49 protein-coding genes and 2 tRNA genes (2 of these 51 running past the window's edge) are annotated in these 57,671 nt (G+C 36.0%); 24 read left to right on the forward strand and 27 right to left on the reverse strand.

Annotation, left to right across the window (positions count from 1 at the left end; genetic code table 11):
* Positions 1–70: the end of a 1-aminocyclopropane-1-carboxylate deaminase/D-cysteine desulfhydrase gene (locus tag ACQ33O_RS11360; RefSeq protein ID WP_430995705.1), read on the forward strand. It extends 827 nt beyond the left edge of the window; only the last 70 of its 897 coding nucleotides appear in the window; the start codon falls outside the window, past its left edge; the stop codon is at positions 68–70.
* A gap of 66 nt (positions 71–136) precedes the next feature.
* The gene (locus ACQ33O_RS11365; RefSeq protein ID WP_430995706.1) at positions 137–823 is read left to right on the forward strand and encodes a hypothetical protein; all 687 of its coding nucleotides are present in this window, start codon (positions 137–139) and stop codon (positions 821–823) included.
* Here the strand turns inward: ACQ33O_RS11365 and lipB are convergent, their stop codons facing one another.
* Positions 824–1,558: a lipoyl(octanoyl) transferase LipB gene (lipB, locus tag ACQ33O_RS11370; protein WP_430995707.1), complete on the reverse strand. Its 735-nt coding sequence runs from the start codon at positions 1,556–1,558 to the stop codon at positions 824–826.
* Between the two features lie 102 nt (positions 1,559–1,660).
* On the opposite strand from lipB, the gene ACQ33O_RS11375 reads away from it, so the two are divergent.
* Positions 1,661–2,710, forward strand: a complete 1,050-nt coding sequence (locus ACQ33O_RS11375; protein WP_430995708.1) for an RluA family pseudouridine synthase — start codon at positions 1,661–1,663, stop codon at positions 2,708–2,710.
* Between the two features lie 45 nt (positions 2,711–2,755).
* Positions 2,756–3,817, forward strand: coding sequence for a WG repeat-containing protein (locus ACQ33O_RS11380; protein WP_430995709.1), 1,062 nt, complete (start codon positions 2,756–2,758; stop codon positions 3,815–3,817).
* 148 nt (positions 3,818–3,965) lie between these two features.
* Here ACQ33O_RS11380 and ACQ33O_RS11385 read toward each other — a convergent pair whose 3' ends face one another.
* The 5 genes from ACQ33O_RS11385 to ACQ33O_RS11405 form a co-directional block, all read right to left on the reverse strand.
* Positions 3,966–4,427, reverse strand: a complete 462-nt coding sequence (locus tag ACQ33O_RS11385; protein ID WP_430995710.1) for a hypothetical protein — start codon at positions 4,425–4,427, stop codon at positions 3,966–3,968.
* 231 nt (positions 4,428–4,658) lie between these two features.
* Complete coding sequence (locus ACQ33O_RS11390) at positions 4,659–5,465, reverse strand: M48 family metallopeptidase (RefSeq protein WP_430995711.1); 807 nt, start codon at positions 5,463–5,465, stop codon at positions 4,659–4,661.
* 104 nt (positions 5,466–5,569) lie between these two features.
* Positions 5,570–6,220, reverse strand: a complete 651-nt coding sequence (gene plsY, locus ACQ33O_RS11395) for a glycerol-3-phosphate 1-O-acyltransferase PlsY (RefSeq protein ID WP_430995712.1) — start codon at positions 6,218–6,220, stop codon at positions 5,570–5,572.
* Positions 6,221–6,311: 91 nt separating this feature from the next.
* The gene (gene prmA / locus ACQ33O_RS11400) at positions 6,312–7,130 is read right to left on the reverse strand and encodes a 50S ribosomal protein L11 methyltransferase (protein WP_430995713.1); all 819 of its coding nucleotides are present in this window, start codon (positions 7,128–7,130) and stop codon (positions 6,312–6,314) included.
* On the reverse strand, positions 7,131–9,521 hold the full coding sequence (locus ACQ33O_RS11405) for a TIM-barrel domain-containing protein (RefSeq protein WP_430995714.1): 2,391 nt from the start codon (positions 9,519–9,521) through the stop codon (positions 7,131–7,133). It abuts the gene before it with no gap.
* 91 nt (positions 9,522–9,612) lie between these two features.
* Between ACQ33O_RS11405 and ACQ33O_RS11410 the strand changes: the two genes are divergently transcribed.
* Positions 9,613–10,188 carry a PsbP-related protein gene (locus ACQ33O_RS11410; protein WP_430995715.1) on the forward strand — a complete coding sequence of 192 codons (576 nt, stop codon included), beginning with the start codon at positions 9,613–9,615 and terminating at the stop codon, positions 10,186–10,188.
* Positions 10,189–10,217: 29 nt separating this feature from the next.
* Here the strand turns inward: ACQ33O_RS11410 and ACQ33O_RS11415 are convergent, their stop codons facing one another.
* The 4 genes from ACQ33O_RS11415 to ACQ33O_RS11430 all read right to left on the reverse strand — a co-directional run bounded on the left by ACQ33O_RS11415 (position 10,218) and on the right by ACQ33O_RS11430 (position 15,340).
* Positions 10,218–13,136, reverse strand: coding sequence for an FAD-binding and (Fe-S)-binding domain-containing protein (locus tag ACQ33O_RS11415; RefSeq protein ID WP_430995716.1), 2,919 nt, complete (start codon positions 13,134–13,136; stop codon positions 10,218–10,220).
* Between the two features lie 119 nt (positions 13,137–13,255).
* Positions 13,256–13,828 (reverse strand): fasciclin domain-containing protein, encoded by a 573-nt coding sequence (locus ACQ33O_RS11420; protein ID WP_430995717.1) that lies wholly within the window; start codon positions 13,826–13,828, stop codon positions 13,256–13,258.
* A gap of 188 nt (positions 13,829–14,016) precedes the next feature.
* Positions 14,017–14,790 (reverse strand): anti-sigma factor, encoded by a 774-nt coding sequence (locus ACQ33O_RS11425; protein WP_430995718.1) that lies wholly within the window; start codon positions 14,788–14,790, stop codon positions 14,017–14,019.
* 4 nt (positions 14,791–14,794) lie between these two features.
* The gene (locus tag ACQ33O_RS11430) at positions 14,795–15,340 is read right to left on the reverse strand and encodes an RNA polymerase sigma factor (protein WP_430995719.1); all 546 of its coding nucleotides are present in this window, start codon (positions 15,338–15,340) and stop codon (positions 14,795–14,797) included.
* 266 nt (positions 15,341–15,606) lie between these two features.
* Here ACQ33O_RS11430 and ACQ33O_RS11435 point away from each other — a divergent pair, with 266 nt between their 5' ends.
* A complete protein-coding gene (locus ACQ33O_RS11435; RefSeq protein ID WP_430995720.1) occupies positions 15,607–16,305 on the forward strand; it encodes a hypothetical protein in 699 nt (232 codons plus the stop codon).
* A complete protein-coding gene (locus tag ACQ33O_RS11440) occupies positions 16,302–16,985 on the forward strand; it encodes a hypothetical protein (protein WP_430995721.1) in 684 nt (227 codons plus the stop codon). The genes ACQ33O_RS11435 and ACQ33O_RS11440 overlap by 4 nt, the downstream gene beginning before the upstream one ends.
* On the opposite strand, the gene ACQ33O_RS11445 is transcribed toward ACQ33O_RS11440, so the two are convergent.
* Genes ACQ33O_RS11445 through ACQ33O_RS11460 form a run of 4 tightly spaced genes read right to left on the reverse strand, consistent with a single transcriptional unit; the run spans position 16,972 to position 18,830 of the window.
* Entirely contained in the window at positions 16,972–17,589 is a 618-nt protein-coding gene (locus ACQ33O_RS11445) for a SprT-like domain-containing protein (protein ID WP_430995722.1), read from the reverse strand. The genes ACQ33O_RS11440 and ACQ33O_RS11445 overlap by 14 nt on opposite strands.
* Positions 17,582–17,977, reverse strand: coding sequence for a hypothetical protein (locus ACQ33O_RS11450; RefSeq protein ID WP_430995723.1), 396 nt, complete (start codon positions 17,975–17,977; stop codon positions 17,582–17,584). Before ACQ33O_RS11450 ends, ACQ33O_RS11445 begins: the two co-directional genes overlap by 8 nt.
* Before the next feature lie 25 nt (positions 17,978–18,002).
* The gene (locus tag ACQ33O_RS11455; protein WP_430995724.1) at positions 18,003–18,410 is read right to left on the reverse strand and encodes a bactofilin family protein; all 408 of its coding nucleotides are present in this window, start codon (positions 18,408–18,410) and stop codon (positions 18,003–18,005) included.
* A 21-nt stretch (positions 18,411–18,431) separates the two neighbouring features.
* Complete coding sequence (locus tag ACQ33O_RS11460; protein ID WP_430995725.1) at positions 18,432–18,830, reverse strand: hypothetical protein; 399 nt, start codon at positions 18,828–18,830, stop codon at positions 18,432–18,434.
* A gap of 100 nt (positions 18,831–18,930) precedes the next feature.
* Between ACQ33O_RS11460 and ACQ33O_RS11465 the strand changes: the two genes are divergently transcribed.
* From ACQ33O_RS11465 to ACQ33O_RS11475, 3 genes are all read left to right on the forward strand, one after another.
* Positions 18,931–21,942 carry a tetratricopeptide repeat protein gene (locus ACQ33O_RS11465; protein ID WP_430995726.1) on the forward strand — a complete coding sequence of 1,004 codons (3,012 nt, stop codon included), beginning with the start codon at positions 18,931–18,933 and terminating at the stop codon, positions 21,940–21,942.
* A 28-nt stretch (positions 21,943–21,970) separates the two neighbouring features.
* Complete coding sequence (locus tag ACQ33O_RS11470) at positions 21,971–24,331, forward strand: transglycosylase domain-containing protein (protein WP_430995727.1); 2,361 nt, start codon at positions 21,971–21,973, stop codon at positions 24,329–24,331.
* Positions 24,332–24,431: 100 nt separating this feature from the next.
* Positions 24,432–24,818, forward strand: a complete 387-nt coding sequence (locus tag ACQ33O_RS11475; protein ID WP_430995728.1) for a hypothetical protein — start codon at positions 24,432–24,434, stop codon at positions 24,816–24,818.
* A 110-nt stretch (positions 24,819–24,928) separates the two neighbouring features.
* On the opposite strand, the gene ACQ33O_RS11480 is transcribed toward ACQ33O_RS11475, so the two are convergent.
* Entirely contained in the window at positions 24,929–32,230 is a 7,302-nt protein-coding gene (locus ACQ33O_RS11480; protein WP_430995729.1) for an SdrD B-like domain-containing protein, read from the reverse strand.
* Between the two features lie 606 nt (positions 32,231–32,836).
* Positions 32,837–32,910, reverse strand: a tRNA-Arg gene (locus ACQ33O_RS11485).
* A 72-nt stretch (positions 32,911–32,982) separates the two neighbouring features.
* Between ACQ33O_RS11485 and ACQ33O_RS11490 the strand changes: the two genes are divergently transcribed.
* Entirely contained in the window at positions 32,983–33,456 is a 474-nt protein-coding gene (locus tag ACQ33O_RS11490; protein WP_430995730.1) for a 23S rRNA (pseudouridine(1915)-N(3))-methyltransferase RlmH, read from the forward strand.
* A gap of 23 nt (positions 33,457–33,479) precedes the next feature.
* Entirely contained in the window at positions 33,480–34,106 is a 627-nt protein-coding gene (locus tag ACQ33O_RS11495; RefSeq protein WP_430995731.1) for a rhomboid family intramembrane serine protease, read from the forward strand.
* Here ACQ33O_RS11495 and tilS read toward each other — a convergent pair.
* Both tilS and ACQ33O_RS11505 read right to left on the reverse strand, forming a co-directional pair.
* Positions 34,087–35,448, reverse strand: coding sequence for a tRNA lysidine(34) synthetase TilS (tilS, locus tag ACQ33O_RS11500; RefSeq protein WP_430995732.1), 1,362 nt, complete (start codon positions 35,446–35,448; stop codon positions 34,087–34,089). The two genes, ACQ33O_RS11495 and tilS, sit on opposite strands and share 20 nt — an antisense overlap.
* A 9-nt stretch (positions 35,449–35,457) precedes the next feature.
* Complete coding sequence (locus tag ACQ33O_RS11505) at positions 35,458–35,772, reverse strand: tetratricopeptide repeat protein (protein ID WP_430995733.1); 315 nt, start codon at positions 35,770–35,772, stop codon at positions 35,458–35,460.
* A 119-nt stretch (positions 35,773–35,891) separates the two neighbouring features.
* Between ACQ33O_RS11505 and ACQ33O_RS11510 the strand changes: the two genes are divergently transcribed.
* The 6 genes from ACQ33O_RS11510 (at position 35,892) to ACQ33O_RS11535 (ending at position 41,676) form a co-directional block, all read left to right on the forward strand.
* Positions 35,892–36,635 carry an electron transfer flavoprotein subunit beta/FixA family protein gene (locus tag ACQ33O_RS11510; RefSeq protein ID WP_430995734.1) on the forward strand — a complete coding sequence of 248 codons (744 nt, stop codon included), beginning with the start codon at positions 35,892–35,894 and terminating at the stop codon, positions 36,633–36,635.
* Between the two features lie 24 nt (positions 36,636–36,659).
* A complete protein-coding gene (locus tag ACQ33O_RS11515) occupies positions 36,660–37,622 on the forward strand; it encodes an electron transfer flavoprotein subunit alpha/FixB family protein (protein ID WP_430995735.1) in 963 nt (320 codons plus the stop codon).
* Positions 37,623–37,829: 207 nt separating this feature from the next.
* Positions 37,830–38,417 (forward strand): bifunctional nuclease family protein, encoded by a 588-nt coding sequence (locus ACQ33O_RS11520; RefSeq protein WP_430995736.1) that lies wholly within the window; start codon positions 37,830–37,832, stop codon positions 38,415–38,417.
* A 69-nt stretch (positions 38,418–38,486) separates the two neighbouring features.
* The gene (gene ispE / locus ACQ33O_RS11525) at positions 38,487–39,296 is read left to right on the forward strand and encodes a 4-(cytidine 5'-diphospho)-2-C-methyl-D-erythritol kinase (protein ID WP_430995737.1); all 810 of its coding nucleotides are present in this window, start codon (positions 38,487–38,489) and stop codon (positions 39,294–39,296) included.
* A gap of 96 nt (positions 39,297–39,392) precedes the next feature.
* Positions 39,393–41,087: a S8 family peptidase gene (locus tag ACQ33O_RS11530; protein WP_430995738.1), complete on the forward strand. Its 1,695-nt coding sequence runs from the start codon at positions 39,393–39,395 to the stop codon at positions 41,085–41,087.
* Positions 41,088–41,166: 79 nt separating this feature from the next.
* Entirely contained in the window at positions 41,167–41,676 is a 510-nt protein-coding gene (locus ACQ33O_RS11535; protein WP_430995739.1) for a DinB family protein, read from the forward strand.
* Positions 41,677–41,728: 52 nt separating this feature from the next.
* Here ACQ33O_RS11535 and ACQ33O_RS11540 read toward each other — a convergent pair whose 3' ends face one another.
* Both ACQ33O_RS11540 and ACQ33O_RS11545 read right to left on the reverse strand, forming a co-directional pair.
* Positions 41,729–44,128, reverse strand: a complete 2,400-nt coding sequence (locus ACQ33O_RS11540; protein WP_430995740.1) for a carboxy terminal-processing peptidase — start codon at positions 44,126–44,128, stop codon at positions 41,729–41,731.
* A gap of 150 nt (positions 44,129–44,278) precedes the next feature.
* Positions 44,279–44,352, reverse strand: a tRNA-His gene (locus tag ACQ33O_RS11545).
* Positions 44,353–44,447: 95 nt separating this feature from the next.
* Between ACQ33O_RS11545 and ACQ33O_RS11550 the strand changes: the two genes are divergently transcribed.
* The 4 genes from ACQ33O_RS11550 to ACQ33O_RS11565 all read left to right on the forward strand — a co-directional run bounded on the left by ACQ33O_RS11550 (position 44,448) and on the right by ACQ33O_RS11565 (position 49,920).
* Complete coding sequence (locus ACQ33O_RS11550) at positions 44,448–45,056, forward strand: DUF445 domain-containing protein (RefSeq protein ID WP_430995741.1); 609 nt, start codon at positions 44,448–44,450, stop codon at positions 45,054–45,056.
* Positions 45,057–45,162: 106 nt separating this feature from the next.
* Positions 45,163–47,736, forward strand: a complete 2,574-nt coding sequence (locus ACQ33O_RS11555) for a YfhO family protein (RefSeq protein WP_430995742.1) — start codon at positions 45,163–45,165, stop codon at positions 47,734–47,736.
* Between the two features lie 11 nt (positions 47,737–47,747).
* On the forward strand, positions 47,748–48,794 hold the full coding sequence (locus ACQ33O_RS11560; protein WP_430995743.1) for a hypothetical protein: 1,047 nt from the start codon (positions 47,748–47,750) through the stop codon (positions 48,792–48,794).
* A gap of 4 nt (positions 48,795–48,798) precedes the next feature.
* Positions 48,799–49,920, forward strand: a complete 1,122-nt coding sequence (locus ACQ33O_RS11565; protein ID WP_430995744.1) for a glycosyltransferase family 4 protein — start codon at positions 48,799–48,801, stop codon at positions 49,918–49,920.
* Positions 49,921–49,922: 2 nt separating this feature from the next.
* Here the strand turns inward: ACQ33O_RS11565 and ACQ33O_RS11570 are convergent, their stop codons facing one another.
* Positions 49,923–50,924, reverse strand: coding sequence for a glycosyltransferase family 2 protein (locus ACQ33O_RS11570; protein ID WP_430995745.1), 1,002 nt, complete (start codon positions 50,922–50,924; stop codon positions 49,923–49,925).
* Between the two features lie 73 nt (positions 50,925–50,997).
* Between ACQ33O_RS11570 and gmd the strand changes: the two genes are divergently transcribed.
* Both gmd and ACQ33O_RS11580 read left to right on the forward strand, forming a co-directional pair.
* Entirely contained in the window at positions 50,998–52,068 is a 1,071-nt protein-coding gene (gmd, locus tag ACQ33O_RS11575; RefSeq protein WP_430995746.1) for a GDP-mannose 4,6-dehydratase, read from the forward strand.
* A gap of 114 nt (positions 52,069–52,182) precedes the next feature.
* Positions 52,183–52,896 (forward strand): hypothetical protein, encoded by a 714-nt coding sequence (locus ACQ33O_RS11580; RefSeq protein ID WP_430995747.1) that lies wholly within the window; start codon positions 52,183–52,185, stop codon positions 52,894–52,896.
* Positions 52,897–52,909: 13 nt separating this feature from the next.
* Here the strand turns inward: ACQ33O_RS11580 and ACQ33O_RS11585 are convergent, their stop codons facing one another.
* The 6 genes from ACQ33O_RS11585 to ACQ33O_RS11610 all read right to left on the reverse strand — a co-directional run.
* Positions 52,910–54,052, reverse strand: a complete 1,143-nt coding sequence (locus ACQ33O_RS11585; RefSeq protein WP_430995748.1) for a hypothetical protein — start codon at positions 54,050–54,052, stop codon at positions 52,910–52,912.
* Positions 54,049–54,915, reverse strand: a complete 867-nt coding sequence (locus ACQ33O_RS11590; protein ID WP_430995749.1) for a GDP-mannose 4,6-dehydratase — start codon at positions 54,913–54,915, stop codon at positions 54,049–54,051. Before ACQ33O_RS11590 ends, ACQ33O_RS11585 begins: the two co-directional genes overlap by 4 nt.
* Positions 54,912–56,033, reverse strand: coding sequence for an acyltransferase family protein (locus ACQ33O_RS11595; RefSeq protein ID WP_430995750.1), 1,122 nt, complete (start codon positions 56,031–56,033; stop codon positions 54,912–54,914). The genes ACQ33O_RS11590 and ACQ33O_RS11595 overlap by 4 nt, the downstream gene beginning before the upstream one ends.
* Positions 56,034–56,054: 21 nt before the next feature.
* On the reverse strand, positions 56,055–57,089 hold the full coding sequence (locus ACQ33O_RS11600; protein WP_430995751.1) for a hypothetical protein: 1,035 nt from the start codon (positions 57,087–57,089) through the stop codon (positions 56,055–56,057).
* 99 nt (positions 57,090–57,188) lie between these two features.
* A complete protein-coding gene (locus tag ACQ33O_RS11605) occupies positions 57,189–57,629 on the reverse strand; it encodes a hypothetical protein (protein ID WP_430995752.1) in 441 nt (146 codons plus the stop codon).
* Positions 57,630–57,662: 33 nt separating this feature from the next.
* Positions 57,663–57,671 carry the 3' portion of a class I SAM-dependent methyltransferase gene (locus ACQ33O_RS11610; RefSeq protein WP_430995753.1) on the reverse strand. Its footprint extends 1,248 nt past the window's final position, so 9 of the gene's 1,257 nt are visible here — the last part of the coding sequence; its start codon lies beyond the right edge, outside the window — the gene reads right to left on this strand; it ends in the stop codon at positions 57,663–57,665.

A 57,671-nucleotide genomic window follows, 5' to 3' on the forward strand; every position in this document is an offset into this window, starting at 1 on the left:
TATTGTATGCATCCATACCGGAGGCTTACAAGGTAATTTATCTTTACCGAAGGGAACTTTATTTTTTTGATTGAATTAACATCGGTTTATATTTGCATTCAAACCTTTCTGAATAGTTTTACGTTTTAAATCTTCTATGCGTTTAAGCCTTATCACTTTATTTATCATTTGCTCAGGATTTTTCTGTAACGCTTTCGGGCAGGATACTTTACCACAAATAAAGGTAAAAAAGGCATTAAAGAAAGTGATCATCAGCTGGAAAAATGCTTACGGAAGAACGATCAGTACTATTAATATTCAACGTTCGTCTGATAGTATCAAACAATTTTCAACTATCGGCACCGTATTAAACCCGATGAATAGAGATAATGGTTTTGTTGATGCTAAACCTCCTGCCGACAAAGTATTTTACAGAGTATTTGTTGCATTTTCAGATGGGTCATATATATTCACCAGATCTTATCAACCATCAATAGATACCGTTACCGTGGTGCCCGGCTACCAGGAAGTTGTGGTTACACAACCTACCGGATTTACAGCCAGCAAGTACATTTATACCGGCAAAGAAAATAATGTAGTAATCAATATACCCAATGCCGCAGTTAAAAAATATAGCGTCAAATTTTTTGACGCTAATAATAATTTTTTATTTGAGATAAAGAAAATTCCGGAACCGTTCATTACACTTGAAAAAGTAAATTTCAAACACGCCGGCTGGTTTAATTTTCAATTATTTGAAGAAGATATATTGATTGAGAAATATCAATTTTATATTTCGAAAGATTCTAAAAAGACTCCATCTAACAATGAGCAAGGTAGATAATTAATTATCCTGCACAATTACATTAAAAACTTTTTCAAAGTTTATTTTAAGTCGTTGCTTTACTTCGGCATAATCTACTTCCCTACCCAGTTCCTTTTGTAATGAAGTAACCTGCTTATTTTGAATCCCACAAGGAATGATATTATTGAAATAACTAAGATCAGTATTCACATTCAATGCAAAACCATGCATAGTGATCCATCTGCTACAACGAACCCCCATTGCACAAATTTTTCTTTCCTTACCCAAAACACCTGGCTCTATCCATACACCCGTTTCTCCCTTGCTTCTTTCTCCGACTATACCATAATCTTTTAATGTAAGAATGATCACTTCTTCCAATTCTCTTAAATATCTGCCAATATCGGTATAAAATTTTTCCAGATCTAAAATTGGATAACCAACCACTTGTTGTAATCCATGAAATGTAATATCACCACCTCGGTTGGTTTTAAAATATTGTATACCCTGCTGCTCCATTTCATCATCATTGATAAGAATATTATCTTCACTACCGCTTTTACCTAAGGTATATACCGGGGGATGTTCGCAGAAAAGAAGATAGTGCTTAGTCCATGTTCCATGGACCATGGTTGGTTGTCCATCGTCAATTAGCTGTTGCCTGTTCGCCACCTTTACTGCAATATTCTCCTGCAACAAAGATTCCTGGTAATCCCAGGCCTGTTTGTATTCAACAATTCCTAAATCTTTATAGTGTACTATCTGCTTATCCAATGCAATTTCTTTTACTTTGCAAAGATAAGGCGGTTAATGGTTTATAGTTCGTGGTTCATAGTCCATGAACCATAGACTATGGACTATAGTAAAATACATACCATGAACCAAGAAGAAGAAATACAAGAACAAGACAGTGAAGAGCTTTATGAAAAGCTGGTAATAGAGATCGATAAAGGACAGGAACCGCTCCGTATCGATAAATTTCTGATGACCCGTATTGAAGGTGCTACCCGTAATAAAATACAGCAAGGCATTGACGATGAAATGGTTTTAGTAAACGAAAAACCGATCAAATCAAACTACAAAGTAAAGCCGGGAGATAAAGTAGTGGTGTTTGATAATAAGAGTCCTGAAAGCACCGAAATAGTTCCGGAAAATATACCACTCAATATTGTTTTTGAAGATGAAGACATTATGATCATCGACAAACCTGCCGGCATGGTAGTACATCCGGGTAGTGGTAATTATAGTGGCACATTGGTAAATGGTATTGCTTATTATCTGCAACAGCAAAGCGAAGAAAAAAAAGATATTCCCCTCTCCCGCCTTGGACTTGTACACAGAATAGATAAGAATACAACAGGCCTGTTAGTGATTGCCAAGAATCAACACGCTATGTCGCATTTAGCCAAACAATTTTTTGATCATACCGTACATCGAAGGTATGTCGCATTAGCATGGGGCAATTTTGATGAAGAAAGTGGCACTGTTAAAGGGCATGTAGGCCGCCATCAAAGATTCAGGAAATTATTTACCACTTACCCCGATGGCGAATATGGTAAAGAAGCCATCACACATTATAAAGTACTTGAACGTTTTAATTATGTGACCTTGATCGAGTGCCGTTTGGAAACAGGCCGTACACACCAGATACGGGTACATATGCAATACATTGGCCACCCATTGTTCAATGATGATTTTTATGGTGGGGATAGAATTGTTAAAGGAACTGTATTTACCAAGTACAAGCAGTTTGTTGACAATTGCTTTGATCTATGCCCACGCCAGGCATTGCATGCCCGTGAACTTGGATTCGTACACCCTACTACGTTAAAACCAATGCTTTTTAAAAGCGAATTACCGGAAGACATACAAGCTGTTATTGAAAAATGGCGAAAGTATAGTAGTAATAGAAATATTATAGAGTAGTATATATTTGTGAGTAGCTATGTTTCACCGCATTACTTTAATCCAATGAAAAAAATATTTTTCTTATTACCGATAGCAATACTTTTTTTCAATCAACTCTCTTGTCAATTAAAATCTTATAGTGTTCAAAAAGACACGATCTGTCTTGCAGATAGTTGCATAAGACCTTTTCAGTTTTTTCCCAATCAAAAATGGGGATATATAAATTCAGATGGAATAATCGTGATACCTGCTATGTACGATTTTGCAAGCAACTTTCACAATGGATTGGCATTTGTAGAACTGGATAAGAAAAAGTTTTACATAACCACTCAAAATAAAAATGCCTTTGGGAAATACTTTGCGTATGCAAATGATTTTAATGAGGGACTTGCATTTGTAGGGCAAAAAAAAGGCAAGGACCTGCTCTTTGGTGTAATTGATAAAACAGGAAAACTCATTTTACCATATAATTATTTAGCTGGATCCCACTTCGAAGAAGGTATTGCAGTGGTGACAAACAAAAAAGGGAAAGCTGTTTATATTGATACAACCGGGAAAGTGCTCTTTCATCATAAACCAGATTACCTGTTAAGCAATTACTCAAAAGAAAGCGGCTTGTTCCTGTTGGAAAAATCTATGGGCAGGTTTAAAAGCAGTAAATATGGATATATCAATTTAGAAGGGAAGGAAATAATTAAACCTCAATTTGAATATGCTCATGGATTTAAATTCGGCTTGGCTCCGGTAAGAAAAGATAGCCTTTATGGCTTTATTGATAACAAAGGGAAGCAGCGGATCCCCTTTATTTATAATAGTGTAGATAGGTTTTATGAAGGTTTGGCTATGGTAAAAAAAGGTAGCCTTTATGGCTATATTGATTCATCGGGCCAATATAAGATCCAACCAATTTATACTTACGCTACTCATTTCAGTGAAGGATTAGCATTTGTAATGATAGGTGATAAAAGAAGTTTTATTGATCATGAAGGGAAGGACATTATTTTAATTCCCTCGGATTGGGACTACATAGAAAATGAATTTCGTAGAGGAACAACAGGGGTCTATATTAATAAGAAAAATTGCTTGATCAATAAACAAGGGAAGGTCGTATTTATCTTTTTATGAGCACCTTGAGAAGTTCATAGCCCTTGGTTACAAAGAAGGCTTTACTGTAGCTATTGGCAATCTCGATGCAGTGCTCGCTTCATAATAGTTTTCACAAAAAAGGTGCAGTTGAGTCAACTGCACCTTTTAATAAAGTTATTATAAACAATTATGCTTCTTCTACAGCAAGTAAACGTTTAGCGGTTTTTGCTTCTTTTTTAACAGCACCTGTTTTTTTAAATTGCATTGCACTCCAAACATGATCCAATGTAACAAGTCTTGCACTTTCAAAACCATATTGCCCCATAAAATCCCATTTACAATCTCTGCAAAGATCACTAACGATCTTGGCTGTAACTTTTGGATAAGCCACCCAAAGCTTAGCATCTTTTTGCAAAGCAGGTATTACATCTTTCAATATATCTGTCAATTGCTTTTGGTTGATGGCAAACACCAATGCAAAATCAATTTTACGTGCTTTTAAAAGTGGGGTAACATTTTTTGCAAACGAGAGTTTGCTGAATTGCTTTTCTATGGTAGATGGCAATCCTTGAACCAAGAGATTTTTTTCGCCGTTAAGTTGTAATTTTTCAAGTACTGTTTGTGAGGGAGACATTACTTCTAATTCCATATAAAAAGCTTTAAGAGTCTGCAAAATTACACAAAATATTGCAATAATTCCCCTAAAACAATTATTAAAATCAATTTATATAACAAAAAATGTAGTGTAAAAGGCAATTCATTAATTTGAAATTAAATTAAATCAAAATTTCATAACGACTTAATTTAAAATATTTTATAAATTTTGTTAAATAAAAATGCCGCTACAGTTTAGCGGCATTTTAATTTTAATTAACTACGACTATTTAACTGGTTTATAATAAGTTAATGCCTCATCCATATAGCCTTCTAATTGTTTTATTCTTTTCTCATCAGAAGGGTGAGTTGATAAAAACTCCGGAGGCTTAGTGCCGCTACCTGCTGCCTTACTCATACGCTGCCAGAATGGGATAGCTTCCTTAGGATTGTAACCAGCCATTGCCGCACAGATCAAACCATAATGGTCAGCCTCAGATTCCTGTTTTCTGCTGTTTGGCAATAAAACGCCTACCTGTGCTCCTATACCATAAGTGCTATTAAAAATACCGTTTACCTGACTATTTCTGCTGGTCAATACATCTCCTGCAATACCAATTCCCTGCGCCAGCATTGCCTGACTCATTCTTTCATTACCATGTTTGGCAACAGCATGCATGATCTCGTGCCCCAATACAATGGCTAAAGCTGCTTCATTCTGAGCTACTGGTAGCAAACCGGTATATACTACCACTTTACCGCCGGGCATACACCATGCGTTTATCTCTTTATTATCTACTAAATTAAACTCCCATTTATACCCTTCAAAAATAGAAGCCTTTCCTTGCTTTGTGTAATATTCCGTAATAGCATTTGCAATACGGGTACCTACTCTACGTACCATTTCTGCATCTTTACTTGTGGTAGTACTTACCACTTTACTTTGAGAAAGAAACTGCTGATATTCCTGTAAAGCCATTTGCTGCAATTGACTTTCGGGCAAAAGCGATAATTGCTTACGGCCGGTTACAGCATTCTTGCTACAAGCTGCTACTACAACCACAGCCGACATAATAAGTAAAATCTTTTTCATCTTAATAAGTTTATATAAATAGATATACAATTGGCGTACCAAAGCGGCCATTTCTAAATGTTAAAGTCTACAGATGTAATTTACTGCAAAAAGGTTGTATGTAATTACTTGTTACGGCGAGATTTCCTTCTGTCTCTGTATTTAAGGATAGGTACACGACTTTCGCTGCCTCTTAAGATCTTAATGATGTTCTTTTGATGCGTTAGAACGATCAAAACAGCAACTAATACAGCAAATATGCGGTAGATGATCACATCATCATTCCAGATCCAAAGTACACAGATCGGCAGACTTAAGCCTGCAAGGATAGAACTTAAAGAAACGTATCTTGTAAGATATAAAACAGCTAAAAACACCCCTACACAACTGATAGCTATTACCGGCTGAACCGCCAGAATCATCCCAAACAAAGTTGCAACACCTTTTCCTCCTTTAAATTGAGCAAATATGGGAAAGATATGGCCAAGTACTGAGGCTAAACCCAAGCCTACCATAAGGTTCGTTTTGTCCCAGTCGTTGTGCAAATAATGAGGCAAGAAATTGTATAAAGCCACAGCCAACATTCCTTTCAAAATATCGAAGATCATTACGATGATGCCATATTTAGTGCCCAATACTCTGAAAGTATTAGTGGCTCCCATATTACCACTTCCGTAATCACGAATATCAACCCCAAAGAATGATTTACTGATAATCAATGCCGTAGGAATAGATCCGATCAAATATGCTAAAACAATTAAGAGGAACTCTTTCATGGATTTAGTAAATTAGTAGGTGCAAATATACCGCAAAACAGCCACTTAACGATTATTTAATATCAACAAAGAATGAACCTAAAGAGATAACTTATTGTTTTTCAATGAGAACAGCTATCCAATCACCCTTTTTGACAGTGGATAAATAGGTAAAGCCGGCTTCAGCAGTAGATGATTTGATCCGATCTTCATTTTCCAGTAAAAAACCACTGAGCAGCACCGGTGTTCCGGTTTTAGCAACAGTTGCTATACTATCGAGATTTGCAAGAATAACATTGAGGTTGATATTGGCAAGGATCACATCATACACAGTTCCTTTCGGAATTTCATTGTGCAGTTCGACTGTGATCTTGCTACAACTGTTCTGTTCAATATTTTCGATGGTGTTGGTGATGCTCCATTCATCATTGTCGATGGCAAATACTTTTGAGGCACCTAACTTTTCGGCGAGTATGGCCAGCACTCCCGTACCTGTTCCAAAGTCCAGAACAGATTTGTTGGCAAAATCAATATGCTGCATTTGCTGTACCATCATATGAGTGGTGGCATGATGCCCCGTACCGAAACTCATTTTTGGGGTAATGATTATTTCATGTGCAACATTGGTGATAGGTTGATGAAAGCCGGCACGAATTGCCACAAAATCGCCTACAGTTACAGGTGAAAAACCACTTTCCCATTGCTGGTTCCAGTTAATATTTTCTACAGAAACTCTTGTGTAAAGAATAGAAGGGAATATTTTTACTATTTCTGCGAATTCATTTTCATTAAATAAATTTTCAGGAATGAATGCTTTTAAGCTATCATCATCCTCCTCAAATCCTTCAAAATTTTGATTGCTTAGTAATGCAATCAATTGTTCGGATTGAGACGAATTGGTTGAATGGAAATCAAATTGTAAGTAGTTCATTTATTTTATTTCGATAGTTATTGGTTTACCTGTAAAATTAAATTCAATTAAATAGGTTTGTTCCGTATCAATTCTGGTCTCTATGACTTCATCAAATAATTCTATTTTTTGACCATTAACATACCCCGATTTATCTGCTGATAATTTTCCGTGTAATATTAATCGGATGTGTCTTGATGCAGGACGACCTTTATATTTGCCAGTATTACTTGTAATGTGAAAACTAAGGTTATTGTTGTCGGGCTGAGCCTTGAATGTAATTAATTCAAATTGCCTTGTAGCAATTGCATTTTTGCTAACACCATCATCATCATACATGGTATATGTTGATGGTTTTGAATCGCAGAAATAATGAATATTTAAAGTATCTGTTTTAGAGGAAACAGTATTAGGCTTTTTATTGTTCCATAAAGTTGGAATAAAACTTCCAGCTTTAATAAATATCGGAATATTATTCATTCCTATACGCTCTTCTGTTCGTAGCCCAAACTCATAAGTTCTGCTTCCATAATAAGCCATTGTTGCATTATTAAATGAATACCATTTGCCTTTAGGGAAATATACGTCTCGTTCATTCATATCTTTTTCTAAAATTGGAGCCACTAAAATATTTTCTCCCCACATAAACTCATCACTAACATCACAAGCTGCAGCTTCATTCGGATAATAATAATACAATGGTGCAATTAAGGGCTCACCTTTTACAGCTTGATTATACGTCAGGGTATAATTATATGGTAATAATGAATAGCGCAATTGAATTGCAGCTTTCGCATAAGTACGATACGGCTCATCTATTAAAGCCACTTCACTCGGGAAGCTAAATGCTTTTTTATCTACTTCCCCCAAAGCCGTACCATGCGGTCTAAAAATTGGCGTGAAAGCCGCAAACTGCAACCAGCGCACATAGAGTTCGTTATCTCCTGCACCACCGGCAAAGCCGCCGGCATCGCTGTGTACATACGGCACACCACTCATGCTCATGCCGAGTATAACGGGTAGCTGTGCCCGAAGTCCGCTCCAGCTTCTGCTAACGTCACCTGTCCATGGAAATATACTATAGCGTTGTGTACCTGCAAAACCACTTCTGTTCAAACTAAACAATCTTTTGGTTGGATATTCTTTTGCATATTGATCGAATAACATTTTTGTCCAAACATGGCCATACATATTATGCACTTCATCTGCCTTGAATAATCTTTTATAGCCCAGATCATTTAAGTTATGATACATATTTGCAGGATGTGTTTCCGGCTCACCCAGGTCTCCCCACCAGGCTTCTACCCCTAATTTCATTTGCTCCCGATATTTGCTCCAGAACCATTCCCGTGTATCTTTTTTAAAAACATCTAACAAACCTCCTTTACCGAAATAAAAGTTTGTGAGCATAAATGGCTTTTTACCTGTACTATCTACCGCCTGATACTGTAGTGTATTATTATAGTTTAAAGAAGATCTTACAACAAACGGCTCGGTGATCAAAATTGTATTGATGTTTTGTTTTTTATAATCTTTGATCATCTTCCCCGGGTCAGGCCATTTGGTTTTATTGATCCATGCAAGATTGCCCAATGTGTTTTGTATGCTATCGCCAAACCAAAAAAGATCAAAAATAATTGCATCTACGGGTACCCCTTCGCTTTTCATTTTTGCTACAATAGAATCAGCTTCTTTCTGACTAGTGTATCCAAATCGGCTCATTAAATTACCCATAGCCCACCGTGGAGGCAATGGTTGTGTTCCGGTAAGTTTATGATAATTGGAGAGTATCTCTTTATAATCTTTCCCGAATATGATGTAGACATTTAATTCTCCGCTCATAAACCCTGCTTCGAAAACATTATTATTCGATTTACCAATATCTGCATATCCTTTCGAAACATTATCGAAAAATAAACCATATCCATTTGATGAAGTAAAAAATGGAACGGAATAATTCAAGTTTTCTGCTCCTTCGCCATAACCATAATGTGGGCTATTATATAAATTAAATCGATAACCTCTTCTGTTTAATGGTAATGCTCTTTCTCCGCCACCATATATTTTTTCATCGACTTTAAGTGAAATATCAAATACGCTATAATCGATACCATCAACTTTTCTTTGTACAGGTGCGGTTATTTCTACTTTTTTATCACGGCCGATAGTGATAAAATTCATCTCAGTCTTTACAGGAATTGTAATCTTATTTAAAGGTTTCAATATAACGGCATCGCTGATGCTTTCATTGATTTTATAAGCATCCGGCTTAAATGAAACTTTAATAATGTCGGCAGAATACTGCGTAAGTTTCCAAACTCCATCACCTATTGTTATTGTCTTAGATTGTGCAAAAGAAAATGACACAGAAAAAGTACACAAAGCGGCAATCCAAATATTCAACAATCGCATATTATAATTTTCTACAAATTAAGCTAAAAAAATTACAATCATAAAGCATTATCTTTATCGCCATAACATTGTTTTTACTAAACCTAACTAAATGAAAAAAATAATTCTTTCCTTACTGGTATGCATTGTGACATTGACCTCTTATGGACAAAAAACAAAGGCAAAAACAAAAGCACCTGCAAAAACACAGGCGAAAACAGCACTATCTACCTATAATAATGTTGATCATAAAATAAAATTCCAATACCCTCAAGATTGGGAATTGACGGATACGGTTAGTGATGCTATTGTTTATCTTTTCACGCCAACCAATGGTGACGATGACAGGTTCAGCGAAAATCTTAATTTAAGTTTTGAAGATATCTCTTCCTCCGGTATTACTTTCAAAGATTATGTAGATCAAAATGTAGCAAGCATAAAAGATGGGGTAACTATTACCGATCTGAAACAAACCAGTGCTAAATTCTTTAAATGGAATGGCCTTCAGGCTTATGAAATTATTTACAGCGGAAATTTAGAAGGCGTAGATTTCAGGCTCAGTTGGATTCAACGATTCTTTTTACGAGACGGGAAAATTTACCTAATTACCTATTCTGCCGATGGAGATAAAAAAGACCCATACGTAACATCGGCCAAACAGTTGATCAACTCTATAAAATTTTATTAAAAAAAACCGGGATTGAAATCCCGGTTTTTTTAGATCAATGCTTCGTACAATACCTCAACAGTATGTAAAGCTTTTCTATTGGCTCCATCATGTATTTGATGGCGACAACTTGTACCCGGAGCAGCGATGATCACATCTTCGGCTTGGTTACGAACAGTTGGTAACAACACCAACTCTCCTACCTGCATTGACAGATCATAATGTTCTTTTTCAAATCCGAATGAACCTGCCATACCACAGCATCCTGAAGGAATTGTTTCTACAGAATAATTTTCGGGCAGCGATAATATTTTTACTGAAGGTGCAGTTGAAGACAATGACTTTTGCTGACAATGTCCATGTAATTTTATCGATCTTTTTTCTGCAGTGAATTGCTCTTTCTTAATATTCCCTTTCTCAATTTCATTGGCAATAAACTCATCGATCAAGAATACATGTTTTGCCAACGCTCTAGCTTTCTCCAGTTTATCCTCATCTGCCAAATCAATATACTCATCTCTGAAAGTAAGAATAGCACTCGGTTCAATACCGATCAATGGTGTATCTGCAGTGATAACAGGGCTTAACAAGTCTATATTTTTATTGGCTATTTTTTTAGCATCTCTGATCAACCCTTTTGATAATGATGCCCGGCCACTTTCTTCGTGTGTAGGAATTACAACTTCATACCCTAATTTCTCTAATAACAAAATTGCTTTTATTCCAATCTCAGTATCGTTATAGTTGGTGAATTCATCACAAAACAAATAAACCAGTTTCGATTTACGATTTGAGATTTGGGATTTACGATTTTTTTTATACCAGGCACTTAATGTTGTTTTGTAGAGCGTAGGCATTGAACGTTTTGTTGCAAAGCCAGCAAACTTTTTTATTAAAGTACTGATAGGTGCTGTTGTTACAACAAAATTATATAAGCCGGGCACTAAAGCACCTAATTTACCAAAAGTGCTAAAGCTGGCTATCAGCCTTGATCTGAAAGGAACTCCATTGGCATCGTAATAGTGTTGTAAGAACTCTGCTTTTAATTTTGCCACATCCACATTACTCGGGCATTCAGATTTACAACCTTTGCAACTCAAGCACAGATCCATCACCTCATAAATTTCTTTATGATCAAAACGATTCAACTTATCAGAATTAGTTAAAAACTCTCGTAAAATATTTGCCCTTGCTCTTGTTGTATCTTTTTCGTTACGAGTAGCCATAAATGAAGGACACATTGTTCCTCCGCTTAATTGTGTTTTACGACAATCTCCACTACCGTTACATTGTTCTGCATGTTGTAAAACATTCTGATTGTTAAACCTAAAAATTGTTTTAAACTCCGGCGTTTGCTGCCCCGGCTTATACCTAAGCATTGTATTCATTGATGGGGTATCAACAATCTTATTCGGATTGAAAATATTTTCCGGATCCCAGGTAGTTTTTATCTGTTTAAGGAGTTTGTAGTTCTTATCCCCTATCATTTGTTTGATGAATTCTCCACGCAATCTTCCATCGCCATGCTCTCCACTTAATGAGCCATTGTATTTTTTTACCAATGTGGCTATTTCTTCTGCAATAGTTCTGAAAAGCTGATTCCCTTCCTCCGTTTTTAAATTGATAATAGGGCGTAAATGTATTTCGCCACTGCCGGCATGCGCATAATGTACACAGTGAAGACCATGCTTATCTAATATCAGATTAAAATCTCTAATGAATTCCGGAAGATCATTTACATCAACTGCTGTATCTTCAATTACAGGCACTGCTTTTTCATCTCCCGGAAGGTTACTAAGCAAACCTAGTCCGGCTTTACGGAGTGTCCATATTTTTTTTGTATCGGCACCGGTTAATAAAGGAAAGTGATAACCAAGACCATGGCTACGCATCTCTTCCTCAACCTGTTTAGCAATATTTTTTACCGTTTCAATATCATCAGCAGCATATTCTACCACTAATATTGCTCCCGGATCTCCTTGAACAAAAAAGCGATTCTTGCTTTGTTCAATATTATCCTTGGTACATTCTAAAATAAAATGATCGATCAATTCACTTGCACTTGGCTTGTATTTTAATGCAATGAGATTTGCCCTTAATGCTTCATCAATAGAATTAAAATGCACACACAACAAACCTGCATGTTTCGGTGGTAGCGGCACTACATTTAATTTTATTTCTGTCAAAAAAGCAAGTGTACCTTCAGAGCCTGCGATCAATTTGCAAAAATTAAAATTCTCTTCCCCGGCGGTAAACGGAGCCGTATCCAATAACACATCTACCGCATAACCGGTATTTCTTCTTTCAATTGATTTTTTTGGAAACTCCTTGCGTATTTCTGTTTGATTATTATAATCGCTTAAAATACTTCTTACATTTTTGTAGATTTTCGCTTCTAATGTTTCACCATCGCATTTAGCATGAAACTCATCTATATTCAATGCGCCGAAAGTTGCTTCAGTTCCATCGCTTAACAACGCTTTTACTTCAAGCAAATGCTCTCTTGTACTTCTGTAAACAACAGAGTTTGATCCGCAAGAATTATTACCAACCATACCACCGATCATTGCTCTGTTTGCCGTAGAGGTTTCGGGGCCAAAAAATAAACCATGCGGTTTTAAAAACATATTCAATTCATCACGAATAACCCCGGGCTGAACCTTTACCCATTTCTCTTCTTTATTAAGTTCAATTATTTTGGTGAAATTTTTAGATACATCTACAATAATGCCATTACCAACTACTTGTCCGGCTAAGGAAGTGCCCGCTGTTCGTGGAATTATGGACGTTTTATTAGCACGTGCAAAATGTATTAATTTTTTAATATCATCTGTTGATTTGGGAATAGCAACAGCCAAAGGCATTTCTCTGTAGGCAGATGCATCAGTGGCATAAAGGGTACGCATCACATCATCTGTAAAAAAATCTCCTTCTAAATCCTTTGCCAGTGCGGCTAGTTGAGCTTTCATGTTACTATCGGTTGCATTGAGAGTGCAAATTTAACCCATTTTAAAATGAGTAAAAAGAAAAAAGCGGCCCGAATACATCGAGCCGCTTCACCACTTAACATGAAACCTATGACCATAACCTATTTTGGAAGCAAAACGTGATCAATTACATGTATCACGCCGTTGCTTTGATTTACATCTTTTATTGTTACAAAAGCCATACCACCATTTTCATCTTTGATAACAATTTTCTTTCCTTTCATCATAATCCAAAGTGTGCCACCAGCTACAGTTTTCAATTCTGCTTTACCATTACCTGTTTTGATCTTCGCTATCAGGTCTTTAGCATTAAATTTTCCTGCAACCACATGATAAGTTAAAACACCTGTTAATGCCATTTTGTTCTCAGGTTTTAATAAATTTTCTACGGTTCCTGCAGGTAATTTATCAAATGCCTTATTTACAGGAGCAAAAACTGTAAAAGGACCTTCGCTTTGCAAGGTCTCTACCAGATCGGCTGCTTTTACTGCTGCTACCAATGTTGTATGATCTTTACTGTTAACTGCATTTTCAACAATGTTTTTAGATGGATACATTGGCGCTCCTCCTACTGTTACAGTCTTTTCCATTCCCATGGCTTTATTGTTCATTGTTTGAGCTAAAGAGCAATTGGTAATTACTGCTGCTACTGCGATCATTAAAAGCTTCTTCATAGTCTTTAATTTTTTTGATGAATGATTTTTATAGACCTACGAAGGATGAAGAAGGATGGATTTGTTTTTTGAAAAATATTTTCTGTTATACATTATGTAGTAGTGGATTAAGTTATACTCGGATTGCTAACCATAAAAAAAAGCCAACAAATTACTTGTCGGCTTCCTAGTATTATTTTGAAATACGCTTACATTTTCCCCATTGATACAACTGTGGTTGGGGTTGTGGCCGGTGTTGGATTTTCTGCTTCCAACGAAATGGCGAAAGCTTCGATTTTACCAAATGTTTTCATTTTTTGTATATTGTAACGGTCGCCTTTTTTTGTAGTAATAACTATACCGGCATTTACCGGTGCCCCATTTACAATGGCCCATAACTCATATTGTTTGCCTTGAGGAGTGGCCGGCAAACTGCTAGGGTCGATATATACTTCTCCGGTGTTTTGCATCCAGAAAACTTTTGCAGTTGCATCCATACCACCGGGCATAGGTTTCAATGCAACCGGCATACTGTATTTATCCTGTACAACATGCATATCTTGCTTCATCATTTCATTATCTTTTCGAAGGCTTCCTGCAATTTGTTGTGCTTCCTGTAATGATCTGTTTACATCTTTATTCTTATTTAACAACAAAACATTCATCACTGCACTTCCTAACAATAGTATTACCGAAGCAGCAGCTACCGATTTCCAGTAAGGTGCTATACCAATCACTTTAGCAGGAGCGGTTGATCTTGATTTGTTGATAGCTGCAAAAATATTTTCTTTTACAACTGAAGATGGCTGCACAGCATTTGCTGTTGCATACGATTGCATAGCAGACTCTATCTGAGTCAACTCTTCGGCCACTTCCGGATATTGAGCAACCCATTGCTCTACCTGCTTTGCCTCTTGTTCAGAAGCAAGACCTGTAGCATACAGCTCTAGTAATCCGGATGATATGATATCGTTTATTTCCACTTTCTTATTGCAAAATTTTTCTGAGTTCTATAATTGCCGCCCTCATTCTGGTTTTTACCGTTCCCAACGGAATACCGGTATGCTTAGCTATTTCATCCTGCGTATACCCTTTAAAATACGCCATATCGATGATTGAACGTTGCTCCGGTCTTAGGTTGGCTAAATGTTTCTGTAACCCCATTGTATCAAACTTATCGGCACCAAAACTTTGGTCTTGCACATTACTTACGGCATTTTCATCACTTGAGATTTTCTGCTGCTTTTTATAGCCTTTGCTCCGTAATGTATCAATTGTTAAATTACGGGTCAGGTTTATCATCCATGTAAACAAACGCCCCTTTGAGCTATCGTACTGTGCAAAATTATTCCATATTTTAACAAATGCATCTTGTAATATATCCTCTGCTAGTTCTTTATCTTCTACCATTCTGTAAATAACCCCGTTCAAAGCAGCAGCATAGTTATCATAGAGGTATGAAAATGCCTGTTGATCCTGCATTTGCAGCATTTGCACCAGTTCGGGCTCACTATATTTGTGAATTTGTTCCAATTTTTTTCTTACACTATTACCGAAAGTAGAGATTTTTTTATGATTAACAGGAAATTTCAAAAAATGTTTCGAAATGTTCCTCTTTACTTAAAATTAAGTCTTTTGATAAGGCGATGCAACCACTTTTAAATCATTATCGTCTAACCTTAAATCGACATATAATTCAATTTGCCAAAACCGTCATAATTATAATAATCACAAAATCATTATTATAATTATTAGAACAATAATATTTCCATATAACCAATAACTCCAAATTTGCTACTATGGCCATAACAATACGATTTTTTATTGTTTCTTGGATTACACTTTTATCATTTTTTGAAAGTAAATCGCAAAAATTAAGGCTTTGTGCAGGAAGCGTATTTTCAACAATTTCAAAAAGTACTCAAAGAAACAATTCTGTGTATGACAGTTATTATAAATCTTCGTATCACTTTGGGCTAAATGCGAATTTCAATGTAACAAAAAAGATACAAGTCGGCATAGGACTATCCTATTACAGATTAGGAAATATTGAAATTACCGACGGAGGTTATAGCCAAAACAATGAAGAGATACTACCACAAAACGAAAACTGGAGTATTGTGAAATATCGAGATTTAATTAGATTAAACTATATAGACCTTTCATTTTTTTGCAAAACAAATATTAGCAAAAAATGTGCATTGGGATTAAACCTCAATGTTTTTTTACTCAAAAATGTCGTAATAAAAAGGAATATTTATGTTTCGACAAATTCACTCAACCAAGAATATGCTGCAATTATTTGGTATGAAAAAAAAACAACCAATACTAACAAAGTAAATATAGCTCCTGAGATATTTTTTAATTATAAAATGTTTGAAAAAACTGATTTGCAAATTGGCTTTTCCAACAGCATAACACCCGTTTACAAAAATTCTATTAATAAAAATTATCACCAAATATTTTCCACATCAATCATTCATACTTTAAGTAAATGAAATACTTATTAACAACATTGTTTTTATCAGCATTTGTTTACACTACCAATGGACAAATAAAAATCAATAATATATCCGGCTATATTGAACCCTATTTTTCTACAATCAGAAAAGTACAGGACAATGTCCCATCATATTATTACGATCAATCGGGTAAATTTGGATTTGCAGCAGGTGTAGTCATTAATATAAAATCAAAGTCCAAGCTCTCTACTTCAATTGAAGCAGGAATTACAAACTATGGGTATAAGACAAAACATTTTATTAAAATAGAAGATACAGCTTCGCAAAGTGTTTCTGAAGAATGGTCAAATTATTCTTTAACCGCCTTTAGAATTGGGATTGGCGAAAAAATTGATTTATTAAAAAACAAATTAAGCCTTTACCTTGGAATCAATGCTTCAATCCCTTTAGGCAATGGCAAAGAAGAGGCTACATTGCTAATACTTCAGCAAGCAAATAAATTAATTATTGACAAAACAAATAAGCATCCCGAAGGAATCAACGAGTCTCAATTAAATGCAGTTGTAAATTTTTCTACTCCAATAAGCAACAAATTATCAGTCGGAATTCTTACTGAATATGGCCTATCCTATATAAACAATTATCATGCAGGAGATTTCTTTGCTCGACAGATGAAATTTGGAGTACAAATTAAATATTCAATTAAACAATACTAACTTCATAGACAGGGCTGAATAAATACACTTTACCTGTTTTTACTTCCGTACATTTAAATCGTTTTCTCACTTTTTCTTCCTTTTTGAAAACCCTGCCGCCTTTAATACTAAACAAAGCCCCTGTTGGCAAAGCTTCAACTAAATGAACTCCTTCGGGTTTTGCATCATATTGATGTAATACCCTGAGTAAAGAAGTATCTGCACAACTACTGGCAGCAGGGTTCTGCAATGTTTTTAATAGAGTTTTATGTATGTCGGCAGGAAATACTTTCTTTAAGAGAAACTGAGCCAGTATCTTACTGTATTCATTTTTCCATTCGAGACCATGGGGCGATACTCTGTTGCCAAATTTCTCGAAGGTAACCAGATGAGCCAGCTCATGCAATAATGTTATCAGAAAAGCATATTTATTCAGATTACCATTCACCGTAATGCGATGATTTTTATTGGAATGAGCATGCCGATAATCTCCCAGCACTGTTTTTCGTTCACGGGTGATGGTTAGTTGCACTTTATGAGCAAGTAGATAAGCCGATACATCTTCAAAACTCCCTTCGGGTAAATAAACTTGTAATTGATGGAGAGGTGCTTCCTGTTTAGACATTTGAACTTTTGTTCAGTTTTAATATCACTTTTACTTCTACAGCCAGATAGATAAGATATAAAATCATTGCAGCAAAAACAGACATTTTGCTAAATTGCTGTGGTAGTGCAAAACGATAGATCATAATAGCAATGATCACTACTGCCATTTTTATCATCACCGAGCCCATCACACTTCTTACAAAAACATTAGGATTCTTATCCTGCAAGGCTTTACGTTGCATTCTAAAAGTTGCAATAGCAGTAAGTAATAAAATACAATTAGCAACGATGAGCACATAATTATCAATATGCCATTTATCCAATATCGATTTTCCTGCAAGGAAAAATCCATTCAATATTAAAAACACCAACAATAATGGCAATAACAATTTTCTATCTGTATTCATTTCTTTTTAATAATTATCGATCCGGTTATTCATTTACAGCTACTGTGGATGCATCGCTGTTAAGCTCTACTACATTGGCTCCCATATGACATTGTCCATTAAAGGTAACAGAAGGCTCTATCTGTAACTTACCTGCGTAGATATCGCCTTTAACGCTGGCATTCCCTCTTAGCTGGAGCAGATCATTAATTTTAATCTTGCCTGATACATTCCCTAATACATCTGCCTGTTCTCCTTTAAGATCACCTTGCACTGTTCCGCCCGAACCGATCAAAACCTTTGCGGTAGAGATCACATTACCAACGAGTGTACCATCAATTCTTATATCACCATTGCTTTCGATATCTCCTTTAATAAGTGTACCGGCTCCAATGATAGTTGTACCGCTCCCCGTCACTTCTTCTTGTTGACTTTTTGTTTTAGGATTGAACATATACCAAATTTTAATTTAAAATTAATCTCCTGCACTTTCTTCTTTGGGTAATTCAAGTTTATTGGTATCTAATTTCGGCACTTTGCCTTCTAATACTTTCTTAATATCATCGAGATATTTTTGCTGAAACTTCATGGCAGTTTCCATAGAGTCGGTACGAACATTTAGCTGCTGGTATTCTTTTACCTGTTTAATATCTCCATAACCGGTTCCCGGCAAATAATATTTGATTGGTGTAAAAATGATCAGCGAAACAATTAAAACTGCAAACAAAACAAACACGCTGCTGATAATGATATATACGCTTAATCGACTCAATTTGAACTTTGCCACTTCCTCATACGTATCCTCGTTCATTATTACCAATCGATAATGATTTCTCAATCTTTTTAACGTACTATTCGCATCTAATTTAGCCATAGTTCTTTATTCGGTGTTAAAATTAAGAAACCAAAAGCATTATCCTCAATAATTGGCAAAAATATCCGATATTTAGCCGCATTTTCAATTAGTTTTTTGCATGCTGAAAAAGACATTACCTTTTCTTCTGTTTTTATCTGTACTAAGTGTACTTTTTAATACCGCCTGTGCACAATCTCCTGCCTGGACCTTCGATTTATTAGGTAAAGAGAAAAAACCTGAAAAATTCGAAAACCGCAAACTGGGTTCGGAAAAAATGGCGGATAAAAAATTCACCCTATCCCGCCGTATTTTTCAAAATAATTACACCCATTATAACTATTATTTTAATGCCAACAATAAAATCAAAAATGTAATAGAAAGAGCCAAGCTTGAACAAACAGATAATTATTCAAAACTTCTTTCTTTTTATCCATATTCTTTAAATAGCACAGCTGCGCAGATCACCGAACTTGATTCTGTTATTTACAAAGCTACTGCCGGCATTTTGCTGCATGACCTTAGAAGTGACTGGGTAGATAATATGTATCTTCTAATGGGCAAGGCGTATTTCTACAAAAAGGAATTTGATTCGGCCATTGCCACATTTCAATTCATTAATTACAATTTATATCCTAGAAAAAAGAGAAGTGAAGATGATGACAGAGTCATAGGAACAAATTATGGCGCAACAAATAATACATTAAGCATTGCCAATAAAGAAAAGCAAAATGTTTTTCAAAAAATTGCATCGCAACCACCGAGCAGAAATGATGCATTATTATGGCTTGTTCGCAGTTTTATTGAACAAGAAGATTTTGGTGGTGCTGCAAGTTTAATTAAAACACTACAAAACGATCCAAATCTACCCAATCGCTTAAGAAATGACCTAGATGAGCTGAACGCTTACTGGTTTTATCAACAAGGCATATACGATAGTGCTGCCACTTATTTAGAAAAAGGATTAAGTGTTACAGATACTAAACAGGATAAAGCCAGAGCAGAATTTTTGTTAGCTCAACTTTATGAGCTATCGGGCAAATTCGACCTGGCATCAGAAAATTATACGAAAGCTGCTAAACATACAACCAGCCCTCTAATGGATATTTATGCTAACCTGAACGATGCAAAAATGTTCAGAACAAGTGGCAGTGTAAAAGACTTGAACAATGGGATCAGCAATCTTTTGCGTATGGCTAAAAAAGATAAATTTGAAACATACAGAGATATTATTTTTTATTCGGCAGCTAAATTGGCTTTACAAAAACCTGATACAACAGAGGCTCTCTCATATTTAAATCAAAGCATCAAAACAAGCGAAACAAATATTGAATATAAGAATAAAGCTTACCTGCAATTAGCAGACATCGCTTATGCCAGAAAAGATTTTAAAATTGCCGCTGCTGCTTATGACAGTCTTGATATGTCTGACACTGCTTTAGGCGAATCAAGCAATAAAATTATTTTACGCAAGGGGGCGCTTGCAAAAATTGTACAGAAGATAAATATTATTGAAAGAGAAGATAGCCTGCAAAGAATTGCGGCTTTAGCTCCAATTGACAGAGATGCTTTCATAAAAAAACTATCAAAGAAACTTCGTAAAGAAAAAGGATTAAAAGAAACAGATCCCAATGGCGGTGTTGTAATTGGCTTTGGAGATGATAAAGAAAAACCAATCGATCTATTTTCAAATAATTCGGGTAAAGGAGAATGGTATTTCTACAATACCTCTTTAAGATCGAAAGGACTGAGTGAATTTAAAAGAAAATGGGGCGACAGACGAAATGCAGATAACTGGCGATTGAAATCTTTAACAGAAGCGATCGTAAATGATGATATACCTGCGTTTAATCCTGATGGAGATCTTGATCCAAATGGAACGATCAATAATAACCCGGTAACGGCCATTACACAAGCTCCCGCTGTTGAAGACCTGAGTTATGATGGATTATTAGCAAATATTCCACTATCGGAAGAAAAAATATTGATCAGCAACACAGCAATAGACAATGCTGAATTTGAATTGGCCCAGTTATATCAAAACGAATTGGAAGAATACGAACTGGCAATAGCTACATACAATGAATCGCTAAGACGTTTCCCTGATTCTTTGCATGATGGCAATATTTATCTTGGATTATATTACTGCTATAACAAATTGGGTAATATTTCAAAGGCAGCCTATTACAAAAATTTGCTTACAACAAAGCTTTCTAATACCACAGCCGCAAAATTACTTACCAATCCTGCCGAAGCTAAGCCCGAACTTAAAAACACCGTGGCTACAAAACGTTACGCAGATATTTATAATTTATTTATTGAAGGGAAATTTGCAGAAGCGTTAGCGGAAAAGAAAAATGCTGATAGTTTGTATGGAAAGAATTACTGGACACCTCAATTACTTTACATAGAGGCTATTTATCATGTAAAACAAAAATCGGATAGTATTGCAAAAATTGTTTTGAAAAATATTATCCAGCTCTACCCTACTTCTCCGCTTAAAGCAAAGTCAGAGAAGTTGATCGATGTATTAAGCAGAAGAGCGGAAATAGAAAAATACCTTACGGATCTGCAAGTAACAAGAGCTAAGGAAGATGACATCATAAAAATCGACGATGCTCCGATTGTGAATAACACAATGCCGGTTGTTGCCGACACTATTGCTGCTGTTGTAAATACACCACTGACTCCGGTTGTTATTGAAAAGAAAGACACAGTAAAAATTGTTGCACCAACCATAATAACCAGCGGACCATTTGCATTCAATGAAGCAGCTCCACAAAATGTGATCATGTTACTTGACAAAGTAGATGGCACTTATATCAATGAAGCTAAAAATGCTTTCAGTAGGTATATCAGTGAGGGTTATGGAGATAGGCAAATAACATTGACAAAGGATGCAATAGATAAAGACTATGCAATACTTATTTTTTCTTCTTTTGATGATGCAAAAAAAGCAATGGACTACATGAATAAATTGAAGAGAGCTGCGCCAACAGAAGTATCATGGCTTCAAAGCAATAAATATTCTTTCTTCATTTGCTCAGATGAAAATCTGCAAAAACTAAAAGCCAATAAAGATATTGCCGGATATAAATTGCTTTTAAATAAACAATATCCCGGCAAATTTTAATGATCTATTTTAAACTTATTCAATATATATGAAGCGTTCTGTAAAAATTTTATGGAGAGTTTTTTGGGGTGGTCTCTTATTTGTTATCCTGATATTCTTATGTGCCAACTTTGGGTTGTTTGGGAAGATGCCTTCTTTGCAGGAACTTGAAAATCCTGAAGCTGATCTTGCCAGTGAAGTTTACACAAATGATGGCAAACTCATGGGTAAATATTATGCAGAGAATAGAAGTGAAGTAAAATACAATCAGATATCCCCAAATATCATTCATGCATTGATCGCAACAGAAGATGAACGCTTCTACGACCACTCAGGCATTGATGCCAAAGCGATCGCAAGAGCTATTCTTAAGTTCGGTACCGATGGTGGTGGTAGTCCTATCACACAGCAATTGGCAAAAATGATGCTGGGTCAGGGACATAAAAATATTATAACTAGGGTTTTAGAAAAGATCAAAGAATGGATCATTGCCGTAAAACTGGAAAAGAATTTTACAAAAGAAGAGATCATCACGCTATACCTTAACAGAGCACCATGGGGCAGTAACTATGGTATCAGAAATGCATCGAAAACTTATTTTCAGAAAGAACCAAGTGAGTTGAATATCGAAGAAGCAGCGATATTAGTTGGTATGCTCAAAGGGTTTATCTACGATCCGATAAGACATCCAGAAGCTTCAAAAAACAGAAGAAATACTGTTTATGAAAGAATGGTTGAATGTAAGCAACAATACCTTACTGCTGCACAAGCTGCAATTTTGAAGCCAAAGCCATTAACTACCAATTATAAAAAGCCGGATGAGAATGTAGGTATTGCTCCTTATTTCCGTGCAGTTTTAGCAGACAAAATGAAAGAATGGTGTAAAACACACAAGAACACAAAAACCGGAGAAAATTACGATCTGTACAGAGATGGTTTAAAGATCTATACAACCATTAATTCTTCTATGCAACAATATGCTGAAGAATCTGTTGCTCAGCATATGCCCATCATTCAGAAAAAATTAGATTGGTTACTCAAGAACAATGGAGCAAGAATGTGGAAAGGTCGTGAGGGCATCATTGAGTCTGCAATGAAAAATACAGAAAGATGGAGAAGCTTAAAAGAGGATGAATTAAAAGACGAAGACATCAAAAAAACATTTTACATTCCAGTAAAAATGAAGGTTTTTGCATGGAATGCAAAAAGAGAACTAGATACTGTGATGACTCCGTATGATTCTATAAAATACCACAAACAGATTATGCAAACATCTTTTGCTGCAATGGACCCCTTCAGTGGCGAAGTAAAATGTTGGGTTGGCGGCATTGATTTCAGATGGTTTAAATTCGACCATGTTACTACCATGCGTCAGGTGGGTTCAACATTCAAACCACTGTTATATACATTAGCTGTACAGGATGCCGGCTATACTCCACAAACATCCATAGCCGGCGGAACTATTTGCCTTGGCGGCAAATGTATTACAGGTGGTGCAGGTACAATGGCGTATTGTTTAGCACATTCCAAAAATGCTGCTGCCTATCGACTAATGCAGATTGTTGGTGTGAATAAGCTGGTAGAGTTTTCTCATAATTGTGGTATTACTGTTAAGATACCTCCCTATCCCTCCATTGCTTTAGGATCAGCCGAAATTCCGATGTTACAAATGTTGCAAGCTTATACCATGTTCCCGAATAAAGGATATAATACTCAGCCTTTATTTATCAGCAGAATTGAGGATAAGAATGGCAACCTGCTACAAGAATTCAGAACAGAAACAAAACAATTGATCAATGAAGGCGATGCCTATACAATGGTTAAATTAATGCAGGGTGTTGTGCAATTTGGAACCGGTCGTTCGTTAAACAATTATGGTATAGATGCAGAGAAAGCAGGTAAAACAGGAACTACTAATGATAACACAGATGGATGGTTCATTGGCTATACTCCGGAATTATTGGCCGGCACATGGGTTGGTTGCGATGACCCCTTTATCAGGATCTACGCAGGTACAAGTGGTGGTAATGAAATGGCCTTACCTAAATGGGGTTATTTTATGAAGAAGGTATATGACGACAGAAAATTGCCGTACGGCAAAATGCCTAAGTTTGAAATCCCAGCAGTTTTGAGCAATGACCCTATTTATGCAGATCAGAATTTTGCCGCAATTGTAAATCAGGATGACGGATATACTGCACCGGATGTAGGCAATGGCGATGCAGGTGATTTTATTATTGATGAGCCCATGCCGGACGATATCTCTGCACCGTTGATTCCTGTTGATACTAATAAACAAGGTCCGGGCAAAAAAACGGATGATAAAAAAATAACTCCTCCTGCTATTAAACCTGATGACAAAAAAAAAGTCAGTAGTACTAAAGCAAACTCAGGCACTAATGAATATTAGCGCATTATAAATTTACCGGGAACGTTATCGTAAATGATCTGTTAAAGAACAAAAAATATCCAACAGGTTATTTACTTTTACGGAACAAAAAAAAGCCAACATGAAAAAATTAATTTTTACTTCTTTGCTCGTAGGAGCCCTTGCAGTAACATCTTTTGCACAAAATGGCACCCCACTTACAAAAGAAGAGAAAGCAGCTCAAAAAGCAAAGAAAGAAGCAGATTTAACTTCGGCCTTAATTGAAACAGGTTTAACTGCTGATCAGCAAACTGCAGTAAGAGAAACTCTGGAAGAAGCAGAAGAAAAAAATAAGGAAATAAAAAAGAACGACGCCTTAACCGATGCAGAAAAAACAGCTAAAAAAGATGAGGTAAACAGTGCCAAAAATGACAAATTAAAACAGATCATGGGTGCTGAAAAATTCAAAGTTTGGAGCGCTATTCGAAAAAAACAAAAAGAAGCAACTGCTGCTCCTGCCACTAATTAATTAAAAAAAGTTTTATTCAAATAAAAAAGGTCAACTAATGTTGACCTTTTTTATTTGAATTGGTTTTACAATATTATAATTGACCTGATAATAATTGCTATTCAATTTTGTTATTTGAAGACCTGCACCTTCTTTGTTTGAATAACATCATCTCCTAATATTACTTTCAGATTATACACTCCACTTGGCATTACACCCAGTTGTATTGTTTCCACTTCACGAGCATTGGTGAAATTTTTACTCATCATCACCTGACCGACCATATTGTACATTTCAACCCTTACTTTCTTAGTAACATACTCTTCAGGAATCAAAACGTTAACATAGGTCTTAGCCGGATTCGGATAAACCTGAATGTCTTTAACCTTTTTCACTTGAATCACATCGGAGTAACTAATCACATTGTCCTTATCATCTACCACTTTTACTCTGTAGTAATTGGTTCCGGCTACTTGCTTGTTATAAGTATACTGATAAGTGGTTTTTTGAGGAAGATCAATTTTCATGATCGATTTAAAGTTAATGCCGTTAGCACTTTCTTCAATAACGATCTGATTTGATTTTGAAGGATTAGTAACCCTCACATCTAGTTGCGCTCTTTCATTATTTACTTTTGCAGTAAAGCTGCTGACTTTAGCATAGGAAGCAGTGCAATCAGATAATGTTAAAGAGCCTTCGCTATTCAATACTTCTTGTCCATTAATTTTCGTTACAAAAGTATAAATACAATTTGGAGACAAAGGACTTCCTTCGATAGATTTTGTATTATACTTCACCGAAAGTGTGTACGTTGCCCCAGGTGTTGCACCGGTTATACATACCCTGCCATTACCACGAGTGATCGTAACACCATTAGCTATTCTGTTACAATTATCATCAAACAACAATATCTGATTTCCCTGATGGATCTCAAACAATTCCAATCCACAGTTATTCGATTGTATAACATCAATACAGAATGTAGCTGACGGAGCTATCAGATTAGTATAATAGAAGAAAACACCCGGTGTAGCCACAGATATCACATTGTTGTAGGATTTATAACATATCTCACTCATCGCCTCTCCTGTTCCGCTATTATAATCAGAACATTGTGTTTGAGTGTGATAAATATGCTGGCCACAATTTAACGGTACCGGATCTACCTTAGCAGATACCTGCGAAGACGTGCATCCATAAATGCTCTTCGTAGTTACATTATATGTAACACCGGGTGTTAATCCCGTAAAGGTTGGACTTGACTGATAATTTTCGCCATCAATACTGTACGTGTAACCACTTCCAAGTGGTGCAGTAACAACTATTGTACCTGTTTGTATTTGACAGCTAGGCTGCGTTACAGTAACTGAAGGCGGTACACCATACCTGATTGTCAAGTGCAACGTATCTGCAGAAGGACATCCAACTTGGTTGGTATAGTAATAAATATAATCACCACTTTGTGTGTACACTGTGCCTTTCCAGGTATAGCTTTCACAAGCTGATTTAGTTTCTGCATTGTGTGAACCATACTTGATTGTCAAGTGCAGTGTATCTGCTGATGGGCAACCAACCTGGTTGGTATAGTAATAAATGTAATCGCCACTTTGAGTGTATGTTGTTCCTTTCCAGGTATAGCTTTCACAAGCCGATTTTGTTTCTGCATTGTGTGAACCATACTTGATTGTCAAGTGCAGCGTATCTGCTGATGGGCAACCAACCTGGTTGGTATAGTAATAAATGTAATCGCCACTTTGAGTGTATGTTGTTCCTTTCCAGGTATAACTTTCGCAAGCCGATTTTGTTTCTGCATTGTGTGAACCATACTTGATTGTCAAGTGCAGCGTATCTGCTGATGGGCAACCAACCTGGTTGGTATAGTAATAAATGTAATCGCCACTTTGAGTGTATGTTGTTCCTTTCCAGGTATAGCTTTCACAAGATGATTTGGTTTCTACATTGTGACTGCCGTATTTAATTGTCAAATGCAAAGTATCTGCAGATGGGCAACCAACCTGGTTGGTATAGTAATAAACATAATCACCGCTTTGGGTGTATGTTGTTCCTTTCCAGGTGTAACTTTCGCAAGCTGATTTAGTTTCTGCATTGTGTGAACCATACTTGATTGTCAAGTGCAGTGTATCTGCTGATGGACAGCCAACCTGGTTAGTATAGTAATAAATGTAATCGCCACTTTGAGTGTATGTTGTTCCTTTCCAGGTATAGCTTTCACAAGCCGATTTTGTTTCTGCATTGTGTGAACCATACTTGATTGTCAAGTGCAGTGTATCAGCTGATGGGCATCCAACCTGATTGTTATAATAATAAATATAATCGCCGCTTTGCGTATACACTGTTCCTTTCCAGGTATAGCTTTCACAAGCCGATTTTGTTTCTGCATTGTGTGAACCATACTTGATTGTCAAGTGTAGCGTATCTGCTGATGGGCAACCAACCTCGTTAGTATAGTAATAAATGTAATCGCCACTTTGGGTGTATGTTGTTCCTTTCCAGGTATAGCTTTCACAAGCTGATTTAGTTTCTGCATTGTGACTGCCGTATTTAATTGTCAAATGCAAAGTATCTGCAGATGGGCAACCAACCTGGTTGGTATAGTAATAAACATAATCACCGCTTTGGGTGTATGTTGTTCCTTTCCAGGTATAGCTTTCACAAGCTGATTTAGTTTCTGCATTGTGACTGCCGTATTTAATTGTCAAATGCAAAGTATCTGCAGATGGGCAACCAACCTGGTTGGTATAGTAATAAACATAATCACCGCTTTGGGTGTATGTTGTTCCTTTCCAGGTGTAACTTTCACAAGCCGATTTTGTTTCTACATTATGACTACCGTATTTAATTGTCAGATGCAAAGTATCTGCAGAAGGACATCCAACTTGGTTTGTGTAATAATAAATATAATCACCGCTTTGCGTATACACTGTTCCTTTCCAGGTATAGCTTTCACACGCTGATTTAGTTTCTGCATTATGTGAACCATACTTGATTGTCAAGTGCAGTGTATCAGCTGATGGACAGCCAACCTGGTTAGTATAGTAATAAATGTAATCGCCACTTTGGGTGTAAGTTGTTCCTTTCCATGTGTAACTTTCACAAGCTGATTTTGTTTCTGCATTATGTGAACCATACTTGATTGTCAAGTGCAGTGTATCAGCTGATGGGCATCCAACCTGATTGTTATAATAATAAATATAATCGCCACTTTGAGTATACACTGTGCCTTTCCAGGTATAGCTTTCACAAGCTGACCTTGTCTCTGAAACATGAGAACCATACTTGATCGTTAAATGCAGTGTATCAGCTGATGGGCATCCAACCTGATTGTTATAATAATAAATATAATCGCCACTTTGCGTATACACTGTGCCTTTCCATGTGTAACTTTCACATGCAGACCTTGTTTCTGCATTGTGTGAACCATACTTGATTGTCAAGTGTAGCGTATCTGCTGATGGGCAACCAACTTGATTGGTATAGTAATAAATGTAGTCGCCACTTTGTGTATACACTGTGCCTTTCCATGTGTAACTTTCACATGCAGATCTTGTTTCTGAAACATGAGAGCCATACTTAATGATTAAATGCAATGTATCCGCAGAAGGGCATCCAAACTGATTATTATAGTAGTAGATATAATCACCACTTTGGGTATAAACAGATCCCTTCCAAGTGTAACTTTCACATGCAGACCTTGTTTCCGAAACATGAGAGCCATACTTAATGGTTAAATGCAATGTATCCGCAGAAGGGCATCCAAACTGATTATTATAGTAGTAGATATAATCACCACTTTGGGTATAAACAGTTCCTTTCCAAGTGTAACTTTCACATGCTGATCTTGTTTCTGAAACATGAGAGCTATACTTAATGGTTAAATGCAATGTATCCGCAGAAGGACAACCATACTGGTTATTATAGTAGTAGATATAATCACCACTTTGGGTGTATATATTACCATACCAGGTATAGCTCTCACAAAATACATAGGTATATGCATTGAAGGTTCCTTTTCTAATGGTCAAATGTAATGTATCGGCTGACGGACAACCGTTCAAACAATTATAATAGTAAATATAATCTCCACTCTGAGTATAAGTCGTACCATGCCAAGTATAACTATTACAAGCAACCTGTGTTTCTGCAAAATGAGTGCCTTTATTTATAGTCAAATACATTGTATCGGCAGATGCACATCCATACTGATTGTTATAGTAATAGATATATTTTCCACTCGAAGTATAAACAGTACCATGCCATGTGTAACTATCACATACTATTGTAGTTTGTGAATTGTAAGTCCCTTTGTTAATTGTTAGATATAATGTGTCGGCAGAAGGACAGCCCGCTTGATTGAAATATGGATAGACATACTTACCACTTTGCATATATACAATGCCATGCCAGATATAACTATCGCAAGCTGATTTTGTTTCCGTATTGAAACTACCTTTTTTTATAGTTAAGTGTAATGTATCGGCAGATGGGCAAGTTGATTGGTTGTAATAATATATATAGTCGCCACTCTGCGTATATACATTACCGTGCCAGGTATAACTATTACAAACTACCTGCGTTTCTGCATTGTGTGTTCCATTAGTGATTGTCAAGTGCAAAGTATCTGCAGAAGGGCATCCTGCCTGACAAGTATAATAATAAATATAATCACCGCTTTGAGTGTAAGTTGTTCCATGCCAGATATAGCTTCCACATGCAGATCTTGTTTCAGCATTATGCGTACCATAATTGATAGTTAGATGTAAGGTATCTGCAGACGGACAACCGTACTGATTTGTATAATAATAGATATAGTTACCGCTTTCTGTGTATACAGTACCCTTCCAGGTATAACTATCACATGCCGATTTAGTTTCTGCATTATGAGTACTCTTATTGATTGTCAAATGTAGTGTATCAGATGAAGGACAACTAGCTTGACAACAGATGTAGTAATAAATATAATCACCACTTTGTGTGTACACAGTCCCACGCCAACTATAGCTATCACAGGCAGTATGCGTTTCCGTTATGTGAGATCCACTGTTTACGGTTAACTTAAGTGTAGCAGCACTATCACATCCTGCTTTGTTGATCAAATGAACTATATAAGTGCCTGCAGCATTGTAGCTAACATTATTCCATAGATATGGCAATTCAGTAGAACAAATAGTTATATTAGTAGTAGAACTTGTGGGTACACAAGGCACAAGGAATCCTGCATCAATTGTCAAATTACTTTGCCCTCCACTTAAAGTAATGCCTGTTACCACTCCATTCACCGGATCACTATCCTTTGCATCGTCTCCACCTTGATTAGAAGTAGTTGGTACATACCCGTTAGGCGTTGTAAAAGTAACTGTATAAACTCCGGGAGCAAGACCACAGAAAAGATATCCACCATTTGCATCAGTATTCATTGTTGCCATTGCTCCGTTTGGATAAGTAAGTGTTACTGAAACTCCTGGTATTCCCGGCTCTCCGGCATCCTGAACACCATTGCCGTTTTTATCATCCCAAACAAAATCACCTAAACAAACTGCTCCCTTCAATCCAAAATCAAGCGTAAGATTTCCATTCGCTCCATCACCGTCTGTAGTAGGTTCTCCATTAGATGTAAGCGTTATGAAATTACTACGTATCTCTCCCGAAACAGTTGCAATACCATTATTGTCAAGATTGTTATCACTATTTGGATTGGTGCTTGTAGCTGTATTAACCGAATTAGTATAACCGGTTGGAATAACTACTCCAACAATATAATTTCCGGCTGCAAGATTGGTAAAAGAATAATTACCACTAGCATTAGTTGACGTGCTAGCTATTGCTGCACCATCCGGAACATTATTGCCATCGGAATCAGTATATAAGTTTACAGTGGCTCCAATTATTACCGGCTCGCCGGCATCCTGAAGCCCATTGATATTTTGATCGTACCAAACATAGTCACCTAAATTCAATTTTGGCAAAACATAACCTGCGTCTATTGTCAGATTATTTTGACCTTCGGCAAGTGATACGGATACTACTCCACTATTAGGATCACTATCTTTAGTATCATCTCCTCCCTGATTAGAAGTAGTTGGCGCATAACCGGACGGTGTAGTAAAAGTCACTGTATAGTTTCCCTGGCCAAGATTACTAAATAAGTAGTATCCATTAGCGTTAGTGGTGGTACTTACAGTTGAACCATCAGGTTTAGTTAGCGTAACAATCACATTAGGAATTCCCGGCTCACCTACCTCCTGTACGCCGTCGTTATCCAAATCATGCCAGACATAATCTCCTATTGAACCATCATTACATGGTGTTTGTGTAACAACTTCGGTATTGTTTCCTGTTTTACTGGGACTAGCATGTACAGAAGCAACTACAGGGAAACCAAATCCTGCAGCACCAAACACCGATTTTTTAACTGTCACTTCATACCATACATCAAATATCCAATTTGGGTAAGAAGCATTAGGTGTATAATTTGCATCAGTTGGAGGTGAATTTGTAGTAAGGACATAACCAAAATTATTAAAGTTAATATCCATAGAAGTTCTGAAATTTAATACATCAGATGCTAAGCCAATAGTAGGATTATTACCATCACCACCAAATCCAAGTGTTGCATATCCTGAAGGAGCAGTTGAACTAACCGTTGTTGAACTGATATAATCTTGCTGAAATTTTAATTTTTCAATACCATTTGCATCCCTAATAGACCAGGTTAAATTATCTGAACCGGTCAGATTACCGAAAGTATGTCCGCTTGGCCAGCCTATAGCGCCAGTACCATAAGTATTATCAACAAAGGTTTTTGCAAATGTTGTTCTTATTGTTACGGTTTCGTCATTCACATTGGCTGTCCATGTACTTTTTGCCCAAACAATTGAAGTATTTCCAGCGAAGCAAACCTTACCCCCATCCGGAGGCAGAATTGGGTTATACAACCCTATATCGTAAGTTGTGTTGGTATTATTATCTACACCTGAAGGCTCCCCACCTTCTACAAGTGTAATAGTATAACCAATAGCTTCTCCATTGTACACTTTTATACCGTTGTTATCTTCGTCAATATTATTATCAGGATCTCCACCATTAATTACAGTTATTGCCAATGGAGCCGGAATTAATGCTCCAACAATATAATTCCCGGGATATAGGTTAACAAAGGAATAAAGCCCATTTGCATCCGTTTGTGTAACACCAATAAAAGCCCCGTCAGGTGCATTATCAGCATTGTCATCTTTGTAAAGATGTACGGTTGTAAAAGTAATCGGCTCATCTCCTACATCATACTTACCACTTCTATTTTTGTCTAAAAACACCCTATTACCCAGAGTAAGAACGGCCCAGGTTACTTTATCTCCCTTGACTATTTTACCCGGATTTTCGGAAGATATCTTTGAAGCTCCACTATTTTTATTCATTTCTTTTGCTTGCAACCCTGTGCAAAAGGAAAGAAACACAAATAATAAAAAGATTGATTTACTTTTTGTGATAGCATGGCTGAATGATTGGACCAATTTAGATCTGCGGACCATTGACGAAGTTTCCATATTCTACTATTTAGGTATAAAAAAGTTTGTTTCAAATTATGTCTCAACCTTGTACTGAATACTTAATTGAAGACCTTCTTAGGAAAAATAAATTGGAAATTCTTAGAATAGTTATTCTGGTGGTTAAACAGATACTGGCTTAAATGAACATGAACAAATATGTATGGTTAGATCATAACAATCGGACGCAAGCAGGGTTTCTGATTTTTTTTATAATAAACAAAGGACAGCCTAAAAAACTTACAATCAGGCAAATACAAGATGATACACAGGACCTTGGAAGGAAAAATAAATTTTTGAGAGGGATGTTTAGTTTAGCACTGGTTTTAAAACGGATAAACGAACTTTAACAAGATATTGTCATTTTTCTTTATTTCCAAATTTTGATTGGCAATATTTAAAAAATATCTAAACCAATCTTAGTGAGATAATTAAAAAAGCCGCAAATTCTCATTTACGGCTTTTTTATGCTCTTAGTGACCGCGTTAGGATTCAAACCTAAAACCTTCTGATCCGTAGTCAGATGCTCTATTCAGTTGAGCTACGCAGCCAATGGGGTGCAAAAATATAAAATTATTTTATACTGCCCAAGTCTTTATGCATTTTCAGCTATAAATTGCGGTATGAAACTTCATTTCTGGACGATTGGTAAAGCTCACGAACCCTATGTAAAAGAGGGCGTTGAGCTATTTACCAAACGAATCAACAACTACTTCCCTTCAGAATGGAGTATTATTGCTCCTCCAAAAAATGCAGCCTCATTATCGGAAATAGAACTAAAAAAGAAAGAAGGCGAGATCATTCTGAACAATCTGCAAAAAGATGATTATTTGGTGCTTTTAGATGAAAGGGGCAAACAAATGTCCAGCGAAACCTTTGCATCTTTCATTCAATCAAGAGCAAACGAAAGTGTAAAAAATGTCATCTTTCTAATTGGAGGCGCTTACGGCGTTAGTGACGATATCATGAAAAGGGCTAATTATAAATGGGGAGTATCTCAACTGGTTTTTCCTCATCAATTAGTAAGATTAATTTTGGCCGAGCAAGTTTACAGAGCATGTAGCATTATAAGAAATGAAAAATACCATCATAGTTAATTTCAATTTTAAGACAATATTTTATGAACGAATTTACACTCTTCCCTGTAACCTTTTCAATTATAGCCATTACCGTACTAACTACTTTGCTTGGATTCAATAGCCAGGATATCAGATCAAAAGCATTGTTCTATCCTTATCAAATGACCGGCCCCTCACAGTATTACAGATTTTTTAGCCATGGATTGATACATGCCGATTACGTACATCTGTTCTTTAATATGTTTACACTTTATTCTTTTGGAAGAGTTGTAGAGATCTTTCTTTTTACAAAAACGGAGTATGTGATACTCTATGTATCTGCACTTGCTGCATCTTCTATCTTTGATTTTTTCAGAAACAGAAAGAATTATAATTATGCAGCTTTAGGTGCTTCGGGTGCTGTTTCGGCTGTGGTTTTCGCCACACTCATATTTGATCCTTGGGAAAAAGGCATCGCATTATTCGGACTGCCCTTTTTAGCTATACCCAATATTTTATTTGCTATTTTGTATATATGGTTTTGCGCTTACATGGACAAGAGAGGAAAAGACAATATCGGCCACAATGCCCATCTGTGGGGTTCGGTTTATGGTTTCTTATTAACTGCGGTATTAAAACCTGACTTATTCAAATCGTTCATCGATAAACTTATGCATCCGCATTTTTAAGTCGGAACAAGATAGTGTTTTTTGTAGAAGTAGTTATCTTAAACCGATCATCTATACGCATCCCAACTACCCAAACAATCTTTTTGTTCATTTCTACTACCCAGACTTTTTCTTTTTCTATCAGAGATAATTTTTGATCAATAAAAAATCGGCTGAGCTTTTTCTTCTTTGTCATTCCCAACGGATAGAAATAATCTCCTTGCTTCCACTTACGCAGTAATAATGGGAATTGAATTTTATCATGATCCAACTGAGCAACAAAAGCATCTTTTGAAATGGAAGGTGGAATATTTTCTTTTTTTTCTATTTGTAATACGCCAAGTTCAAATTGCAAATTATTGTCACCTGTCTCGATCAGAATATTGGCAGCATCAATGGTCTTATTCGGAGAGATGATCAACCATTTTCTATTATTGATAATGCGATGTGTTTGAGATTGTACATATTTACCACTCTCACTTTGTAACAATGCAACTACTTCTTCTGTTTGTAAGGAAGTAAAACCAAAATCCTTGATCATTTCGTACAACACAGTTACCAAGGGTTTTACTTGTAACATTTTAAGAACAGGAATAAAATACTCGTTCCCTTTCTGAATCATCAATTTTTTCTTTTGCAGATCGATGGATTCTTTATACAAGATTTCTACCTCACGAAATCTTTCGATATTATTTAAAATATTTTGCTGCGCTTTCGGAAAAACTTTCTCAACACCGGGAATTAAAATATTTCTGAAATAATTTCTGGTATAATCACTTTCGGCATTTGTACTATCCGCAACAAATGATAAATTATTTTCAGTCGCAAAATTGATGATAGCTTTTTTATTTGCAAATAAAAGCGGACGAATAATTTTATCTTTTTTCGGTAGAATACCGTGCAACCCTTTGATACCGGTACCTCTGAAGAAATTCATCAACACGGTTTCAATATTATCGTCTGCATGATGAGCTGTAAGAATGTAATGACGTCCGACCACAGACGACTGGCGTCTGTCGTGTGTGGTCAATTCTGCAAACCACTCATACCTCAAATCTCTTGCAGTTTCTTCAATCCCTTTCTTTAGTTGCTGAGCTATTGCGGTTGTATCAAACTGTTTTACAAAAAAATCAACTTTATACTTTTCTGCAAGTCCTTTTACAAAAGCTTCATCTTTATTACTATTATCTCCCCGCAATTTAAAATTGCAATGGGCAATTGAAAATTCGTATCCGGCCATATAACATAGTTCACAGAGCACAACAGAATCTACTCCCCCGCTTACTGCAAGTAGCAGTTTATCCTTTTGTTGAAAAAGATTATTCTTTTTAATATATGCAATAAATTGTTCTAACAAATCCATGATCTAAGTTTAATAATCCATCAAATCTTCATATGCCCCCTGTAATTCATTATAAGAATGATTATCGCCTGCTCTTTTAGCTTCCATCATACCACGTTCATATATCTTGATGGCTTTTGCTGTCTCACCTACTCTTTCTAATAATTTTCCAAGATGATAATACGATCCTACATAGGTTGGCTCTCTCAACAAAATTTCGTTAAACAGGTTTCTGGCTTCATCATCATTGCCAATTTTTATATACTCCAAAGCCAATGCATGTTGCAAAAAACTGTCTTTATCATTGGCAGCCAGGAATTCTTTTAATTTGCTTATTCTATCCATAAATACATCGTATATCTTTCCAAAAAATTATCAATTATTATTTATCTCTTATTAATTATTCCCCTAACTTTGTTATTAGTTGCATAAACAACTTATTTTTTATTCTAAACGTTTTGCATATGAAGATCTTAGTTTGTATTAGTAAAACGCCGGATACAACGGCAAAAATAGCCTTCACAGATAACAATACGAAATTTGCTACAGACGGTGTGCAATGGATACTCAATCCATATGACGAATGGTATGCTTTGGTAAGGGCTATTGAACTCAAAGAAGCCGACCCAGCAACAAGTATCCATTTGATCACAGTTGGCTCCGCAGATGTTGAACCTATTATCAGAAAAGCTCTTGCTTTGGGTGGCGACGAAGCCATCAGGGTAAATGCAGACAGTCATGATAGCTACTACATAGCTTCGCAAATTGCAGCTGTTGCAAAAGAGGGCAACTACGACCTTATTTTCACCGGTAAAGAAACAATTGATTACAACGGATCTTCTATTGGCGGAATGGTTGCCGAACTGTTAGATCTTCCTTATGTATCACTTGCAACAAAATTCAATCTGGAAGGGAATAATGCAATTATAGATCGTGAAATTGAAGGCGGTGAAGAAACCAATAAAGTTACACTACCCGTTATCGTTAGTTGTCAGAAAGGTATGGCTGAGCAGCGTATTCCAAACATGAAAGGGATCATGGGGGCAAGAACCAAGCCCTTAAAAGTAGTGGATCCAATTGCAACAGAACCATTAACAAGCGTAGCTTCTTTTGACCTTCCTCCGGCTAAAGCTGGCGTTAAATTAATAAGTGCCGATAATCCCGAAGAATTGGTAAAACTACTTCATGAAGAAGCAAAAGCATTTTAATTTATTAATTTTCAATTTATTTGTATGAGCATACTAGTTTTCTTAGATCAATCAGAAGGACAAATAAAAAAATCGTCGTTAGAGGCGGCGGCTTACGGAGCAAAAATTGCCGAACAAACCGGTACTACGGCCGATGCAATTATATTAGGCAATGTTACTGATGACCTTACACAACTGGGTAAATACGGCATTAAAAAAGTACATAGTGTTTCGAATGATTCAGTGAATCATTTAGATGCACAAGTGTTTACAAAAATATTGGCCGAAGCAGCTACATCATTGGGGGCTACTGTAGTAGTGATGTCAAATAATTTTAGCGGCAAGGCCATTGCACCAAGATTGAGTGTAAGGTTGAAAGCAGGATTAGTTTCCGGTGCTGTTGCGTTACCGAACACAAGCAATGGTTTTGTCGTAAAGAAAAATGTTTTCAGCGGAAAAGCATTTGCAAATATTTCTGTGAACACTCCTGTTAAGATCATTGCATTAAATCCAAATTCTTATACCGTTACAACAATCGATGGTGCTGCAGAAGTTGCTGCTTTTGCTGCAACTGTCGACACACCAAAAGTTCAGGTAACAGCAACCAATAAAGTTGTTGGAGAAATCCCGTTATCGGAAGCAGAAATAGTAGTCAGCGGTGGCCGTGGGTTAAAAGGACCCGAAAACTGGGCATTGGTTACGGATCTTGCAAAAGCACTTGGAGCAGCAACCGCATGTAGTCGCCCTGTTGCCGATAGTGATTGGAGACCACACCACGAGCATGTGGGTCAAACAGGCCTTGCTATTGCACCCAACCTATATATTGCCATTGGCATTTCAGGTGCTATACAACATTTAGCCGGTGTAAACAGAAGTAAAGTAATTGTTGTAATAAATAAAGATCCTGAAGCTCCATTCTTTAAAGCTGCGGATTATGGTATTGTTGGTGATGCATTTGAAGTGGTTCCGAAAATTACAGACGCAATAAAGAAATTAAAAGGTTTGTAAAAGCAACGTATATACATTGTATTTAACCCGTTATAATAGTCTATAACGGGTTATTTTTTACATATGATTCAATATGGATTTAACTAGAAACGAATTATTACAGAAAAGTAATTATCAACTATAAAAAACTACACCATTCAATACCTCAGCAATCATCAGAAAACCCTAATTTTGTTTGCATAAATTATAGTAGATTCGCAGGTAGTTATGAAGAAAATAGAGCTGGAAATAGTAGCATTATCTCACAGTATTACTCAATCTCACTCTTACGCAGTTGTGTTGGGTGAAGTAAATGGTCTGCGTCGCTTACCAATTGTCATTGGCGGTTTTGAGGCCCAAGCCATTGCCGTAGCATTGGAACGCATGCAACCCAGTCGCCCCCTCACCCACGACCTGATGAAGAATTTCATGATGGCCTTCAATATTGAATTGCATGAAGTAGTGATCAACGACCTTCAGGAAGGTATTTTCTTCAGTAAATTAGTTTGCAGTACTCAACATGATACTGTAGAGATCGACTCCAGAACATCGGATGCATTAGCTTTAGCCATCAGGTTCGGCTGTCCGATATTTACTTACGATACCATTTTAGACAATGCCGGCATACTGATGGAAGCGGATGAAAAAAAGAAAAAGAATATAGCCGCTCCCGTTACGGCCGATATTGCACCTGAAAATGACCTGCATAAACTTTCTTTAGAAGAACTGGATGCACTGCTTACAGAAGTACTTGAACAAGAAGATTATATGAGAGCTATCGCTATCAGAGATGAAATAAAAAGCAGAAAGCGATAGCTTTATATTATTTCAATTCTCAATTCGATAATTAATTTTTAATTATCAATTACTAATTATCAATTAAAAATGGTTGTTTTCCCAAATTGTAAAATAAATCTCGGCCTGAGAATATTGGATAAAAGAGCCGATGGATTTCACAATCTGGCAACCATCTTCTACCCCATCAAACTAAACGATGCTCTTGAAGTCATTAAATTTGACAAAGCTTCTACCGATATTGAATTTACATCTTCCGGAAATATAGTAGACGTAGATATTGCCAACAACATTTGCGTAAAAGCATATCATTTGCTTAAAAAAGATATACCGCAATTACCTTCAGTTAAAATGCACCTGCACAAATCGATTCCCATGGGGGCCGGATTAGGCGGCGGATCGGCCGATGGTGCGTTTGCTTTACAACTACTCAATACAAAATTTCAATTAGGCCTTTCTCCCCAACAACTTAGCCATTATGCATTACAGTTAGGGAGCGACTGCCCTTTTTTCATTTTAAATAAACCGTGTATAGCTTCGGGCAGAGGAGAAGTTTTACAACCGATCGATCTCAATCTTTCCGGAAAAACCATTGTTGTCATCAATCCGGGAATTCATATAAATACCGGATGGGCTTTTGGACAGCTTTCCGGCAACCAAAAACTGGCTAACATTGATTTGGATCCTTCCAACTCAACAACCTGGAAAAATGATTTTGAACCGGTCGTCTTTAAAGAATATCCCGAAATAGAAAAAATCAAAGAGCATCTATATAGCTCAGGAGCTTTCTACGCTTCTATGAGTGGTAGTGGTAGTACAGTATTTGGCCTATTTAGTGAAAATACCCCTATTCTTCCTCAATTTCCTGCCCATTACTACTTAAAAACCATTCAAATATGATTTTATGTTAATATTCATTTAAATTGCCCCAATTTTATAAGCGGTTACAGCTTATGAAAGCTTTGTAATAAATTGCACAACAATAAAATCAGACAAATGAATAAAATTTCCTTAGCATTTAGTGCTGCGTTAATGATGACCACTGCGGCATTTGCACAAACTGAAAATGAGGTCCCTAAAAACTGGCACCAGCTAGATAAAGCGACCACTGGTTACTATGGTATTAGTCTTGATAAGGCTTACGAATTTGTAAAAACAAAAAAACTAAAAAGCAAGACAGTAACAGTAGCTGTTATCGACAGTGGTATTGATACTTTACATGAAGATCTGAAGCCTGTTTTATGGGTCAACCCTAAAGAAATTCCTGGCAATGGAAAAGATGATGACAAAAACGGTTATATCGATGATGTACATGGATGGAATTTCATAGGCGGCACAGATGGACGTAATGTAAAAGAAGATAGCTACGAAGCTGCAAGGGTTTACCACAAGCTAAAAGCTAAATATGGTAGTCTGATTCCCGATGAATCAAGTTTAAAAGCTTCGGAAAAAGCGGAAGTTGAAGTGTACAAAAAAGCACAGGCTAAAATTTTAGGTACCGGTGAAGAAGAAGGGGGACCAACAGTTGAAGAATTAAAAGAATTTGAATCCAATGTAACGCATGCCGATAGCATTCTTCAAATTGCAATGGGTAAAAAAGTATTTACCGGAAATGAGTTGAAAGCTTTAAATGCTACAACAGATGAAATAAAAAAAATGAAGGCTGCTTTATACGGAGTAATGGATCGTAACAAGGCTTTGGATCAAACCAACAAAGACTTTGTTGAAGGCTTAAAAGATTATGTTGCAGGAGAAGTAAGAAAAGATGATGCAAAGAAAAATCCACCAAAAGAATTCCGCAAAGAAATTGTAAAAGATAACGAAGCAGATATCAACGATAAATATTATGGTAATAATGATCTGATGGCTTCTACTCCATTCCACGGCACTCACTGCTCAGGTATTATTGGTGCTGTAAGAGATAATGGTAAAGGTGTGAATGGTATTGCAGATAATGTACGTATCATGATGATACGTGCGGTTCCTGACGGAGACGAACATGATAAAGATATTGCAAATGCTATTCGTTATGCAGTAAACAATGGCGCACAGATCATCAGCATGAGTTTTGGTAAAGATTTTTCTCCTGAAAAAAATTGGGTAGATGATGCGGTAAGATATGCTGAAAGTAAAGGTGTATTGTTGGTACATGCTGCAGGTAATGATGCCAAAAACATTGATTCTGCAGACAATTTTCCTAATGCAAATTATATCGATAAAAAAGGAAGAGCAAATACATGGATAACTGTTGGTGCAAGTGGCGACCCTAAAAATGGTGGTCTTACTGCCAACTTCAGCAATATCGGGAAAAAAGAAGTAGATGTATTTGCACCTGGTGTACAGATCTATTCTACTATTCCTGGTGGTGATACATACGGTAGTGCTTCGGGTACAAGTATGGCTTGTCCGGTTGTTGCAGGTACCGCAGCATTTCTGTTAGAATACTTTCCTACATTAAGTGCAAAACAATTGAAATATGTAATTGAAAAAACTGCACAGGCTCCGGATATTGATGTAAAAGTTCCGGGAACGGCAGATGAAATGACTCAATTGAGCAAACTTTCTAAAACCGGCGGTATTGTGAATGCTTATGAAGCTGCTAAATTAGCTGCTACGATAAAAGGCGAAAGAAAAATTACAAAAGTAGTTGCTCCAAAAGTGACTAAAGCCCCGGCAAAAAAGAAAAAATAATAAGGGATTCTAATAAAATACTTTTTAATATTGTCCCGCTATTTAGCGGGACTTTTTTTTAACCTATCAAATTGATGCTATGACAAATATTACTTTAGGAAATTATCCAAAATATGTTCAGGGATATCTTGATCTGGTAAAGGAAGATGATCTGACTACTGCATACAAGAACCAACTACCAGTTATAAAAGAACTGCTTGATAACATCACTGAAGAAAAAGCAAATTACGCCTATGCTCCCGGTAAATGGACAATAAAAGAATTACTTCAACATATTATTGATGCAGAAAGAATTTTCGGATTCAGGGCATTATGTTTTGCTAGAAAAGATACTACTGAATTGCCAGGTTTCGAAGAAGATGATTATGCTTCAAATTCAAACGCCAATTTAAGAACATGGCAAAGTTTAAAAGAAGAGTTCTTTGCTGTACGAACTGCTACAGAAATGCTTTTTAAAAGCTTTACTCCCGAAGCGCTTACGTCAAGTGGTGTTGCTAACCGAAATACATCTTCTGTAATTAGTATAGGTTTTCTAACCGTGGGTCACCTTCAGCATCATATAAATATTTTGAAAGAAAGATATCTATAAAAAAAGCGGCCTATTAAATTGGCCGCTTTTTTATTCTTAAATAAACTATCTGTTAGTTTTTCTTTGCAAGATTTGTTTGGCTGATCATTGTCTGCATTACCTTAAGTGCTTCATCGATATAGACATCAGTTTTAATTCTATCGATGAACAATTTATTCTTTTCAATTTTTTCTTTATCCCCGGTCAATTTAGTTTTATCCACCTCTGTATTTTTTACACTTAATTCTTTCGGCAATTTGGTCAGACTATCCAATTCTTTATACAAGGCTTTCAGCTTTGTTTGTTCTTCTCTGTACTTATCAATATTCAAAGAATATTCCCTGTCGTTGTACTTATCTATCTGAGCAATATTATCCTGTAACTGTTTAAAATTAGGATTATTACTGATCATAGTTCTTGCAGCTAAAACAACTGCATCGGCACTGTATGTGTTTTCTAAAGAGCTATAGTCTGTTTTAGATATTTCATCCCATCCTAAAGCAGTTACATTATCTTTTTCTCTGTACTTAAGCAATTCGTATCTGTCAGGAATAACAACATCAGGAGTAACTCCTTTCAGCTGTGTAGCCCCGCCATTGATACGATAGAATTTTTGCATCGTCATTTTCACAGAGCCAAGGTCTTCAACATCTTTAGCCGATTGACTATACCCTTCCGGATTTAATGGGATGGTGCGTTGTACTGTACCCTTGCCATAAGTAGAACTGCTACCGATAATAATACCACGTTTATAATCCTGAATAGCCGCAGCAAAAATTTCTGATGCGGAAGCACTATTCTCATCAACCATTACTGTTAATGGACCTGCATACTGTATGGTTTTATCCCTGTCTTTCCATACATAAGGCTTTTCATCTCTTCCTTTTACCTGACAAACCGGCCCCTCTTCAATAAACAACCCGGCCATCTTTACAACTTCAGGTAAAGATCCGCCTCCATTGCCACGTAGATCCATAATGATACCGTCAACTTTTTCAGCTTTCAATTTCTCAATCTCCTTTGCTACATCCTGTGAGCATTTAGCCCCTTGCGGATTATCAAAATCCATATAAAATACCGGGAGATAAATATACCCGATCTTATTTTCTCCGTTGATGATCGCACTTTTAGCAAAAGTGTCATCTACTTTTATTTCATCTCTTAAAAGCGATACAACTTTTATGCTGCCATCCACTTTGCGTAATGTCAATCTTACTTCTGTTCCTTTTTCAGCTCCACGTATTAATTTAACTGCATCTTGAACTGAGTAACCGGTTACATCAACAGGCTCTTTTTTACCTTCACCTATTTTTATGATCTCATCATCAGGTTGCAATTCTCCAGATTTCCAGGCCGGACCACCCGTTACCAAACTTGATATTTTTATCTTGTTCTCATCTTCTTTTAATTGAGCTCCTATACCAAAGAAACTACCACTCATTGTTTCAGAAAATGAACGTTGATCAATTGGTGCAAAATAGTCAGTATGCGGATCCATTGTATTGGTGATCGCATTTACAAATTCACTAAACAATTCATCGTTGGTGTTATGATTTGTTAGTGTAGTGAAATAACGTGTGATCTGTTTTTTTGTTTGTGCTCTTGCATCTTTTTCCAATGATACCAGATCCTGTGGCTTAGCTGTTTCAGCAGGTTTGGTAAAAAAATATTTCCCATCTTGAAAAACAACCAATGCCCTATACACACTTTTCGCTCCTTGGTAATTTGCCGGAACTTTGAATGTGTTTTCCGAATCATTAGGGTTTTGTACCGTAGCAATACTTCTGAATGGTTGATCTGCACCGGCTGCCTCTTGTATAATAATGTAGCTGATCTTAGTCTTATAATTATTTGTCCAGCTGATCACCGATTTATTGTTAACCGCTATTTCAGGCAATAATGGCTTGGCAATGGCAGCAGGCTTTTCTTTATTCTTTTCAAACGCAGCCAACATATCAACATACTTGGTTAGTGCAATATATTTTAGACGTTTGCGCCAGAATTCTTTCAGCTCTGCCTCTGTTTTCGTATACTCAATTTTATCGCCGTCCAACACCACTGATTCATCTTTTGTAAAATCGAATGGAGTTGCTAATAGCCCATCCAGAGCAGCGGAAGCTTCTTTCAAACGTTTTGAATAAACATCTACAATTGAATAAAAGGATTCAAGTTTTTTCCCGTGTATCTCATCATCGATCTCTGTTTCATATTTTTTAAATGCATCGATATCTGATTGCAAAAAAATACTTTTATCTCCATCAAGATTTTTCAGGAAAACTTTAAACACATCTTTAGAAAAATTATCATCGATCTTTTTTGGACTGTAGTGCCCCTGTTCTAGTAAAAGCCCTACATTCCTGAGTATGCGTTCATTTTTTGCTTTTGGATTATCCTCATTATCATGTGGGTGAAATGCCAGAAAAAGGCCAGCTCCTGCAAATAAAAAAATCAGCACCAACAATTTGTTCTTCATAATCATATGTTTGATTTTTAACATGGCCTAAAATTAACGCAAAAAACCATGCGGTTATTGGATTGCATGTCATTACACCGTAAATGTTTTCCTAAAATTATATGAGTGGTAAAAAGAAGCCCCTGCATTTACTGCAAGGGCTTTTAACCGGGTAATCGAAGGGGCTCGAACCCTCGACCCTCAGAATCACAATCTGATGCTCTAACCAACTGAGCTACGACTACCGTTTATTGAGGAGTGCAAAAATAATACAAAACAGTTCTTTTTCAAAATAACATTTGATTATTATTTGCTTTTCTTTGCAGCCAAATACTTATAAATGCATTGGACAGGATATCTCCTAACAATTTTATTATCAGCTTTTACGGGCTGGGTTACAACCTGGGTTGCCATTAAAATGCTGTTTCACCCCAGAAATCCTATTAAAATATTCGGGTTTACCATTCAGGGTATCTTTCCCAAAAACCAGCAATTAATTGCACAAAAACTTGGTCAGGTAGTAAGTAAAGAACTCTTATCGTTTGACGAAATAGAACAAAAAGTAACCAACCCGGATAATCTGCAAAAATTAAGACCGGATATTGAGGCACATATCGACAATTTTCTGCGTAATAAATTAAAGGATGTTTTTCCGATGCTCTCCATGTTTATTGGTGATAAAACCATTGGTCAATTAAAAGAAGCATTTCTTAAAGAATTAGAAGACCTATTCCCTATTTTGATGAAAAGTTACATGGGTAAATTGCAGCACGACCTTGATCTTGAAAAAATAGTTACCGAAAAAGTGAACAATTTTTCATCAGAAAAACTGGAAGATATTTTGGATCAGATTACCAAAAAGGAGTTTCAGTTCTTAGAGTTCATAGGCGCCTTCTTTGGTTTATTGATAGGCCTTGTACAGGTATTGATATCTGCCATATCATCTTAATGTATTTTATTTTGACTTGCAGTTGTTTACAATGCCTTTGTTTCAAAGAAAAATAAAGTGTTTTGGCATAAAACTTTTAATTTGCTCCTTAAAGAAATTTTAATAAATGAAAAAGATAGAGTTTAAAGTATTTGTACCGCATATTATTGCCGTAGTTACTTTTTTATTGTTGTCAATTGTATTTACCAAACCTGCACTAAACGGAATGGTTGTACAACAGCATGACGTACAACAAGTAAAAGCCATGCAGCAGCAATCGTATGAGTTTCAAAAAAAATACGGTCACATGCCTTACTGGACCAATAGCATGTTTGGTGGTATGCCGGCCTACCAAATTGCGTTTGAACCAAAGAATGGCTCTATTTATACTGTAGGACTTGCACACAATATTTTAACCTTGGGCTTACCCAAACCTGTTTTTTACTTATTCATTGCCTGCCTTTGTTTTTATTTTTTATCAATTGTTGTAGGTGTAAACCCATGGCTTTCTATTTTAGGTGGAATTGCATACGGATATTGCAGCTATGACCCGATTTTAATAAGTGCAGGCCACGATTCGAAATTATTGTCAATTGCTTATGCACCGGCGGTTTTAGGTTCGTTGTTTTTGATCTTTAAGAAAAAATATTGGCTCGGTGCCGCTCTGCTACTCATTTCTACAACTTGCCTGATTGGACAAAGCCACCATCAGATCGTTTATTATACGCTAATAATGGCTGTTTTCGTGGCAATTTATTGTATTGTAAAAGTCATTAAAGAAAAGGATTATAAACATCTTTTTCTTGCCTCAGGAATAAGTTTGATTATAGCAATCACCGCACTGTTAACAAACTCGTTCGGCTTACTTCCTACTTATGATTATTCGAAAGAAAGTATGAGAGGCGGAAGCCAACTGACCGATACGACTAAAGGCAATAGGATAAAAGGTGGATTAGATAAAGATTATGCATTTAAATGGAGTTACGGTATTGGTGAAACGCTAAGTTTTATGGTACCGAATGCATATGGTGGAGGTAACCCTACACCCATGCCTGAAGATTCTAAAGTAACGGAATTTCTACAGGAAAACGGACAAAAAATTCCGCAGCAATTTGCACAACAACTTTCCAATGCTGCACAAGGCATGGCTTACTGGGGACCTAAAGCAAAAGAATATACATCCGGACCGGTTTATTTTGGAGCGATCATTTGTTTACTTGCGCTGCTGCAAATCTTCTTTGGTAAGAGTGAACACAAATGGTGGCTTTTGTCCATTGCTGTTGTAGGCATTGTACTTGCATGGGGCAAACATTTTCCGGCTGTAAATTATTTCCTGTTCGATCATCTTCCATTTTACAATAAATTCCGTACCCCTGAGACTGCAATGGTAATACCGCAACTGGCTGTGGCTTTGTTAGCTGTGTTGTTTGTAAATGATCTGTCAAAGATGACTGACAAAGAGTTTTTAAATAAACAACTAAAAAAATACCTGATAGTTGCCGGCGGTATGATAGCCATCATTCTCGGTTTTTATTTTACAGCAAGTTTTAAAGATGTTGTTTCAGCAGAGTTAAAACAAAATTTAACAGATGCAATGGCTCAAAATCCTGATCCATCTTTTGTGAACGGTTATATCAATGCTATTGTAAAAGACAGACAAGCCATCTACAGTGCAGATATGTGGCGTAGTATCGGCTTCATTCTGGCAGGTATAGGTATTATATTTTTATACTGCAAGCAAATCATCAAAGCTCCTGTTCTCTTTGCAGGAATAATTCTTTTTTCAACAATAGATCTTGCCGCAGTTGACAAACGTTATTTGAACGACGAAAAATTCGTTGAACCGGTAGAGTATGCAGAAGCCTATGCCGACTACAATGCAGACCTTACCATTAAACGAGATCCAGGCTTTTTCAGAGTGCTCAATCTTGCATTTAAAGACCCACAAACCGGCAACTTTGAAGTTTCTGTTGGCAATGCATTTAATGATGCCATCGCTTCCTATAAGCATAATAATATTGGAGGATACCACCCTGCTAAACTCAGTATATTCGATGATCTGAAGGAAAGACAAATATATAAAGCCATTCAGGCTTGGGGTTCAAATGCAAATGCAAAAGATAGTTTCCAGGTGTTGAATATGCTGAACATGAAATATGTGATCGTGCCTGATCAAACAAACCCTAAACAAACTATTGCAATCCCTAATCCTTATGCCTTAGGTAACTGCTGGTTGGTTAAAGAGATCAAGTATGTAAAAAATGCTGATGAGGAAATGGCAGCAATGGATAATTTGAATCCTGCAACAACTGCAGTGATCAACGAACAATATAAAAGTGCGGTTCCTTTTTCTCCAACATTTGATTCTACAGCAACTATTAAACTGATAGAAAACAAAAACGATGAGATCAGTTATGAATTCTCTGCAAACGCTAATCAGTTTGCAGTGTTCAGTGAGATCTATTACAACAGTGGCTGGACAGCCTATATTGATGGAAAGAAAGCAGAGTACTGTAAAGTGAATTATGCATTGAGAGGACTGGCTATTCCTGCAGGTAAACATAGCATTAAGTTTGTTTTTGATCCGCAGATAGTTAATCTTGGTGAAAAATTATCGAAATATTTAGGATTGTTCTCAATTGCATTTGTGCTACTGAGTGCATTCATGATATGGAAGAACAGGAATAAAGAAACTGCTTAATCATCAGCATAATGGGCCAATACAGCGAAAAGATCGTTTTCTTAGAAGTAAAAGATGAACTTAGCAAATTGATCGATAGCAAGGCAAATGAATTATATCATTTGCTTAAAAAGTTTGACGCTTCTTCTTTACAGACAACGGATTTTTTTAAGCATTATTTTACTGATCACCATCTTGGTCAACGCCTGATCTTTTCGATTCAAAACAGTGCTCACATTCTTTATCATGCAATAAAGAAAAGCAATAAGCATGTGAGTGAACTTAATATTGTAGATTATGGTGCCGGGCTAGGAACCTTGTTTATGTTGGGAAGTATGTTACAGATAAAGCGTTTTGTTTACAACGACCATCTTGCTGAATGGAAAAACAACGCAGCATTGATCTGCACTGCACTCAATATCCCTGTTACCGATTATATAGTTGGCGATATAACAGATGTGATCAAATATGCCGAAACAGAAAATTTTTCTTTTGATATCATTGTTTCAAGAAATGTTGTAGAACATATTTACAGTTTACCCGATTTTTATGCTGCTGTTTACGAACACAATAACGGAGCGATCGTATATTCTACAACTACAGCTAACTATCACAATCTTGCTACAAGGCTACAACATATACTCATTCATAGAAAGATCGAAAACAAACATTACAGTGTTAATAGAAAGAAAGCCATTCAAAAAATAAACCCTTCTTTTTCTGAAAAACAATTAATGGCCTTAGTATCGTTAACAAGAGGCAAAGCACTTTCTGATTTTACAGAAGCAGTAGATGATTTTTCTAAAAATAAAACTGTAACCAAAGTTCCTTATTTAAAAACTAACACTTGCGATCATGAAACAGGTGTTTGGGTAGAACATCTTTTATCGAAGGAGGCATACAGAGAGATCATTAATCATGCAGGATTTTCGATGGAGTACAGTGCCGGTTTTTGGGACACGAATTACAAAAATAGCTTTGTAAATCTTTGCACAAAATCCTTGAATAAGCTGATAAAAATATTGGGAAATAAGGGCTATCTCCTTTCTCCGTTTATAAATGTAGTAGCAGGCAAATAATTGTATGACAAATGTATTAAGCATAGTATCTTATCAATTTCTTCCACCCAAAATGGGAGGACAAAAAGGTATAGCACTGTTTAATGCAGCTTTATCAAAATATGTAACATTAACGTGCCTAACAACAAAAAGTAATGATCCTGAATTGGAGCCCGGATATGAGATAGAGAATATTTTATCAACCAGCTTTACCAGGTATTTTAATCCGTTTATTTTTTTTACAGCAAGAAAGGTAATCAGGAAAAAAAAGATCACTCATCTTATCATTGAACATCCCTATTACGGATGGCTTGGAATATTATTAAAGTGGTTTTGCAAAGTAAAACTGATTGTTCACTCCCACAACATTGAAGCATTACGTTTTAAAAGTATGAACAAATGGTGGTGGGGTATTTTATGGAATTATGAAAAAGTAACTTACAAGGCAGCCAATATTTGTTTTTTTATTACTGATGAAGACAGAACTTTTGCAATTAATAAACTTGGTATAGCTTCAGATAAATGTACCACCATCACTTATGGTTTCGATCTAAACTCCCCTCCTTCTATTAATGAAAGAAAAGAAGCAAGAGTATTACTAGAAAGCGAATACAATATTTTGCCGGATGAAAAAATTCTCTTCTTTAACGGGACATTGGACTATCAACCAAACCTCGATGCAGTAATGGCCATCATAGAAAAGATCAATCCACTGTTACAGCAGGATCAAAGTTTTAAATACAAGATCATTATTTGTGGTAAGAATCTTCCTGCTCATTTAGACAGTTTATATGCATACAATGATCAAAATATTTTTTATGCAGGATTTGTAGATGATATTACCCTTTACTTTAAGGGTGCAGATGTTTTTATCAACCCAGTTATTGATGGTGGCGGCATAAAAACCAAACTGGTAGAGGCTTTGGGTTATGATCTTTCTGTAGTAAGTACTACAAGCGGAGCAATAGGTGTACCGGCAACCATTACCAACAATAAACTTAAAATTGTTGCGGATTCCGATTGGATAAATTTTGCAAACGAGATCATTTCAATTAAAAATACAGGAACAATCCCTCCCACATTTTTTGAACATTTTTATTGGGGAAATATTGCAATAAAAGCAGCAGACTGCATCAAGAAAATTTAAGGTTATAACACTTTATAGAAATATTTTTTACCGGTAATCATTTTGCCCGACAAACCAACCAGACGCATTATATTTTTTGTATACCCCAACCATTGAGCAAACGAATATTTGTTTTGACCTACCAATGCCGTTAACAATAGTCCAACAAAAAATACCGGGATCGTAATTATATAAAAGAACAGGTCAACAAAAAACCAAAATAGTCCAAACTCCTTTCTAATTCTTAAGAAATTAGATACCATTATCTGCAAACCACGTTTATCAAATAAATTAAAGTAGCCTTTACCGGTAGAATCAAATGCTTCTTCCGATGTTGCGCCTTGCAAATGAACAACATGATGATCGCCATATATGCATAGTTTACCTGTCTTTTTTAATCTGCTGCACCACTCCGCTTCTTCAGCATATAAAAAGAAATCTTCATCCAACAAACCCGCCTTTTCTATTGCAGTTTTTTTTACCATTAAAAAAGCACCGTTGATCCAATCTACTTCAACTGTTCCGGTTGCATCAGGCACATTAGGTTTTTTCATCTTTAGCAATCCGGCCAAAAACTTCAAAGCTTTGCCCAAAAATGGCAATGGCAGAAGATAATTTAGCCCTCCTTTCATGGCATAGTTTCCTGAAATTTGAGGTGTTCTATCTTCATTTAATAATTGTACTCCGCAAGCCACGTATTCATCACTCATAAACTGCATACAACACTTGTTGATGGCGTTCTCCTCTACGAGTGTGTCTGAATTAAGCAGCAATATAATATCTCCGGAAGCAATACGAATACCGGCATTATTAGCTCTTGCAAAGCCGGCATTATAGCCCATTTGTATATATCTGACGGATGGGAAATTGCGTATTAATGTCTCCTCGATGCCATCTTCTGAATGATTGTCAACAACGATAATCTCTGTATTGACAGCACTTTCATCCTGCTTCAATACAGAATTTATACAATCGGCAACCAATTGAGGGGTCTTATAATTGACAATAATTATTGATACAGTCATGAAAATTTCGATATAAAGTCCAAACTTAAAGTTAAAATACTATTTTTGCCGAGTTTCGATAAAAAAAAGATATATGAAGACGGCATTAATTACTGGTATTACGGGGCAGGATGGATCCTATTTGGCAGAATTGCTTTTAGAAAAAGGATATATTGTACATGGTGTTAAAAGAAGAGCTTCTTCATTTAATACGCAAAGAATTGACCATATTTACCACGATTTGCATGAGAGTAATATAAGATTCAAAATGCATTATGGTGATCTAACAGATAGTACCAACCTTATCCGTATCATTCAGGAAGTTCAACCTGATGAAATATATAACCTTGGCGCTATGTCGCATGTTAAAGTAAGTTTCGATTCTCCGGAATATGTTGCTAATGTAGATGGTATTGGTACTTTAAGAATATTAGAAGCAGTAAGAATTTTAGGTCTTACTAAGAAAACAAAAATATACCAGGCATCAACTTCTGAATTGTATGGAGGATTAGAACAAAATAAGAATGAGAAAGGATTTTATGATGAAAAATCTCCCTTCTATCCTCGTTCACCTTATGGAGCAGCTAAAATTTACGGTTACTGGATAACTGTCAACTATCGTGAAGCATATGGCATGTTTGCCTGCAATGGCATTTTATTTAATCATGAATCTCCAAGAAGAGGTGAAACATTTGTTACTCGTAAGATCACTATGGCTGCAGCCAAAATTGCTCAGGGTAAACAAGAATGTTTATACTTAGGCAACCTTAATTCTCAAAGAGATTGGGGGCATGCAAAAGATTATGTAGAAGCAATGTGGAGAATTTTGCAACAAGACACTCCGGAAGATTATGTGATAGCAACCGGTAAAACTACCTATATAAGAGACTTTGTACGCATGGCTTTTGCTGAATGTGGCATTGAAATAGAATTTACAGGAACAGAGGAAAATGAAGTAGGTAAAGTTGCAAAATGCACTAATCCTAAATACCAATTAGAAATCGGAAAAGTAATTGTAAAAGTAGATCCTCAATATTACAGACCAACTGAAGTAGATCTTTTAATTGGTGATCCTACAAAATCAAAAACAAAATTAGGCTGGGAACCAAAATACGACCTGGCTGCATTGGTAAAAGAAATGATGGAATCTGATCTGAAAGGATAAGTGTATTTTACTACAAAAGTTAAATATTTATACCCCTTGTATTAAAAAACTGGTTATAAATACTTTGCAATGACATTAGTAATTAATATTTTATCACCATAAAATTTATACCCAATGTATTTTCTTTCCATAAAACAGCTTTCCCAAATTTTTGTGCTTGTAGTTATACTTGTAAATTTTGTATCTGGTCAAAATGTTGGGATAGGAATAACAACGCCCCAGACAAGGTTTCATCTTGTTAACGGAAATACAATTGGTTCCATGAGTTTTCCGTATGAAACATTTGTAGCTGAAAGAAATACTGATATTAAACTTGGCATTTTTAATTCAAACACAAATATAGCGGGATCAGTCAATGGTGGTGCTGCTGTAATATTTGGATATAATAACGCTGTTGATAATAATTCTAGATATCCCGGGGCAGAATTGCAATATGGATCTTTTTCATTAAGCCAATACTTTCTACGTTTTAATTTTTTAAGACGTAGCCAACTTGGTGTTGTTCATACCCCAAGTTCATATCAAAATTCAGTAATTTTTAGTGATAATGGACGAGTTGGAATAAATCTTACAAATGGAGCTATCACTCCAATATTACCATCAGCAAATTTAGATGTAAATGGAACCGTGAAATTTCAAAATTTACCAAGTTCAACTACAGGCAATTACTTAGTTATTGATGGCTCTGGTAATATATATAGATCAAATATTGTCCTTGGCAGACCAGCCATTTCCTCAGACATTGAAGCTTTGGAAAAGAAGATCAGCAATCTAGAATTTGAAATTGAACAACTAAAATTATTATTAAATCAATCAAATATAAAATAGCAGTTATTACATTTTATTCTTGATTTAGAAAGAATCTAACAACTGGAACGACATTTTTATCAAAGCTGTAATGCTCTGCTGCCTTACAACAGTTGCTCTTATAAAATTCGTAATTATTTTTTATTGTATTCACTGCATTATAAATTGTTTCCGGTTCAAAATCATTTACTAAGATACCGGCCTCAAAATCTTCAATCACTTTCAACCCATCAAGTTTATTGGCTATAACAGGTACGCCTGCGGCTAGATAGGCAAACATTTTTCCTGAAGGAGCTGTTTGATAATTATAGGTATTCATTTTAGGAAAGCTCAGATCATAAAAACAAAAACCTATTTCATATTGTGATAGAAACCGAAGCATATCCCTACTTTCCATGTAATCTTCATTCAATATTATCGTGCCGTTAGCAATCTGTGACGCATAATTTGAAAGAACATATTCCTTTTCGTCTTTCAACACAGCTCCTTTAAAAGTAAGTGAGAATTGAGGATAATTACTAATGAATTTCAAGCAATGATACATACCAAACCAGGGTGTAGCTGTACCATTAAACAATAAAGCATTGTTCTTTTTAACTACACTTTCAATCGGCATATAAACAGGTGCATTTTGTACATAAAAAACCCTGTGTTCTTTCTCACCAAAAAGATATGTATATCGTTGTTTGCTTTGAATGATCACTGTTCTGATAAAGTCATCTTTCACTTTTTTAAGCAAAGGAATCTCATCATTTGTTAACTCTAAAGAAAGAAAAGATGCTTTTTTAAAATAGCGTTCAGACAAGTACAACAACATCATATCTACAGCAATCACTTCATCGTAATTGTAACGGTGTTGATTAAGTGCTTTCTTGTACCCGACAAATCTTACAAAATCGTATATGGATAATCCGCCAATAACAGACAGATTAAAAAAGTGTAAGAATTTATGTAAAAGAAAAAGCGGTAAGGCTTTGATCTTTGCCTGCTTGCTTGTATCAAGATCAAAATGCTCAACCTTTCTCTCTTTAAGGTCATTTGAGCCAAAAGATTTAGGAGTGGGAGCATAAATAGTAACATCGGCATTAACAGACAATGCATCATACACCCCTAATGTAGTAGGAGAAAAAGCAATGTGCTCAAGAGGGAATAATATCAATATTTTTTTTCGGCTCATACATCCATCATCATCATCTTTGCCAATTCTTCAAAAGATACTGCTGGTTTCCATCCCAAAGAATGTATCAATGTGGCATCCGCCACCAGTTGTTTATAGTCAGGAATAAAATCAGGGTTTACAACAACAAAGTCTTTCCAGTTTTTATTTGCAATAGAAAAACATGCAGTCAGCCAATTCTCAATGGAATAGCCTTTGCCTGAAGCAATATTTGCTTCGAATACATGCTCTTGTTGAACCAAAGTCAATATCCCTTTCACAATATCTCCGGCGTAGGTCCATTCTTTGATTGCAGCGATATCTCCTATTGGTAACTTATCCCCTTCAACAGCACGTTTTGCAAAAGCGGCAATCTTCATTGCCATATGCCTTTCGCTGCGGCGTGGACTATCATGATTAAAAAAATATCCAACGTAAACATTTAATCCTAATTTTCTGTAATACCGAGCTGCATAGACAGAAAGGATACGACTTACAGAATATGGATCTCTTGCTTCAAATTCATCCGTTTCTTTTATCGGACGGTCGTTATTTTTAAACTGTAACCCACTTCCAGATATAAATATTTTTGTAGATGGCGAAAAAGCTTTTGCAGCTTCTAATATATTAATTGTACCTGTACTGATCGTGGCATGATTTTCAAATAAAGCATCATGTCTTGTTGTAGAATTAGCTGCCAGATGAAAAATATAATCGGGTTTATATTGTTGAATCAACTCAGACACCTGTGCATAATCAGCAATATTGGTTTTTAAAAAGCCTCCATTTCTGGAAACACCAATTACAATATGCCCTTCCTGCTGCAATAATTGCGACAAATAGTAACCGTCCTGACCGTTAGCTCCGAATATGATTGATGTCATTTTTTATTATAAAATTTATCCTTCAATTTTAAAAAAAACAACTCCATCCCATAATAACTTCCCATTGAAAATAGTATGCTTATGATTAGAGTTAGCATATAAAACAAGAAATACAAAGCATAATTATTTATCAACCCAAATTTATCTTGATAAATATTATATAACAACGTTATGAATATTATATGATACGCATACATGCCATAAGTGTACTTTCCTAACTTTGTAATCAAACGTAAATTGCCCATTTTGTAGAACGACTTCTCAGAAAAATTCTGCTCCAAGATAATAACTACAAAAAATAAAGAATAAACTATTGAGCTAACTGCTATTCCAAAATGGCTTTCAAAAAGATTATCTCTAAATAAAATTGCAAATATTAAACCAATATATATTGAAACTATAAATTTCCTGGACCATTTGTTTATTTTATTCTGCAATGGAGTATATATAACCATATAGCCTGCGATACATCCTATTAATAAAGCAGGAAAAACTGCAAAAGTGTGAAACTCTGTAACTCCAACCTTTTCGGCATAATATAACCTGTAAAAAAAACAACCCACAATTAGAAAAGGAAAAATTTTAAATACTTTTTTACCAAAACACAATATGAGAATCGGTAAAATAAAATAGAATTGCTCCTCAACTGCAACACTCCACAGAACTGTAATAGGTATAGAACTTATGCCATTGTATGCCAAGTCGAAATTAGTAAGAAAACTAACAGCAAGAGGAAAATTGATTTTCTGTAATGAATAATTTTGCCAATGTGTAGTGGAGAGTAATAAGGCCAGAATTATCACTAAAAAATATACAGGCCATATCCGCAACACTCGCCTCATATAAAAAGCCCTTATATCAATTTTACCATGCTCGCTTTCTTCTTTAAGTAACAAATAAGAAATAAGAAACCCACTTAAAACAAAAAAAAAATTCACTCCAAGTCCTGCATTACCTATCATCTTATTTAGCCCCTTAATAATTACAGTGCGCTCTTCAAACTGAAATAAAAGAAAGCAATGTGAAACAAAAACAAACAAAAATGCCATAAACCTTAATCCGTCAAGATTAGGGAAATAAGTTTTGTTTGTTTGTATTATAATTTCTTTGTTAGTCATGATGACTGTATAGGATATCAGTTATATAATATCTTCTACTTTTCTTGAATTTCTTTTTTTTAATAAGGTTTCCCAGCCTAAGCTATTTATTCTGTGCTTATATTTTTCAATCTTTCTCTCGATTGTATTTATGAACGTTTCTTTTTTAATAGGTAACAAAAAAATACCGCTGATCTTTTTTCTGCTTTTCAACACAAGGGCATTATCCTCCAAAACTCTTTCGAATTTTTTTGCAAAATTCTCAGGGGACCAATCCTCTTTCATCTTCTCAACAATTTGAGTGGATTTATTAATTGAATCTTGTAAACTGAATTTTGGATATGGAGATAAGTAAGATGTTATATGCCTAAATGTATTGTTATCTGAAACAGATAAAGGCCTACCCGAAACAATGGCCTGATCGGTTGTAGCTGCTAAACCTTGCATATCTCTATCATACAAAAAACAATTAAGTGTATTGGAACTACACCATGCAATCAATTCTTCTTTTTGCATAAAATCATGAGTTACCCGAACTTCGATGCCATCCTTTGCCTTTGATTTACATACATCTGCTAAGAATGCAGCATATTCTTTTGAATTAGGAACAAAATCTCCATATGGGATATTGATCCTAACAATAGCTTTTGAGAACTCCTTATTGACCGCATCTACTACATGCTGAAAGCCTTTTCCTTTGGTTGCAAAACCAAAAGTTCCTATAACAGGAACAGGGTTATCTACGATTCTTAAATCTATATCTATCTTTTCGAGTGGTCTGGGGAATGGATATACTTTTTTATTTTTACTTTTAACAGTTGGATCTAAAACACAATATGCATCAAAATCTTTATCTGAGCACATTACAAATGGGTTATCAGGAAGCACCTCCAAAACCATTGTTGCAACAAAGCCCAACTCCTTTTTTAGAGATTTTGTTTGTAACCAATCCATTGTTACTAGATGATAATTAAAAAAATAAAAATCATACCCTATCGGAATACTCCTGTTATCAATATCGATTTCAACATAATCCAGTTGATACTTGGTGGATAGCAGCAAACACTTATAGGCCATATATCCGGATTCGTATATACTATCTTTCGACTTTCGATTATTGACAAAAAGCCCTTTCATCATAAATTTTGTATTCTAATTTGTTTTACCCAATTATGATTATTGTACAGGCTCCCATCTTGCACTAATTAACACCGAAGCTCTGGCCGCACTTTCCAAAATATGTTTTTCAGTAATATCTACAAGATTCCAATGATCTGTAGTGATCCCGTTAATTGTTAGGTCTAAATTTGTTTCGTCATCACTGGAAAACGACCAAGTTGTCTGATGTACAATACCGGTGGCATCCGTATGAGTACCGGTGCCATCTAAATTAAAAGTGAGCCTAACTATGTCTTGGTTATATTCAGTTGTATTTTCTACACCTCTCAAATAATGAACATTGTTACCTGAAGTGTTAGTCCAAAGTTCATTGACCTGCCAAGTATATTTAGCTAATATTTCTGCTCTTGACAAACCCGATTTGGCTGAGCAGTGTTTAGTACATTTACATCCAATAAAGAATATTCCTAACAATAATAATGCTATTGCAGATTTCATTAAATGCATAAACTATACTTTGTATTTCTGATCTTATTTTTT

Origin of the sequence: Ferruginibacter sp. SUN002 (assembly GCF_050611725.1) — a bacterium.
GTDB lineage: Bacteria > Bacteroidota > Bacteroidia > Chitinophagales > Chitinophagaceae > Ferruginibacter.

What these genes read in the sequence shown, in the direction of transcription:
- ACQ33O_RS11365 (WP_430995706.1), top strand. Translation starts at nt 137, where the DNA reads ATGCGTTTAAGCCTTATCACTTTATTTATCATTTGCTCAGGATTTTTC.
- ACQ33O_RS11375 (WP_430995708.1), top strand. Translation starts at nt 1,661, where the DNA reads ATGAACCAAGAAGAAGAAATACAAGAACAAGACAGTGAAGAGCTTTAT.
- ACQ33O_RS11380 (WP_430995709.1), top strand. Translation starts at nt 2,756, where the DNA reads ATGAAAAAAATATTTTTCTTATTACCGATAGCAATACTTTTTTTCAAT.
- ACQ33O_RS11385 (WP_430995710.1), bottom strand. Translation starts at nt 4,427, where the DNA reads ATGGAATTAGAAGTAATGTCTCCCTCACAAACAGTACTTGAAAAATTA.
- ACQ33O_RS11390 (WP_430995711.1), bottom strand. Translation starts at nt 5,465, where the DNA reads ATGAAAAAGATTTTACTTATTATGTCGGCTGTGGTTGTAGTAGCAGCT.
- plsY (WP_430995712.1), bottom strand. Translation starts at nt 6,220, where the DNA reads ATGAAAGAGTTCCTCTTAATTGTTTTAGCATATTTGATCGGATCTATT.
- prmA (WP_430995713.1), bottom strand. Translation starts at nt 7,130, where the DNA reads ATGAACTACTTACAATTTGATTTCCATTCAACCAATTCGTCTCAATCC.
- ACQ33O_RS11405 (WP_430995714.1), bottom strand. Translation starts at nt 9,521, where the DNA reads ATGCGATTGTTGAATATTTGGATTGCCGCTTTGTGTACTTTTTCTGTG.
- ACQ33O_RS11410 (WP_430995715.1), top strand. Translation starts at nt 9,613, where the DNA reads ATGAAAAAAATAATTCTTTCCTTACTGGTATGCATTGTGACATTGACC.
- ACQ33O_RS11415 (WP_430995716.1), bottom strand. Translation starts at nt 13,136, where the DNA reads ATGAAAGCTCAACTAGCCGCACTGGCAAAGGATTTAGAAGGAGATTTT.
- ACQ33O_RS11420 (WP_430995717.1), bottom strand. Translation starts at nt 13,828, where the DNA reads ATGAAGAAGCTTTTAATGATCGCAGTAGCAGCAGTAATTACCAATTGC.
- ACQ33O_RS11435 (WP_430995720.1), top strand. Translation starts at nt 15,607, where the DNA reads ATGGCCATAACAATACGATTTTTTATTGTTTCTTGGATTACACTTTTA.
- ACQ33O_RS11440 (WP_430995721.1), top strand. Translation starts at nt 16,302, where the DNA reads ATGAAATACTTATTAACAACATTGTTTTTATCAGCATTTGTTTACACT.
- ACQ33O_RS11445 (WP_430995722.1), bottom strand. Translation starts at nt 17,589, where the DNA reads ATGTCTAAACAGGAAGCACCTCTCCATCAATTACAAGTTTATTTACCC.
- ACQ33O_RS11450 (WP_430995723.1), bottom strand. Translation starts at nt 17,977, where the DNA reads ATGAATACAGATAGAAAATTGTTATTGCCATTATTGTTGGTGTTTTTA.
- ACQ33O_RS11455 (WP_430995724.1), bottom strand. Translation starts at nt 18,410, where the DNA reads ATGTTCAATCCTAAAACAAAAAGTCAACAAGAAGAAGTGACGGGGAGC.
- ACQ33O_RS11460 (WP_430995725.1), bottom strand. Translation starts at nt 18,830, where the DNA reads ATGGCTAAATTAGATGCGAATAGTACGTTAAAAAGATTGAGAAATCAT.
- ACQ33O_RS11465 (WP_430995726.1), top strand. Translation starts at nt 18,931, where the DNA reads ATGCTGAAAAAGACATTACCTTTTCTTCTGTTTTTATCTGTACTAAGT.
- ACQ33O_RS11470 (WP_430995727.1), top strand. Translation starts at nt 21,971, where the DNA reads ATGAAGCGTTCTGTAAAAATTTTATGGAGAGTTTTTTGGGGTGGTCTC.
- ACQ33O_RS11475 (WP_430995728.1), top strand. Translation starts at nt 24,432, where the DNA reads ATGAAAAAATTAATTTTTACTTCTTTGCTCGTAGGAGCCCTTGCAGTA.
- ACQ33O_RS11480 (WP_430995729.1), bottom strand. Translation starts at nt 32,230, where the DNA reads ATGAATAAAAATAGTGGAGCTTCAAAGATATCTTCCGAAAATCCGGGT.
- ACQ33O_RS11490 (WP_430995730.1), top strand. Translation starts at nt 32,983, where the DNA reads ATGAAACTTCATTTCTGGACGATTGGTAAAGCTCACGAACCCTATGTA.
- ACQ33O_RS11495 (WP_430995731.1), top strand. Translation starts at nt 33,480, where the DNA reads ATGAACGAATTTACACTCTTCCCTGTAACCTTTTCAATTATAGCCATT.
- tilS (WP_430995732.1), bottom strand. Translation starts at nt 35,448, where the DNA reads ATGGATTTGTTAGAACAATTTATTGCATATATTAAAAAGAATAATCTT.
- ACQ33O_RS11505 (WP_430995733.1), bottom strand. Translation starts at nt 35,772, where the DNA reads ATGGATAGAATAAGCAAATTAAAAGAATTCCTGGCTGCCAATGATAAA.
- ACQ33O_RS11510 (WP_430995734.1), top strand. Translation starts at nt 35,892, where the DNA reads ATGAAGATCTTAGTTTGTATTAGTAAAACGCCGGATACAACGGCAAAA.
- ACQ33O_RS11515 (WP_430995735.1), top strand. Translation starts at nt 36,660, where the DNA reads ATGAGCATACTAGTTTTCTTAGATCAATCAGAAGGACAAATAAAAAAA.
- ACQ33O_RS11520 (WP_430995736.1), top strand. Translation starts at nt 37,830, where the DNA reads ATGAAGAAAATAGAGCTGGAAATAGTAGCATTATCTCACAGTATTACT.
- ispE (WP_430995737.1), top strand. Translation starts at nt 38,487, where the DNA reads ATGGTTGTTTTCCCAAATTGTAAAATAAATCTCGGCCTGAGAATATTG.
- ACQ33O_RS11530 (WP_430995738.1), top strand. Translation starts at nt 39,393, where the DNA reads ATGAATAAAATTTCCTTAGCATTTAGTGCTGCGTTAATGATGACCACT.
- ACQ33O_RS11535 (WP_430995739.1), top strand. Translation starts at nt 41,167, where the DNA reads ATGACAAATATTACTTTAGGAAATTATCCAAAATATGTTCAGGGATAT.
- ACQ33O_RS11540 (WP_430995740.1), bottom strand. Translation starts at nt 44,128, where the DNA reads ATGAAGAACAAATTGTTGGTGCTGATTTTTTTATTTGCAGGAGCTGGC.
- ACQ33O_RS11550 (WP_430995741.1), top strand. Translation starts at nt 44,448, where the DNA reads ATGCATTGGACAGGATATCTCCTAACAATTTTATTATCAGCTTTTACG.
- ACQ33O_RS11555 (WP_430995742.1), top strand. Translation starts at nt 45,163, where the DNA reads ATGAAAAAGATAGAGTTTAAAGTATTTGTACCGCATATTATTGCCGTA.
- ACQ33O_RS11560 (WP_430995743.1), top strand. Translation starts at nt 47,748, where the DNA reads ATGGGCCAATACAGCGAAAAGATCGTTTTCTTAGAAGTAAAAGATGAA.
- ACQ33O_RS11565 (WP_430995744.1), top strand. Translation starts at nt 48,799, where the DNA reads ATGACAAATGTATTAAGCATAGTATCTTATCAATTTCTTCCACCCAAA.
- ACQ33O_RS11570 (WP_430995745.1), bottom strand. Translation starts at nt 50,924, where the DNA reads ATGACTGTATCAATAATTATTGTCAATTATAAGACCCCTCAATTGGTT.
- gmd (WP_430995746.1), top strand. Translation starts at nt 50,998, where the DNA reads ATGAAGACGGCATTAATTACTGGTATTACGGGGCAGGATGGATCCTAT.
- ACQ33O_RS11580 (WP_430995747.1), top strand. Translation starts at nt 52,183, where the DNA reads ATGTATTTTCTTTCCATAAAACAGCTTTCCCAAATTTTTGTGCTTGTA.
- ACQ33O_RS11585 (WP_430995748.1), bottom strand. Translation starts at nt 54,052, where the DNA reads ATGAGCCGAAAAAAAATATTGATATTATTCCCTCTTGAGCACATTGCT.
- ACQ33O_RS11590 (WP_430995749.1), bottom strand. Translation starts at nt 54,915, where the DNA reads ATGACATCAATCATATTCGGAGCTAACGGTCAGGACGGTTACTATTTG.
- ACQ33O_RS11595 (WP_430995750.1), bottom strand. Translation starts at nt 56,033, where the DNA reads ATGACTAACAAAGAAATTATAATACAAACAAACAAAACTTATTTCCCT.
- ACQ33O_RS11600 (WP_430995751.1), bottom strand. Translation starts at nt 57,089, where the DNA reads ATGGCCTATAAGTGTTTGCTGCTATCCACCAAGTATCAACTGGATTAT.
- ACQ33O_RS11605 (WP_430995752.1), bottom strand. Translation starts at nt 57,629, where the DNA reads ATGAAATCTGCAATAGCATTATTATTGTTAGGAATATTCTTTATTGGA.